This is a genomic window from Bdellovibrionales bacterium, from assembly GCA_019750295.1.
Taxonomy (GTDB): Bacteria; Bdellovibrionota; Bdellovibrionia; order Bdellovibrionales; family JAGQZY01; genus JAIEOS01.
Map to the genome: position 1 here is coordinate 1 of JAIEOS010000014.1, position 57,671 is coordinate 57,671.

Below are 57,671 nucleotides of genomic sequence, written 5' to 3' on the forward strand. Positions count from 1 at the left end.
CTTTTCCCCAACGCGGTGGGGAAAAGTGCACGCAAGGAGCTGGAACCTATCGGATCAAACTGGGAGGACCATATCTTTAATGGAGCGGCGATTGGAGCGGGACACTTGGAGTCGCTGTCCGTTGGCCATGATCGCTTGCATATTGTCGCCTTCGATCACTTCTTTCACTTGCTTTAAGTTGATGATGGCATTGCGATGCACTTGTAGGAATATATTCGGATCTAATTTAGGAGCGATGTCTTTGAGGGGTTCACTATAGATGTACTCGAAAGCATCGGTGCAAATGTAGGTGTAGTGATTCTCGCTACGGAAGTAGAGGACTTTATCAATATCAATTAGAGTATTTTTAGTCCCTCGCTTCACCACAACCTTTGTAAGGTAAACATTTTTTGCCGTAAAAGTTTCTTTAAGGTGGTCGATGTCTTTAATCACCTGTGAGGTGTCTTTTTGTAAACATCTTTCTAAGGCTTGATTAAAGCGGTCTTGGCTAAAAGGCTTTAAGAGGTAATCGATGGCGTTCTTTTCGAAAGCCTGAACCGCGTACTCACTAAATGCCGTTTGAAAAACGAGATGGAAATGAGGGGCGGGCAGGGAATTGACCAAATCCATTCCGTTCATCTCTGGCATTTCGATGTCGAGAAAAACAATCGAAGGTTTTTGGGATTCGATAATATCCAACGCTTGTAAACCATTTTCGGCTTCGAGAATTTCGAAGCCTTCGTTTCTGTCCTCGAGAAAGCGACGAATTTTTTTGCGACTTAAATTTTCATCATCCACGATGAGTACTTTTTTATTGGTCATCATATTATCTCCTCTTTGGGTGCGAGAGCAAAAAGACCTTCCCGGTCATCGCCTCGCACCTGAAACTTAACATACGTCTTTTTGTCGTCAGAATAAATATTGAATCCGTGTGAACTGCCGTAAAAGAGATCCAGGCGGTTTTTGGTGTTTTGTAAGCCTGTACCTTGGGCGTTTCTCTTAAGGAGGCTCGGTTTCGATTTATCGTAGAGCTCGCCGGTGTTGGCGATACAGATCTCGTAGTAGCCGCCTTTTTTCTGCACGGCGAGCTCGATTTCTCCACCGTCTTGGCGTGGAGAGATTCCGTGTTTGACTGCGTTTTCGACAAGAGTTTGGAGTATTAAACTGGGGACTTTGATCTCGTCATAATCCATGGGAACATCGGTTCGAAACTGGATGCGCTCCCCAAAACGGATTTTTTGGATCTGAATATATTTTTTAAGAATAGATATTTCAGATCCCAAGGTCGAAAATTTATTCTTAGAGTTACGAAGAATTTCTCGGTAGAGATCTGCCAATTGCTGAGTCATCGATGAAGCTAAGTTTGGATCCACGTAGATAAGTTCGGAGAGAACATTGAGAGAGTTAAATAGAAAGTGCGGTTGCATCTGTGTTTCTAAAAGATTGTACTGTGCTTCGGCCTGAGCGAGTTTGGACTGCAAGGCAATTTCCTTGGCCTGCCTTAACTCAAACATGATTTTCGCAATAACCGTCGATGGAATTGTAAAAACCAAAATCACAAACAAGTAATTCGGATCAAAACTCACGCGAAAAATAGGGCGCGAGATAAAATGAAAGTTAATGACCCCCGCTATAAAAATCGCGGGGAAGGTTTTAATCAATTCCACGGAGAAACGGGCCCAACGAGATTTGGGATTGATCTTAAGCATTCCGTGGATCAAATCAAACAACTGATAAAAGAAGTAGATATTGATAACATTGATCAGAACACTTAAAAGATTGATGGCGTGATTGGTGAGCTCTTGAAGAAAGTGATACAAAATATAAAAGGTCGACAGGCTCGCCACTCCAGCAAGGATGAGGAGTATCCACTTCTGTTTTTGTTCTTTGTCGAATATGTTTTGCATCACTCTCGGAGTATTGCACAAGTGGTGGACGGGCGCCAACCAGTCGGTCATAGATCCTCACTACTGAGTGGTAATTCAAAAATACCTAGTTATATTAGTTATTAAGTCCAATATATTGGCGGAAATTATATCGCCCCCGATTCCCATGAAGAGTTTTCATAAATCCTGACAAATTTGACTCTCTCTTAACAGGCTTCTATCACCGTAAGATCTCTTGAGAGAAGGATGGAATTCATGCTGTTAGGTCTTCTTTTTTCTACATTTGTTGCCGCCCAAAATCTGGCGCCCTCCTCCACTCCGGCGACGAGTGGCACTTTGACAAAAGACGGAGTCGCTTTCGTAAATTCAGACCCACTTGTCGATCTTCGATTTCGCTTTCGTATTCAAAATCGGATGACCTTCGAGGATTACGACTCCGAATCGGCAGATAAAGATGTGTCAGACTTTGCGGTTCGACGCTTGCGTTTACGCTTAGATGGTCAATTGGTAGATCCGCGCTTTGGATTTAATCTTCAGCTCTCGTTCACCCGTGGAGACATGGATTGGGAGACCATCAATTTCCCCGCCATAGTCAGAGATGCGGTCATCTATTGGAAGTGGAGTGAGCACGATATTACGATGTTGGGTTTAAGAAAACTTCCTGGAAATCGCCAGCGGGTGATTTCGTCAGGACAGCAGGAGCTGACGGAGAGATCATTGGCCAATTTCACCTTCAACCTCGATCGCGACATTGGGGTGCATTCCTGGCATCGATTTTTCGAAGAAAGACCCTTTTGGATTAAACTCGCGGCCACGGGGGGCGAAGGTCGAAGTCGCGAGAGCACTCGGGCCGGATTATCGTACACGGCTCGGGCGGAGTGGTTAGCCTTGGGGGAATTCAAAAACGGAGGGGACTATTTCGAAGGAGATCTCGAATATGAGACGACTCCCAAAGTCTCCATCGGCGCGGTTTACAATTCCAATTTTCAGGCGGAGAGAGACGCGGGGACCATTGGTTTCCCTATGACCGGTGAAGTTCGAAACATCGAAAATTTTATCGCGGACTTTTTGCTCAAATATCAGGGATGGTCGCTTTCGGCGGAATTTTTTAGACGCTGGTCTCAGTTTCCAGAGATCACTCCCACTCAAACCATCTTTAATGGACAAGGAACAAATCTGCAGTTGAGTTACACAACGGCGAATCATTGGGCTCCCGTCGCGCGTTGGACTCACATCACACCCGACGAAACCCTACGCCCCCGTCTCGATGAACGCCAACAGTATACGGTGGGAATCGGCAAGTACCTTAACGATCACCGAGTTAAAGCCCAAGCAGATATCACCCTCGAGCAGCAAAAAGATTTCTCTGCGAACGCCAAGCTCACAAACATGATCTATCGCATCCAACTCGAAGTCGGCATCTAATAAGAAGGTAATAAGAAGGTAACAGTTCCCTTTTTGTATTGTGCTGCAATACAAAAAGGGAACTGTTACCTTCTTTAGTACTGAATAAATTTTTTCCACTTGGGAATGAGACTGGGGATGATCATGACTTGGCAGTTGACGCCGTTCGGTCCCTCTTCTTGCACCAAATTCTGGGCATCGTGGGAGAGTTCAAAAACTCGGCCGCGTTCGTGCGTTGGTAAAAAGAGATCGATGCGCACGGCGAGCTGCTCGATGGCCCGCTTCATGATGGTCTTGAGCTGATCTAATCCATCTCCAGATTGGGCGCTGATAAACACGCGGTTATCACCCTTGGCTTGAAACTTCTTTTGAAAAGGCGCGATATCCATTTTATTGTAAGCATGAATGATGGGCTTGTGATGCCAGTTGAACTGATCGACCAGCTCATTCACGACAGCGATTTGCTTCTCCGACTGAGGATTCGACAAATCAATCACGTGAATCAAGATATCGGCATCCGCAGACTCTTCAAGAGTGGCTTTAAAGGCTTCGATCAAATGGTGAGGAAGTTTGCGAATAAATCCCACCGTGTCCGTCATGAGAGCGGCTTTGTGATCATCTAAAAATACTTTTCGAGTCGTTGGATCCAGAGTCGCGAAAAGTTTATCCTGAGAGAGCACTGTCGATTTTGTCAGTTTATTGAGAAGGCAGCTCTTTCCGGAGTTGGTGTAACCGATCAACGCAAAGGTTGGAACTTGATTTCGTTTTCGCGCGTGTCGACGCTGCTCGCGCTGCATGCTAACGCTTTCGAGCTTCTTTTTAATTTGCACGATCTGTTTGCGAATAATACGTCGATCCAGCTCGATGGCTTTTTCACCGGCTCCTCGAGACACCGTACTCCCGCCCCCTTGGCGAGAGAGGGAGCCCATCCATGCATCCACCATGCGGGGCATGAGATCCAGTAAGCGTGCAAGTTCTACTTGAAGTTTTCCCTCGTAAGTCTTTGCCCGAGCGGCAAAAATATCTAAAATAATTTGATTTCGATCCAGAACTTTAAGTTTCCACTCTTGCTCTAAGTTACGAGCTTGAACTCCGGAAACCTGGTGATCAATGATCACCACATGGGCGCCGCAATCTTTCGCCATTTCGGCGATCTCTTGCACTTTGCCTTTTCCGAGGAGGGTGGCAGGGTTAAATTTTTCTAGAGATTGGGTGACCGAGCCCACAACGTGGTAGCCACAGGATAAAGCGAGATCTTCGAGTTCAATCAAGCTTTCTTTCACTTCTTTGACGTCTTCTGTTTTGAGTCCCACGCCCACGACAAGGGCGCGGTGACGAAGATCTTGATTTATAAATGGCCTCCAAGGTCCGTGGAGTGGAGGCCCGCCTCATAGGCTTGGCTGTGAAGAGCAGCAAGAGCTGCGGAATTCACAAGGTCGTCGACAAAACCGGTTCTTTGCACAACGTGCGCTGGTTTTTTAATACCCATTAAAAAGGGTCCGACCACTTCACCTCCGCCAAGTTGTTGTACCAACTTGTATGCGATATTTCCCGAGTCCAAATTCGGGAATACTAATATGTTAGCACCATCTTTGATTTCGCAAAAGGGGAAAATTGAGCTCACGATTCGGGGGTTCACCGCCGTATCCGCCTGCATTTCGCCGTCGACAATCCAATTGGAATTGTATTGCTTAACGATTTTAGCCGCTTCGGCCATCTTGGCCGGGGAGTCGCCCTTAGAGGTGAAATTCGAGTAACTGAGCATGGCAATCTTAGGTTTGATGCCGAAATATTCAGCCACCTGAGAGGCGTAAATGGCCGTGTTGGCGACTTGTTGGGCGTTGGGATTGATATTGACCGAGGTATCGGCAAAAAAGAGCATTTTGTCTTGGATTAAGACAATATTGAGGCCTGCCGCGGTTTTTCTTTGTCCTGGACCAATCACTTGAAGAATCGGTTTAACGGCGTCGGCGTACTTCGAATCCGAGCCGGTGATCATCGCGTCGGCATCGCCGAGGTGGACCGCCATTGCCGCAAAAAAGTTTGAATCGCGCATCAAGTGCTTCGCTTCGGGGAGCATAACCCCGCGGCGGTGACGGAGATCAAACATGGTTTTGGCGTAAGTCTCTGCTTTTTCATCTTCTAAATGATCGATGATTTTTACGTTCTGAATATTATCTAATCCTCTTTCGCTGCTGAGGCGTTTAATTTTTTCGGGGTTACCTACGAGGATGGGGGAAGCAAAGCCCTCTTCGACGATCTGGTTGACTGCACGAAGAACCTTAACGCTATCGCCTTCCGCAAAAATAATGCTCGGGACTTTCTTCGTAGCGATGCTTTGATTCTTCACTCGATTAATCACGCTTCGGACGAAGCCCACTTTAGTCCCTTGGAGAGATTCTAGCTGATCGATGTACTCGGACATCTTCGCGATGGGTTTCTGAGCAACACCGGAATCCATTGCCGCTTTGGCGACGGCGGGAGCCACCCACATCAACACACGCGGATCAAAGGGTTTTGGAATAATATATTCAGGACCAAAATCGAAATGTTTACCCCCGTAGGCCAACGATACTTTTTCTGGGACTTCTTCGCGCGCAAGCTCTGCGAGAGCTTTCACGGCGGCCAGTTTCATTTCTTCGTTAATTCCTGTGGCGCGAACATCAAGGGCTCCGCGGAAAATCGACGGGAAGCCCAGGACGTTGTTCACTTGGTTGGGATAATCACTCCGACCCGTGGCCATAATAACGTCGGGGCGAGCTTTTTTCGCCGTCACGGGATCGATTTCAGGATCAGGGTTGGCCATTGCAAAAACGATGGGCTTGGGAGCCATCTTCATTAACATATCGGGAGTCACGGCGCCGGCGGCGCTCAAGCCGATGAAGACATCGGAGCCATCAAGGGCCTCCGCCAATGTTCGTGCCTTGGTCTCGACCGCGAACTCCTGCTTAAAGCTATTCATTCCCGCGGTTCGACCTTTGTAGATCACCCCTTGGGAGTCGCACATCATAATGTTTTCAGGTTTAACACCAAGACTGATAAAAAGTTTTCCGCAGGCGATGGCGGCCGCACCGGCTCCATTGATCACTAACTTGATCTTTTCCAATTTACGCTGAGTGATCATGCAGGCATTGATGAGCGCCGCTCCAGAAATGATGGCGGTTCCGTGCTGATCATCATGAAACACTGGGATGTTCATTTCCTCTTTAAGTCGAGTTTCGATTTCGAAACATTCGGGGGCTTTAATATCTTCGAGATTAATCCCGCCAAATGTCGGCTCCAAGGCTTTCACTGTTTTAATGAAATCTTCGACATTCGAGGTATTAAGTTCGATATCAAAGACGTTGATCCCGGCGAAGAGTTTAAAAAGGTTTCCTTTTCCCTCCATCACTGGCTTTGAAGCCTCGGGGCCAATATTTCCAAGTCCAAGAACGGCCGTTCCGTTACTGATCACGGCGACTAAATTTCCCTTAGCGGTGTAATCATAAACTTTAGATGGGTCTTTTGCGATCTCTTTGCAGGGGGCGGCCACTCCCGGCGAATAGGCCAGTGATAACTCGTGGTCGGTGGCGCAGGGCTTTGGCGAACGAACATCGACTTTACCGGCGGGGGCGCGTTTGTGATAGTGAAGGGCCTCTTTATCGAATGACATGGTAACTCCCAATCTCTCTCAAATGATTCTGAAAATAAGGCCTCAAAGGTATGAAAACGTCGGGGAGTAGTCAAACACTGCGCTACGTCACATGTGTGTTATTTTTGGGTTTTCTTGGGTTTGCTTTTTTAAAGAGCTGTATTGGAGGACACGGGCTCCTGCCCTCGCCCGTTTCGCGGGTGGGAAGCCCCGCGATCGCGTAACGCTAACGGGAGGTCCTCCAATACAGCTCTTTAAAAAAGCAAACCCAAGAAAACCCAAAAATAAGCCGCGAGAGGTTGTAGTGTTTGAATTTATGACATTATTTTGGAGATTGGAGGAGTGGGGTGTGGCTTTTGGGTTTGTTTTTTTGTTTGGTTCCTGAATGGGTCTGCGGGGAGAAAAATTTTTTTTGTTTTTTTAAAATTATTTGGGGGTGAGGGTTAAGGTTTTTTGGGGGTGGGACGATAGGGGGTTATGGGAATGATTCGTCACTTTATTTTTTGGGTTGTTTGTGTCGCTGGGGCAGCGGCTGTGCAATCGCTGGGTGAGTATCGTGATTCTCTTCCTTACTCTTCTGAAGCTCCAGTTTATGTCACGGACATCAGACTTCCGTTAATGCCTGGACCAATGTGCAAAGCCGATAGCGAACCCGAGATGGATCCTCAGGTCGAGCCTTCGATTGTCGCCGACTCCATTTAATCCTAAAAGATAGTTTCCCATTCTGAAAGTGACGGCCATATCCAATTCCGTAGGCGAGGTCAGCGAAAAGGATCGGCGTACCTTTTCGGGGCTGCAGAGGTGACGAGGGTGACAAAAGTGGGAAGCTTTTTCCTGTGACGTCTATTTTAAATCGATTCCACGCTGGCGCGTTCATTGCTCAGGATCCTCTGAAACCTTTATTAGGAGCTTTGCGTGAACGATCTCTTTCTCATATCTACAATCTTGACAGCGTTGATGAGCCCTACCGTTGTATGTAGCGATAAAAAGAAGTCTCCGCCCTCCGAAAAAACATCGCTTAGCCGCTTTAAATCAATAAGTTTTTTAAGTAAGTGTTAGTGTCGTTTCCTATTTTTACCCGGCAGGCCCTCAAAAGCCTGCCTTTTTTTATTCTTTCGCCCTACAGAATAAGTTGACCTCCCTCGGTCTTTTCACAAAGATAATTGCTCATCAACCAAGGGGAACTTGTGCGTTTTTTGAGCATAATGGCTTTAGCTTTTGTTTTAGGATGTAGCAGTGGACAGCGGTCGCAGACGATGGTGTCTCCCGAGGAAACTGCAAAATTTAATCAGTTTCTTGATAAATCCTTCGAAGAATTTTTAAGTTATTCCCCCCAGTACCTGTCCTATTTGGGACGAAAAAAGCAATACGATAAGCTCAATGATTTTACCGAAGAGTTCGAGAAGAAAATGAACGAGCTCGCGCATGCGAAACTCAATGAGATGAAAAACTTTGATTCTCGAACGTTAGACGATCAGGCCAAGCTCAGTTACGATCTCTATAAAAAAGAACTGGAAAATGGCATTCAAGACTTTCAGTGGAAAGATTACCAGTATCCGGTCTCGCAAATGGGCGGAATCCACTCCGATCTTCCTGTTTTTATGATGAATATCCATCGCGTGGATACGGAGTCCGATATGCGTGCTTACATTGCGCGGCTCGAAGAATTCCGGCGCGTGTTCCGCGAAGTGATTGAGGCCATGAAGCGCTCCGAAAAGCTCGGCATTTTGCCGCCTCAGTTTGTATTTCCTTACGTCCTCGATGCTTCTCAAAAAATCATTAAAGGCCGACCTTTTGATAAGAGTGAGACAGATTCTCCGCTCTTCGCAGATGTGAAAGCCAAAGTGAATAAGCTTAAAATCGACGACGCGAAAAAGACCTACTTTGTAAAAAAAGCCGAGCAAGTTCTAGTGAACACGGTGAAGCCCTCGTACCAAATGTTGATCGCAACTCTTAAAGACCAGCAGAAGCGAGCGACGACGGACGATGGGGCTTGGAAGTTTCCAAGAGGTGCGGAATTCTACAGCACTCGACTCAAACGTTACACCACCACGGATGACTCGGACTCAAAAATTCATAAGATGGGGCTAGAGAACGTAGCTCGTATTCATAACGAGATGAGGGAAGTTTTAAAAGTCCTCAATTTCCAAGGAACACTTCAAGATTTTTTCAAAGCGGCCCGCGAGGATAAAAAGAATTTTTATCCTAATACCAGTTCCGGGCGGCAAGCTTATCTCAAGGACGCTAAAAACTTTTATTCCGATGTGAGCAAGAAGATCCCCGAGTATTTTCGCTTGCTTCCCAAGGCGAAATTCGAAATTCGCGCGGTCGAAAAATTCCGTGAAAACTCTGCGGGGGTGGCCTTTTACGAAAGTCCTTCGGAGGACGGCTCGCGGCCGGGCGTTTATTACGTCAACTTGAAAAATATGAACAATCTTCCCAAGTACGAGAATGAAGTGGTACTGTATCATGAGGGCGCTCCAGGCCATCACTTCCAAATCGCTTTAGCGCAAGAGCTCAAATCTCTTCCGCAGACTCGCCGCTACGCTCATTACGGGGCCTTTGTTGAAGGATGGGGCCTCTACACGGAGAGATTGGCCAAAGAGATGGGCGCTTACAAGGACCCGATGTCGGAGTTCGGTCGTTTGTCCCTGGAGCTCATGCGCGCTTGCCGCTTAGTGGTCGATACAGGAATTCATTCCAAAAAGTGGACACGTGAAGACGCCATCAAATATCTCAGCGAAAATATGGCCGGATCCTTAGATGACCAGAAGGACGAAATTGAACGCTACATCGTCGTGCCAGGGCAAGCGACAGGGTATATGGTGGGAATGTTGAAAATTTATGAGCTTCGAGAAAGAGCTAAGTCCAAGCTGGGCTCTCGTTTTGATATTCGGGATTTTCACGACACAGTTCTTGGCAACGGAGCTGTGCCGCTGAACGTCCTCGAAGAGCTCGTAGAAAAATACATTCAGACAAAAAAATAGTTTTTTTAAACTCAGGAGAAAAGAATGAAAAGAATGGTTGGTTTTTTAGTTTTAGTTCTAGCGTTGGGGGCCTGCTCATCGAAGCCGAACTCCACGGTCAACAAGGAAGGCCAGATTCCCTTAGAGGATTTTTTTAGAAATCCAGTGGCCAATAACGTTGAAATTTCTCCAGCGGGAGATAAGTTGGCGGCCTTAAAGCCCATGAAGGGACGAATGAACGTCTTTGTCAGACCGACCGAAGGGGAAGAATGGGTGGCCATGACCTCCATGACGGATCGAGATATTTCCTGGATGGCATGGAAGAATAACGACATGATCGTTTTTATGAAGGACTTCGGAGGCGACGAAAACTTCCATCTCTTTTCATTGAATACAAAAACGAAAGAAGTGAAAGAGCTCACACCATTCCCGAAAGTCCGCGTCCAGCCGGTAGACATGCTCGACGAGATTTCCGAGACCGATCTTTTGATCGGGATGAATAAACGCGATCCTCAAGTGTTTGATGTTTACCGCGTCAACACGGCCAATGGGTCTGTGGATCTGGTTCTCGAGAACACGAAGAAGTTTTCAAACTACATCGTCGATAACAAGGGGCAACTGCGCGTGGCCATCGCTAACGATGGGGTGAACAACACCATTTATTACCGCGATACGGAAAAGTCTGAATTTAAAAAAGTCAAAGCTCTCAATTTTAAAGAGACGTTATCGCCGATCTCATTTGATAAAGACAATAAGAACCTTTACGGCGTGTCTAATTTGGGTCGCAACACCGCTGCAGCCGTCCTTTTAAATCCCAAAACGGGCCAAGTTCAAAAAACTCTTTTTCAGAATAAAGACTACGATGTTTCCAGTGTGATCTATTCTCGAAAGAGAAAAGAACTTGTGGCCGCAGTTTATATCGATGCTACTGTTCAAAGACATTTTTTTAGTCCTTACTACAAAGGGATCTATGCGGATCTTATTTCTAAAATTCCAAATCGTGAACTCAGTTTGCCCTCGGCAACGAAAGACGAGGATATCTTCGTTGTGAGTGCCCGCAGCGACCGTACGCTGGGAGAGTATTATCTCTACGATGCAAAGACTAAAAAACTACAGCTACTTCTAAACCGAAGCCCCTGGATCAAAGAAGAGCAGATGGCCGAGATGAAGCCGATCAGTTATAAATCCCGAGACGGTCTCACCATTCATGGCTACTTAACGACTCCCGTGGGGAAAGATCCAAAAAATCTTCCCGTGGTGATTAACCCTCACGGCGGCCCTTGGGCGCGCGATGTTTGGGGTTTTAGCCCTCAAGTTCAGTTCTTAGCGAATCGTGGCTACGCTGTTTTACAAATGAATTTTCGCGGATCCACCGGCTACGGTAAGAAGTTCTGGATGGCCTCTTTTAAAGAGTGGGGCTTAAAGATGCAGGATGATATTACTGATGGCGTAAACTGGATGGTGAAAGAGCAAGTGGCGGATAAGGATCGCGTCTGTATTTATGGAGCGAGTTACGGAGGATACGCTGTTCTTGCAGGTCTTGCGTTCACGCCAGATGTTTACAAATGCGGTATCGATTACGTCGGCGTGTCTAATATCTTTACTTTAATGGAAACGGTTCCGCCATATTGGGTTCCTATGCGTGAAAAACTTTACGAAATGGTGGGGCATCCGGAAAAGGAAAAAGAGTTGGTGAAAAAAGCGTCTCCGCTCTTTAGTGCTGATAAGATAAAGTCTCCATTGTTTGTGGCTCAGGGAGCAAAAGATCCTCGGGTGAAAAAGAGCGAGTCGGATCAAATCGTCGATGCTCTTAAAAAACGCGGCATTGATGTTCCTTATCTCGTGAAAGAGGACGAAGGCCACGGATTCCGTAACGAAGAAAACCGCATGGAATTCATGCGCCAAATGGAGGCTTTCCTCGCGAAGCACATCAATAATGAGGCCGCAGGAACAAAAGCTCCGACGACGCTGAAATAGCTAGTTGTGTTATGGCCATTTAGCCTTGTTTGACGGCGTTGAAAGTGTCAAAACAGGGCGATGGCTCAACCACAATATCTTACTGGATTTGGTAGTTTCTTTTCGACAGAGGCCGTGCCGGGTGCATTGCCTCAAGGTCAAAATAGCCCACAAAATATACCCCATGGTTTGTATGCGGAGCAGTTCAGTGGTTCGTCGTTCACCATGCGGCGTTCGGAAAACCTGAGAAGTTGGCTTTATCGATTGCTGCCTTCGGTGGTGCAAGCTCCCTTTTCCCTTTATCCTCACAAGTATTGGACATCTCAAATTGCGAACCAGGGTCAAACTCCGCCGGATCCTTTGCGCTGGAACCCGATTGAAGTGAAAGGCAAAGTCGACTTTATTGATGGACTTCGCACCATGGTGGCGAACGAAGGCGCCGAGGGGTGCGCGATTCATCACTACTGTTTTACTGAGTCGATGACCGATCGGTTTTTCTATAACGCTGACGCCGAGATGATGATCATTCCTCAAGAAGGTGAACTTTGCGTTCGCACCGAAATGGGAACTCTCATCGTTTCCCCCTTAGAAATCGTCATCCTCCCTCGCGGACTCAAATTTCAAATTCAAGGGCACGGAAGCAGCGGCAGCGATTTGGATGGCCGTGCCGTGCACGGAAACAGCGGCAGCGTTTATAGAGGCTACGTCGGTGAGAATACCGGAGCTCCTCTGCGTTTGCCGGATTTGGGTCCCATCGGCTCAAATGGTCTGGCCAATCCTCGGGATTTCGAATACCCCGTCGCCGATTATGACAAGACATCAAACGACAAATCCAAATTTCAGATGATTTGTAAATTTCAAAATCGTCTGTGGGTGAGCTCGGTCGATCACACGCCATTCAATGTGGTGGCTTGGCACGGGAATTATGCGCCTTACAAATACGACCTTCGTAAATTTAATACCATAGGCACCATCAGCTACGATCATCCCGATCCTTCGATCTTCACCGTGCTCACTTCCCCGACGGCGGTGCCGGGACGGGCGAATTTGGATTTTGTGATCTTCCCTCCGCGGTGGCTCGTGGCCGAGCACACGTTTCGACCGCCGTACTATCATCGCAATGTGATGAATGAGTACATGGGATTAATTCAAGGGGCTTACGACGCCAAAAAAGAGGGTTTTGTTCCCGGTGGATCGAGTCTTCACAACTGCATGACGCCTCATGGGCCTGATGCAGATACTTTTTTAAAAGAACTTTCTCGGGAGGATAAGCCTGTTAAGGTGGATCAGACGATGGCCTTCATGTTCGAAACCTCTCAGGTGTTTCAACTGAGCGAATTCGCTCTGAAGGAGGCTCCCATGGATAAAGAGTATTGGCGGTGTTGGCAGGGCCTTCGAAAGGGAGAAATTAAATAATGGGAAGACTTTGGATCATTAATGGTTGTTTTTTCTGTCTATTGACTGTGGTGTTAGGCGCCTTTGGCGCTCATGCCCTTAAAGAAATCTTGCCTGCGGATTCTTTTAAAATTTACGAAGTGGCCACTCAGTACATGATGATGCACGGATTTGCTTTGATCGCTTTAGGCTTATGGTCTCATTGGGAAAAGTGGGCGTCCTGCTTTTGGTGTGGGATGTGTTTTTCTCTAGGGATCATTCTGTTTTCGGGAAGCCTTTATGGCTACATTTTTACGCAGGCCCGTTGGATGACCTATGCCACACCGGCTGGGGGCTTGCTCTTTATTCTGGGTTGGATTTATTTTATTATTTCGGTGTTTAAAACTAGAAATAAATTTATTTAAAATAGGGGAGGTTTACATGATCAGAGGTTTCGGATTAGTGCTATCCGTCGTACTTTTTGTGAGCACAGCTTTCGCTCAAGTGACGGTCAAAGACAAAATGCAGGAAATTGGTGGTTTGTTTAAGACCATTTCTCAAACGATGGGAGATGCCACTCAAAACGCAGTCAATGCGCAGAATGCTCAGAAGTTGGCAGATGCCTTTGTCGCGACGTCATCATTGGTTCCTCCGTCCATTGCGCAAATGAGCGGTGAAGAGCAGAAAGCGGCCATGGCGGAGTACCAAGATCTTTTGGCCGAAGCGGCTTCGATCTCTCTTGAACTCAAAAAGGCTTTCGAGACGGGAGCGCCAGTTCAACAAATGGTACAGGCCCTTTTAGCCATTCGTAAAGAAGCTCACGCTCAATTCATGCTCTAAAGATTTCGGCAACTCTAGGATTTAGAATTGCCGAATCGAGACTACTTCAACCAAGTGTGTAAAATGCTGTTCGGTGCGAGATACTTTTGAACTTCGCTGTAAGACACGCGCACTGCAAATCCGCAAGGCGTTGCTACATGCGGTGGGCTCAACCGGATGATGACCTTTTTGTCTTTGGCCAATCCTGAAACATACGGCCAGAATTGTTCGATCTGTTCGATGGTCTCTTGTTTGTTCATGCCTTCGTAGCAAGAAGGTTCCCAGTCTTTATCTGTAAGTTGACCTAAGTTGTTGTACATGATGGCGGCCAATTCTTTTCGGTACTGCTCTTGAGCTTGCCAGTCTTCATTTTCGAAGTCTTGAAGCGGAATTTCTGTGCCCATATCCACCACTTCGCCAGTTTGAGAATTATAAGTCCGATTGTAGAAGCCAAAATTGGGGTGAGCTCCGCCGCAGTCGATGTCGTAAGTCATTTCTAAACCGATGTACTTTTGATTAAGACCCACCACGCGAGTCGTCACATTGTACGAGTATTCGCGCCATTCTTCTTCACCCTCGAAAACAGGACCACAGCTGGATTCTTTAAGGTGAGTGACGATGTCTGCATTAATTTTTTGAAAGGCGGGAACGGAGTTTTCAAAAAACACGGGGTAAGAGATCTCCGCTTGAGATTTGGGTTGGCTAAATTCTTCGGTGACCGTTTTAAATTGATCGGCCGATGCGCTCGCGGCGACAACAAGGGCGCAGAGAAGGGATAAAAAATGTTTCATAAATCTCCTTTAAAGTTTTGGTGTTTCCACCGTTGAGGACTGAGGTAACGAAATCCCGTCTTTTTTGACAAGCGGTTGATGGGGGGCTTGCTGAGAATGCATTTGTTTCTCGAGCGATCGTGGGGGCCGGTGAAAATTGTGCCTGCGTCTGAAATCTGAAATCGATGATCCGTTCTGAGGGCTTTAAGAGCCTAATGAGCCACTTCTGAAAAATTTACAGGGTTAAATCGCGGGAGTTTTGCGATCCGCTGGAATTCAGGGGCGAAATTATGAATTAGAGCGGTAAGAAGTTTGGCGAAACCTTGAGCTTTCTAGGGGACTTATGGTACTTTGCCGCAATGTCACAAAAATCCGTATATCTCGATTACAATGCAACGACTCCTATTCATCCCACTTTAAAAAGTAAAGTGGCCGAGTGGTTAGAGATTTCGGGGAACCCTAGTTCCGTCCATTCTCATGGTCGCGAAGCTAAAAAGCTTTTGCGTGAAACTCGTCAAACGGTGGCTCAAGCGATTGGCGCGCATCCGATGGAAATTATTTTTACAAGCGGCGGGAGCGAAGGGAATAACACCGCGATCCGTGGATTGTTAAAAACTCCTATGGCGCAAGCTCGCCGGGAGATTATTGTGTCCCCAGTGGAGCATCCGAGTGTGAGTGAAACTATGGAGTTTGCGCGCGAGCAGGGCTTTGTGATCCGCACTTTACAAATCAACTCTCAGGGCGAAATCGATTTTGATCATTATAAAACGTTGCTCTCCGAAAAAACTTTGTTGGTCAGTGTGATGCTCGCCAATAATGAGACCGGTCATATCTTCCCCTTAAAACAAATTTCTGAACTCGCTAAGGGAGTGGGCGCCATCGTTCATACGGACGCCGTGCAGGCTCTCGGTCGTATCCCGGTGAACTTGCAAGAGTTGGGCGTCGATATCGCGACGTTTTCTGGTCACAAGCTTTATGCCTTAAAAGGGATTGGCATTTTGTTCTGCCGTCGCGGAATTGTGCTTCCCACTTTAATGAGTGGTGGCGGGCAAGAACGCGGTCGTCGCGCGGGCACCGAAAATACGTTGGCCATTGCTTCGCTCGGCCATATGGTGCAGGTGCTTCAAAATACAGATCTTTCTCCCATCGAAAAAATGCGAAACGAATTCGAAGCGCGAGTGATTCGGGAAGTGCCGGGTGTTCGTGTTGTTGGAGCGGCCGGAAAACGCATGGGCAATACTTCGAACCTCATCGTAGAAGGTATTCCCGGTGAATCTTTACTGATGAGTTTAGATCTCAAAGGTTTTTCGATCAGTACAGGGTCTGCGTGCAGCTCTGGAAAATCAAAACCCAGCCCGGTTCTCACAGCGATGGGTTATAGCGAGAGCGATGCGCAATCTTCGATCCGTGTGAGTTTAGGTTTAATGACCACCCCCTATGATATGGAAAATTTTGTCGAAGCCCTCAAGTCGGCGGCGTCCCACTTGCGTTCATTAACTCCCGGCGGAATGATTCGAGAGGCTGCGTCTGATGCTTAAAAATTTGCTGAATAAAAAACCTCGTGTCCTCGTAGCTATGAGTGGTGGAGTGGATAGCTCGGCGGCCGCGGCTCTTCTCGTTGAGCAAGGTTATGATGTTGTCGGCGCGACCATGCAAGTGTGGGATTATTCTTCGTGCAATATCGAAGAGGGCCTCGGCACGTGTTGCTCCACGAGCGATGTGGACGACGCACGAAGTGTCGCCGACACTCTAGGTATTCCTTTTTATGTGATCAACTGCGAGGAAGAATTTAAAGCGAAGGTGATCGACCCCTTCGTGACGGAATATATGGCCGGACGCACACCACTTCCTTGTGTCAACTGTAACACCTATCTTAAGTTTGATTATCTGATCCGAAAAATGAAAGAGCTCGAGTGCGACTACTTGGCGACCGGTCACTATGCACGAATCGAGAACGACGCGGCGGGAACTCCCGCTATTGTCACGAGCACCGACGATTGGAAAGATCAGACGTACTTCTTGTTTACAGTGCCAAAAGAGATCGTCGGGAAATTGTTATTCCCCATCGGGCATCTCAAAAAACCGGATGTTCGAAAATACGCCGAAGAGAAAAACCTTGTTGTGGCTCGAAAGAAAGACTCTACAGGAATCTGCTTTGTCGGGAACCAAGGCTACGAAAATTTCATCAAAGAGCATTACTCACACATGACCTCGAAGACGGGAGTCGTGCGCCTTTATCCCAGTGGTGAAGTGATGGCGGAGCACCAAGGCATTCATTTGTTCACTTACGGTCAGCGTAAAGCCTTGGGATTCTCTTACCCACTTCCGCTCTATGTACGAAGCATTGATGGGGAATCCGGTGATGTGTGGGTGAGTGAAGAAAAAGATTTATTTAAAAATCAGATGATCATTGATCGTTGTCAGTGGCATCTGGATCCCGAACCGGGAAAACCGTTGCGGGTTAAGATTCGCTATGCTCACAAAGGTGGGTTAGCTCAACTCACTCCGATTCTAGGAAGTGATCAGTGGATGGTGGAGTTTTCCGAGCCACAAAGAGCCATCACTCCGGGACAAGCGGCGGTGATTTATGACGGTGACCGATTGGTTGGCGGCGGTTGGATCCTATGAGTTCTTCTGTTTCGTTTGAAGTGAAAACTTTTGGCTGCAAGGTCAACACCTATGATACGGGGTTGATGCAGAAGCGTTTACTCGAAGCGAAGACGGATGTTCAATTTAAAGTCGAAATGGTTTCCGGAGAGCGCCAGGTTTTTATTATCAATTCCTGTGCGGTGACTCAAGAGGCGACCAAAGAGGCTCTTCGAGAGGCGAGGTCCTTGCGCGCAAAAAACCCGGAGAGCTTGATCGTGATGGCCGGTTGTGCGGCCCAGGTCGACGGCGCGATTCTCGACGAGGTCAAGGAGTTCGACGTCGTCATTGCGAACTCTCACAAAGCCGAGCTCCCGGAGATCATTGCGAGTCATCTCAATGGCGCGGGTGAGCAAAAGATCTATCGCTCCAATATTTTCCGTAAAGACGATCTCGGAGTGGGCGGGGGATTTGAGCTTCAACACACGCGCTCTTTCTTAAAAATTCAAGATGGGTGCAATAGCTTCTGCACCTTCTGTGTGATTCCCTATGCTCGAGGCAAAAGCCGCAGTCTCGAAGTGAACGAGCTCGTTCATAGTATTCAACGCTTAACCGATGAGGGCGTTCACGAAGTGGTCCTGACCGGTGTGCATATCGGTGACTACGAAGGGGCTAATGGCGAAACTCTGGAAGATTTGATCAGTGCGGTTCTAGATCGAACGACGGTTCCTCGCATTCGCTTAGGAAGTCTTGAACCCATTGAGCTCACCGATCGATTAATGAGCCTTTACGCAAACCCCCGACTCTGCGCTCACTTTCATATGAGTATTCAAAGCGCGCACACACGAGTTCTTAAAGATATGAAACGTAAATATACGTCCGCCGACGTGGAAGTGGCTCTGCGAAAAATAAAAACGCAGTTGCCCGAGGCCTTTGTAGGAATGGATGTGATCACGGGATTTCCCGGAGAGAGCGATCAGGACTTTCAGGAAACCTATGATCGATTAAGCGCGCTTCCTTGGACGCGCATTCATGTTTTCCCGTATAGCGAACGATCGGGCACACGCGCACCGTTGCTTGAGTCTTCGGTGCCTTTGGAAAAACGACGGGAGCGAGCCCAGCGACTTCGCGAGCTCAGTCGCGAGCGCTATTCCGTCAATGCCCTCGAGCAGGTGGGTGCCGTGCGCTCGGCCCTTATTTTAAAAGATAAATTTGGCGTGCAGGGCCTCACTCGCGAATACTGGCCCGTTCATCTTAAAAATACAGTGGAGTCTGATCTCGATCTCGTGGGCCAAGAGGTCGCGGTTAAAATTACCGGCTTCGATACGGGCCGTCGGTTTGAGGGAAGTTTATTCGGGGAGGTTTTACGTGATTCTCCTCAGTAAACTTCAAGCCTACATTAACTATGATGCCAAAGATCCGACGTTCTTAAGAACGGCGCTGACTCATAAAAGTTACATCAAGTCGAAGTCGGCGGATCCGGAGTGCCGCGAGCACAACGAAAAGCTCGAGTTTATCGGGGATGCCGTTTTAGATTTGATCGTGGCGGATCGTCTCTACAAAATGTTCCCCTTAGATAACGAGGGAAATCTTTCTCGAAAACGAGCCAGCGTCGTTAACGAAGAAAGTCTTTATAATTTAGCAATGATTTTAAAAATTGATGAATGTCTTCTTTTAGGAGAAGGGGAGGAGATGCAAGGTTTGCGCTACAATAAGCGGATTCTCGCATCGGCTCTCGAAGCCATCATCGGGGCGATTTATCTCGATCGCGGTTACGATTCTGTGCACAGTTGGCTGAGTGAAGTGTTCCAAAATTATATGAACGAGCAATTCACTGAGCACGATTTTGCAAAAGATTTTAAAACCCGCTTTCAGGAGCTCGCCCAAGAAAAATGGAAAGTCACTCCTACATACGATGTGCGTGATGTGGGTGGTCCCGACCATCAAAAGAGATTCTTTGCGCAAGTGCGCGTAAAGAACGATGTGATGGGCGAAGGATTTGGTGAAAGTAAAAAATCAGCAGCTCAGATGGCCGCCTCGGCGGCCCTTGAGAGCGCGCAACAATTTGCGCAGCAAAGGACTTAAAGATTATGGCGTTTAAAGCGGGATACGTGGGTTTGTTCGGAATGCCCAATGTCGGTAAGAGCAGTTTTTTTAATTACCTCGTCGGAGAAAACTTGTCGATTGTGAGCGCAAAGCCACAAACCACCAGGACTCGACGTACGGGAATCATCGCTCTCGATACAGATCAAGGAAAAGGGCAGGCGTTGATTGTCGATGCTCCAGGTTTTTTGAACGAGAAGCGCGTCGATAAAAAGAATAAGTTAATGAGCTTTATTGCCGACGAGGCCTTAGCGGTGGCGAGCGATGTCGAAGCGTTTCTGCTCCTTATCGAAATCAACGAGATTCCAAAGGATGAGGTTAAGACCTTTCTCGAATTTCTCAAAAAGAAAAAGCGCCCATTAGGTGTTGTGATCACCAAGTCCGATCTTAAGGCCGAGCAAAAAGTTTTAGAGTTTATCGAAGAATTGAAAGCCGAAAATATTCCATCGTTTTTTGTGTCGGTGAAGGGAGTCAAAGGGCCCGACTGGAATCGCATGATGAGTTTTATTCACGAGGCGCTCCCTGAGTCCCCAGGGCCTCTCTACGACGAGGAGCAGTACACTACGGATACGCTCAGAGATATCGCCGCCGAAATGATCCGCGAGCAATGCTTTCTTCGATTAGAAAAAGAGATTCCCTATGGAATCGGTGTTCGCATTGACTCTTTTAAAGAAGATTTAAAAGTTCCACGCATCGAAGCCAGCATTATTGTTGAGAAGAGCAATCACAAGGCGATTGTGATCGGGAAAGGCGGAGCGATGCTTAAAGAGATCGGCAGCGAAGCTCGTAAAAGAATCGAAAAAATCTACGGCCAAAAAATATTTTTATCTCTGCATGTGACGCCGAAGGAACAGTGGACCACAAAAGAGCGCATGGTGAAAGAACTAGGTTATGATAGAAAATCTTGATGGTATTGGATCCACGACGGCGGGACAGAATTTAACTTCGGTGGCCATTATCGGTCGCCCCAACGTCGGAAAGTCGACGCTGTTTAACATCCTGACGGATTCTCGAAAATCGGTGGTCAAAGATCAACCGGGTGTGACTCGCGATTTGATTTCGGAAGAGGCCGAGCTTTGGGGCAAAAGTTTCGAAGTGATCGACACCGGAGGCTTGACGGAGTCCGACGACATCATCTCCCAACTGATTCTCGAACAGGTTGTTGGGTTTTTAAAATCGGTCGACATGCTCATTTGCGTGATGGACGGTCGCGCTGGTCTTTGTCCCGAAGATCGCGATATCATCCGAATTGCCAAAGAGGCCGGAAAGCCGTTTGTGATTCTGGTCAATAAGGTCGATAAAGTCTCAGAGCTCGACATCGCGGGCTCTGAATTTTACGAGTTTGGCGCCGAAGTATTTACGTGTTCGCTCGAGCGACGAATTGGTCTCGACCCTCTCTTGCAATGGCTTCATGATAGCGTGACCTCTCTCACGGGCGAAACTTACGAGGACTTTACGCTTTCCATCGTCGGTAAGCCCAATGTGGGAAAGAGCTCTCTGTTTAATCAACTTTTAGGCAAAGATCGCATGTTGGTTTCCGACATCGCTGGCACCACCGTGGATTCGGTGGACGTGCGCTTTAAGTATGACGATCGCCAGTACACCATTATCGATACGGCAGGTCTGCGTCGATCCTCTCGCCGCGAGGACGATATCGAGATTATCGCCGCGTTTAAAACCCAAAAGGCGATCAAGAAGGCTGAGTTAGTTCTCCTGGTGATTGATGGGACCATTGGGCCCACAGATCAAGATGCAAAGATCTTAGAGGCGATTGTCGACGCTCATAAAGGGGTCATCGTTGTTGTGAACAAGTCTGACTTGGGTGACGAGATGGACGAGTACCGCAAAACGGTGCGGGCCCAAGTGGCCAATGTGTTTCACTTTTATAACGATGTCCCAGTGACCTTTATTAGCGCTAAGACGGGTCGAGGTATTAAAGATCTATTCCAGTTGGTCGAAAAAATTCGCGAGAAGTTGTACATGAAGATACCGACAGGTGAGCTCAATGATTTCTTTATGGAAACCATTCGACTGGCTCCCGCGCCGGTCTTTGGAGTCAAGAACGTTAAGTTCTATTACCTGACTCAAACACGGCAATTTCCACCCAGCTTTATTGCATTTGCGAATTTTCCCGACGGAGTGGATAACTCCTACCGACGCTTTTTGATCAAACATATGAAGGCGCGCTGGGGCTTAGAAGGGATTCCAATTCGTATTTTCGTGATGAAGAGCCGGAGATCTTAGTGGAAGATAAGTCGTCAGATAAATTCGGCCAAAGAAGCCGCGGATGGAGAACGTCCCTTGGCTTTTACCTTGCGGTTCTCTGCTCGTCGTTTGGTTTAATGAATATCTGGCGTTTCCCCTACGTGACCATCGAAAACGGGGGTGGGGCCTTTGTTTATTTGTATTTCTTTTTAGCGGCGCTCATCGGTAGTGCGTTTGTCATGTCCGAACTCCTCATTGGGAAAATCGCTCAAAGGGGAGTCTGGGTGTCCGTCGAGAAGTGGTATCGTGAAAAGGCGACGCTTTCGCCTCATATGAATCTCCTCCAAAGAGCATTTTTCAAGACTCTTCGCCACGCCGGTGATGGAGCGATGATCGCCACTTTTTTGGTGATGGCTTATTACTCGGTGATTAGTGGTTGGGTTTTGAGTTTTGTCGTCCAATATGGAATTACCGCAACAAAAAACGATACCTTTGATCTCGAAAATAATTTGTGGCTTCAATTGGGCTTCGCCGCACTTCACCTGGTGATTTGCTATAGTTACGTGAAACGAGGATTACGCCGCGGCATCGAACGCATGGCTTACATTGTCACTCCTATTTTTACGACCTTACTGATCGTGCTTTGTGTGCAAGCTTTAGATCTTCCGCAGTCGGAAAAAGCCCTGCGCTTTTTACTCTATCCGGATTTTACAAAGATCAATTTATCCTCTCTGAATCAGGCGATCGGTCACATGGTATTGAGTCTTGGGTTAGGCTTAGGGACGATGACCACCTTTGGAAGTTACTTTCAGCCGCAGAGGGATATTACGTCGTCGGGTCCAAAAGTGGTGATGTTCTCGATGGTGGCGTCGCTCATATCGGTTTTGATCATTTGCCCGATGGTGCTCGGTGCAACGTTTGCGGTTTTTGGTCCGAGGCTCTTGTTCCAAACTTTACCCCAGTTTATTTTGTCGTTTCCTGAGGGAAAATTCTTTCTTCTCACATTTTACGGGACGCTTTATATTTCGTCATTAGTAGCGAGCACAAGCGTTTTAGAGTCGCTTGTCGCCAACATTTCGGACCGTTGGCACTGGAAGCGCAGTAGTTCTCTGGTGATGTCGTGCGCGATCGTCCTTGGACTTTGTGTGTTTCCGATCGCCAGCACGACGTGGTGGCGGCATTACCGCTGGATGGGTGGAGTGAGTCTTTTGCAAACCATGGATGGAATCTTGGTGAACTACCTTCTTCCCATTTTAGCTCTCGGTTTATCTTTAGTTGCTATCTTTTTAGTTCCGAGCAAACTGGTTCAACGCGAGTTTGTCTCTCGCGATATTGATCACACCAGTGAGAACCTGTTTCCCATTTGGCGCACCATTATTCTATGGGTGGCACCGGTGCTGGTGATTTTATCTTTCATCCTTCGATTATTGGCCGAATTCTATTAGAAGTTCACGCCGAGAGAGAGTAGTGCCGACACAAAGTCCCCCTGTGGAAGAATACCTGTGTCGATGGACCCATTGGTTCCCGTTTTGAGAGACTCGTTCTCATCAGGGAAATTAATGTAATGATACATCGCTTGAATTCCTAAATACATTTTGTTTCTAGAAAATGGAATCTCCAAGCCAAATCCCATTTCCACCCCGGTGGGATTGGATTTCACTAAGATATCCTCGCCGGTGACCGTGATGGTGCGGTAATTCACGCTAAAACCACCGATGAGATAAGGATTCAAATCCGCAAATCCCCGTGTGATATTAGCAGTGTTAAAATAATACTTATAGTGAACAGCTACAGAGGATAAGTTAACGTTTCCATTGTACCCATCGTAACCGCCGGGATCTTCCTTCGGGTCGAGAGTAAATTTGTGACTACTACTGATGTAACTCACTTGGATCGCTGAACGAATATCAAAAAAGTAGGCGGCGTAAAGTCCGAAGGCCACCGAAGGCGTGTAGAGTTTCCCTAACTCTTGCGTCCACATTCTTCCGCCCAAAAGAAGGGCAAGATTAAAAAAACGACCGTTTTTAAAGAAGAAGATATCGGCCTCTTCGTCGGCGGAGGCTTCGAATTCGCTAAAATCCGCAAAGGGATCAAATGAGTCCTCTTCGGCGCTGACGCTCGCGTCGTCTTGGGTCCAGCCCTTCATCGGTGCAGCGATACCGAGGGACACCATCAGAGCCAAAGCTACGAATTTTTTGATAGAAATCATCATCCTCATCTTAACAACATCCTTCTTAAGTCTTCTAGCCGGAGTTGGTCATATCTCCAAAACCCGACCTTAGTCCTATCGGCGACTCGTTCTGGGAACTTAATGGCTCCGGCTCCTAAGTATTTGGCTTTTGAGCGGCGGACGCTTTTACCGCTCAAACAGGCCGCAGGAAGCGGAACTCGGGTAAAAGCGTCCGCCGCTCAAAAGCCAAATATTTAGGAGGAATCCATACGGTTTTTCGTAGCCTCAATTTATTGAGAGGGTGGGTGTTTTTTGGGCGGGGGCGAGGGGGATTGTTCGGTGCGTTGGGGGTGGGGGTGAGGTGATTTTTTCTTGGGTTTTTATGGCCATTATTCGGGTTTTGAATTAAGGTTGGAGGCCTCTCAAAATTTGTTGAAAATGTGTCTTAAATTTGGAGGTTTTCGTGGACTACAAATCGGCCGGTGTCGACATCGATAAAGGTGATGAGCTTGTGGATTGGATCCAGGAATCTTCAGGCAAGGGTCCTCACGAGGACAAGATGATCTCCGGGGTCGGTGGCTTTGCCTCGATCATGAAATTTGATTTTCCCGAAATGAAAGAACCCTGTTTAGTCAGCTCCACTGATGGCGTGGGCACTAAGTTAAAAGTAGCCGTCCACTTCGAAAGTTACGAAGGCATCGGGCAAGATCTCGTCGCCATGTGCGTAAATGATCTGGCCTGTTGTGGAGCAAAGCCGCTGTTTTTTCTGGATTACTATGCCACGGGAAAATTAGAACTCTCTCAAGCCAAACCTTTTTTGACGGGTGTTCGCAAAGCTTGTGACATCGTCGGAGCTCAACTTGTTGGCGGTGAAACGGCGGAGATGCCTGGCGTTTACCAAAATCGCGATTTCGATTGCGCCGGGTTTTCGGTGGGTGTGGTCGACCGAAAAGACATTTTGGGATCGCACAAAGTTCAAGAAGGCGATGTGGTCATCGGAATCTCAAGTTCGGGATTTCACAGTAACGGGTTTTCTCTTTTGCGAAAAGTTTTTGCTGAGGACATGGAGCGCTGGAAGAAGGAGTTACTTATACCGACCGCTCTTTATACTCCGCTCGTCGCCAAATTGATCCCTCTTGGAATTCATGCCTTGGCCAACATCACTGGCAGTGGAATGGAAAACATTCCTCGAGCTTTTCCCAAGGGACTTTCATTAAAGCTTAAAGATTGGACGTGGCCTGAACCCTTTATGGAAGTGCAGCGCCGGACGAAGTTAAGTAAAAAGGGCATGCTGCAAACGTTGAACTGTGGGATCGGGATGGTGGCCATTCTCCCCGCAGAGAAACGCAAAGATGTGGAAGCCCAAATTCAAGCGATGAATTTTAAAACTTATGATCTCGGTTTTTTAGAAAAAGGTGAGGAACCTTTAATTTATCCAGGAGAGTGATTTGACAACACGGGCATCGACCCCAAATCCTGCCCGTTGGGCGATCTTTGTTTCGGGACAAGGTTCTAATGCCGCCGAACTCATCGATGCGCGCGACGAACACGAAATCGCATTGATGGTTTCATCGAAAGCTCTCGCTCCCGCTCTTCTTCGCGCTCGCCGCGCCGGAATCGAAACTGTGATCATCGGAGCCAGGGTGAATTGGTCAGAGCTTCTTCAAATTCTCGAGCAAAAAAGAATCACCCATATTTTCCTTGCCGGCTTTATGAAGGTGATTCCTGTGGAGTTTTTAGAAAAGTGGAAAGGCCTGATCGTTAACATTCATCCGAGTCTTCTCCCTGAATATCCCGGGATGCAGAGTATATCCCGAGCTTACATGGATCAAAAGCCCGTGGGTGTGACAACTCATCATGTGACCTCCGAGGTGGATGGGGGCGAGATTATTCTTCAGTCTCCGGTGATGACGATGGCCGAGCAAATGCAATTAACTTTAGACGAAGTTCAGTTTCGAACGCACCTACGGGAGCACGAATTGGTGCAAATGACGATGGAGAAGTTAGGATGAAGCGGGATTTGATCGTTTTGACCGCCCACGGGCGAGGACAATGGCTGTGCGCTCAACTAGAGAAAACAGAATATAACTTTCAGGTGATTGATGTGAGCGCGAAGCTCGGTGATCGAACCGTCGAGGACCGATTAGGTCCCTTCGGATATTTTAAAGATCCCATGTTCGACATGAGCGATGAAAAGTGGCTTCACAGTCGGAGCGAAAAGCAAGAGCAGGGCTTTGCCATTTGGACGGATCAGGGTCTATTTGAATCGCACGGAATGTTGGCCAAGCATCAATGGGATCAGATGTCGATGCCGGTGCTTCAAGAGATGTTGACGTCACTCATGAGTGTGATCGACGATCCGTGCTTACCGCCGCTGATCACCGAAACCCGTTTACAATCTGCTTATTACGTTCCGACGATTGATGAAGATCCTTCAGAAAAAACGATCCTCATCGACGTCGACGAAGTGATCGAGTTTTCTGTTAACGGCCATATTAAAACGTTTACTTTTAGCGATCGGATTGAGGAGGCCGGGGTTCTTGCGAATTTTTTGACCTCCGCCGAGATCACTCATTTGTTCCCTTTTACGAGTAGTGATCTCCTCTTTGCCGAGCCGCTCGAAGCGAAAGCGGCCTGGCTGCGATCGACCGTCAAAGTCGACTCTCTGTTGAATTTGAGCGAAATCCCCCTCCAGACCTTGTTTATTCGCAATACGAGTCATCCATGGATCGAGGACAATGCTTGGGTTCTTAAGCGCCATGGGGGAGAGGGTGTCTTCTCCGTTTGGGTGAAGACCTGGTATAGCGTCTCCCGTGATCTTAGAGATCTGCAGTGGTTAGGAAACTCCGTGTGCGCCGCCCTCGAAGAATATTTTCCACACTCCAAGGTTACCATGACAGAGCCACTGTTTAATGATACGACGGCGCACAAGCCCCCGATGTACCCGATTTTCGACCGCGACGAGTGGGAACTTCAAAAGAAGTTCGTGGAGACCGGAGTGATTTTTGGTGGGCCTGAGAAGTGGCGGTCGTACTCCCTTCACGATCGTTTCGAACATGAGAAAAATGTTCTGGATCTCGTGAAAGGGGAACTGGGCGAAAGCAACGGTGGCGAACTCGCCCATCGCTTATAGGCAGAAACGGCGGCAGCGATTTGGCTTGCTGCCGGAATTGGGAGCGCACACGTGATTAAGAGATATACGCGAAAAGAAATGGGTGATCTTTGGACGGCAGAAGCTCGTTTTGAAAACATGCTTCAGGTCGAAAAAATGGTGGCGCAAGTCCAAGGTGAAATGGGCCTGATCCCCAAAGAGGCGGCCAAGGCCATCGTGGAGCGCGGAAGTTTTAATGTCGATCGTATTTTAGAAATCGAACAAACCACTCGTCACGATGTCATCGCTTTTGTATCCAACGTCGCAGAGACCATCGGACCTGAAGGACGTTATGTTCATTTCGGTTTGACCAGTTCGGATGTGCTCGACACCGCCCTTTCTTTACAGATCGTTAAAGCTTTTGAAGTTCTCGAAAAATCCTTGGGGCGTTTACTCCAGTCTCTTAAAAAGAAAATGATGGCCACGCAAGATTACATGTGTGCCGGTCGCACTCACGGGATGCACGCGGAGCCGACCACGATGGGTTATAAGCTCGCGGGCTTTGCCGCCGAGTTTGTTCGGCACCGCGATCGATTACAACAGGCCCGAAAGCAAATCGGTGTTGGAAAAATGAGTGGAGCCGTAGGCACTTACTCATTTCTTTCTCGAGAATTTGAAAGCGCCGCGTGCCGAGCGCTAAATTTGATCCCAGAAACTCTCGCCACCCAGGTGATTCCTCGAGATCGTCACGCCGAAGTGATGACCGCCTTGGCTTTGTTGGGCGGAGGCATCGAACGTTTAGCCATTGAGATCCGTCACATGCAGCGCACAGAGATGGGCGAAGCTTACGAGGGATTTGCTGCCGGACAAAAAGGGTCGAGTGCTATGCCTCACAAAAAGAATCCGATCGGGGCCGAGAATTTAACAGGTGCTGCGAGATTGCTACGCTCTTATGCGATGGCCGCTTTAGAAAACATCGCCCTTTGGCACGAGCGAGACATTTCGCACTCGTCGGTGGAGCGCGTGGCGTTTCCCGATGCTTTTATTCTCGCGGACTATGCCTGTGATCGAATGGCGAACATCATTGATCAGCTAGAGATCAACCAAGAGCAACTTTTAAAGAACATGGATATTTCGCAAGGGCAGTTATTTAGCTCCCATGTTTTACTCCACTTGGTGGATCAAGGGCTGTCTCGCGAAGACGCCTACGTGATTGTTCAACGATTGAGTCATGGCTTAATGCCAGGACAGCACCTTAAAAACGCGATCCTCGAAGATGGCGAAGCCAAAAAGCACTTTACGACAAGCGATGTGGCGTCGATCTTCTCTGGCGAAAGACATTTAAAAAATACCAAAGCGATTATTCAAAAAATTGGGGAGACGATATGAACTGGCAAAAAGCCGAACAGCTCTACGAAGGCAAAGCGAAAACAATTTTTGCGGTCCTTGGGGAGCCGAAACTTTTATTCCACGAGTTTAAAAATCAACTGACGGCATTTAATGCCCTCAAAAAAGCCGATCTCGAAGGCAAGGGCGAGCTCAATTGCCTGATGACCACGGCCATCTATAAGTTTTTAGAAAAGCGCGGAGTGATCACTCACTACGTGGGCTCTCCTTCATCAACTTCCTTAGTGACAAAGAAGCTGACCATGATTCCTTTGGAAGTGGTCGTGCGGAATGTGATGGCGGGATCCACAGCTAAAAAGTTCGGGATCGAAGAGGGAGTTTCTCTCGAAGCGCCCTTAGTCGAATTTTATTTTAAAAAGGACGAGCTCAATGATCCTTTTGTCAGTGATGATCAGGCGTTGTTTTTAAAAGCGGTGTCTTCGCAAAAAGATCTCGACACCTTAAAGACTTTGGCACTGACGGTGAATAAAAACTTAAGTGAGTTCTTTGCCAAATGCGGAATTCGTCTCATCGACTTCAAACTCGAATTTGGTAAAGACGCCGACGGAAAAATTATTCTTGGGGATGAAATCTCTCCCGACAGCTGCCGTCTTTGGGACAGCGAGACTCAAGAGAAGTTGGATAAAGATCGCTTCCGGCGCGATCTCGGGCTTGTGAAAGAAAAATATCAAGAAGTTTGGTCTAGAATTCAAAAGAATTGGAGCGAGTATGTCTAAATATAAAATGGGAATCCGAATCATGCCCCGCACCGAGGTCTTAGACACTCAGGGGCGCGCCGTGCAAATGACCGTCTCGAACATCGGCTACAGCGTGAGCGAGTGCCGCGTCGGTCGCTACGTGATGTTAGAGCTGGAGGCGAAAACTCCGGCCGAGGCAGAATCTCAAGCTAAAAAGATTTCCGAAGATGTTTTATGCAATATGCTCATTGAAACTTACAAGATTGATTCGGTTGAGGGGCGTCCATGAGTTTAAGAGTTGGAGTTCTTCGCTTTCCGGGGACCAACTGCGATTGGGACATCTGGAATGCGGTGGAGCAAAAAGGACATATGCCCAGCTGGCTCTGGCACGCGGATCGCTTCGAAGCGAAAGACTTCGATGCTTTTATTCTTCCCGGTGGTTTTAGTTATGGAGATTATTTGCGCTCCGGAGCGCTTGCGGCTCATGCCCCAGCGATGTCTTCCTTAAAAGAAGCTGCCCAAAGAGGCGCACCTATTTTTGGAATCTGTAATGGATTTCAGATTTTGTGCGAGGCGGGACTTTTGCCCGGAGCTCTTTTGAGAAACGAAGGGCGACGCTTTATCGATCAGCAGGTGGAGTTACGAATGGTCACTCCGCACTCGCTGTTTGGTAAAAGTCTTAAGCGTGATCAAGTTTTAAAAATGCCGATTGCCCATGCCGATGGTCGGTTTTATGCGTCGGAGGATGAGCTCAAGCGCATCGTTGATAATGAACAAGTGTTTTGTGTCTATAGCAGTAACCCCAATGGATCTGCACAGAGTATTGCCGGTGTGATGAATGCGAGCCGTAATGTGGTGGGAATGATGCCTCATCCGGAGCGGGCCATGAATGAGTGGATGGGGAGCAAAGACGGGTACGAATTTTTTTAGTGCCCGGGAATGGAATTATGAATTTGTTTTGTAAGTTCTTTTTGAAAGCAGCTCTTCGGGACGCGGGCTCCTTGCCCTCGCCCGTTTTTCCGACAGGAAGTCGGAAATCGCTTCACGCTAACGGGAGGTCCCTCCGAGCTTCTTTCAAAAAGAACTTACAAAACAAATTCATAATTCCGTTTCGTGGGATCTGTGAAAGTTCTGGGTTGCTGGGAGCTCGAGGGAGTTCGGGTTTGGTTGGAATTAATTTTCATTTATTTTTAGGAGTGTCAGATGTTGTCTGATGGTGAGTTGACGGCGAAGTTGAAACTTTATCGTTTGAATAACGAGGAGTATGCGAAGATTAAATCTTTGCTGGGGCGAGAGCCTCAGGGTGTGGAGTGGGCCTTGTTTTCTGCCCTTTGGAGTGAGCATTGTAGTTATAAGAGCTCTAAGGTTCATTTGAAGAAGCTTTTTGGAACTTCTCCCCGGGTGCTTCAGAGCTTTGGTGAAAACGCTGGGGTGGTGGATCTGGATGAGGGCGAGAAAGTGGCCTTTAAGATGGAGAGCCACAATCATCCGAGTTTTATTGAGCCTTACCAGGGGGCTGCGACCGGCGTGGGTGGGATTTTGCGTGATATTTTTACAATGGGTGCAAGACCTATCGCTCTGGCGAACTACCTTTGCTTTGGTGATCCTAAGGCTGCGCGCATGACGACATTGGTGGATGGAGTGGTTCGTGGGATTGGTGGCTACGGGAATTGCGTGGGTGTACCTACGATTACCGGGCAGACGCATTTTCACGAAAGTTATAACGAGAACATTTTAGTGAACGCCATGGCCGTCGGTTACTTCGGTAAAAATGATCCCATTTGTTTATCGCAGGCTAAGGGCGTTGGTAACTACGTCGTTTATGTTGGCGCAAAGACGGGTCGCGATGGAATCCATGGCGCCAGTATGGCTAGCGAATCCTTTGATGATGATTCGGCGTCGAAGCGTCCTACCGTGCAGATCGGTGATCCGTTCTTCGAAAAACTTTTGATCGAGGCGTGCCTCGAGGTGATGAAGCAAGATCTCGTCGTTGCCATTCAAGATATGGGTGCGGCGGGACTGACCAGTTCCACCTTCGAAATGGCAGAGAAGGGCGGCGTCGGTATCGAAATGAATTTGGACCAAGTTCCATTGCGCGATTCCACCATGTCTCCGGAAGACATTATGCTTTCGGAAAGCCAAGAGCGTATGCTTTTAATTTGCGAGCCGCAGAAAATTAAGCCCCTTCAGGACGTGTTTGCACGCTGGGGCTTAGACGCCTGTATCATCGGAACGGTGACCGAAGGGTCTAACGTTCGCTTGCGCTGGCACGGAGAGACTCTCACCGACATCGATCCAAAACTCATTGTCGGCGAGGCGCCTCAGTATCAACGTCCTTACGAAAAACTTCCTCGCGAGTTTTCGACCAAGAAAGCTCCGGTTTCTTTCGGGAACACCAAAGACACATTTAAAAAAGTCATGTCGACCATTCACTCGGGAGCGCGCGAATGGATTTATAAACAATACGATCAACGTGTCGGTGCGAGCACCGCGCGCGATTGCTCCGATCCTGTGGGGGTGGTGCAGCTCAAAGAATCAAAACGCGCCTTAGCTGTCACTTTAGGTTGTCGCCCGCACGTGATGCGCCAAGATCCGTTCTGGGGTGGTGTGGACAGTGTGGCTCATCCTTCGCTGCAAATGGCGATCATGGGCTTTGAGCCTTTGGCGGTCACAGATTGCTTAAACTTCGGGAATCCCGAAAAAGTCGAAACCATGAGCCAGTTTGTGGCGTCTCTCGACGGCATGAACCAAATGTGTCGATGCCTCGTCACTCCGATCATCAGTGGTAACGTGAGCTTCTATAACGAAACTAAAAATAAAAACGTCTCTCCCACTCCGAGCACGGGGATTGTTGGTCTAAGACCGTCCATGGAAAATATTCCGCAGAGTTATTTTAACGATCGCTGTTATGTGTATACAATCAACTGGAGCGAAGGGTGGACTTCTGGAATGATGAGCGAAATCAACCGCGCACCCTATGATGGATATCTTCCCGAGGGGATCGAAGGCTTCGATCAGTTTATTAAAATGTCCACGGCGTTAGGTCGCACGAACTTGATCGAAAGCGCGCGAGTGGTGGGTAAGTTTGGTCTGATGTACGCTCTCACTCGAATGTCCCTGAAGGGCATCGGAGCTAAGATCGAATGCGATCAAGACTTCTTTGTAGAGCCGATGTACCAGGTGGTGGTCACCACCCGATTCCCGCAGCGTTTAGAAGAGTTTTTTGCAAAGAACTCCTTTACGAATTTTAAGAAAATCGGAACCACTCAAAAAGATCGTCTCGAGTGGAAAGACATCAACATGACGACAGAAGACTTAAAGCAGCAGTATCTTAAATCCTGGGAGGATCATTTTGCAGTCTTGGCGTGAAGAATGTGCCGTCTTTGGAATTTGGAATCATCCGGAAGCGAGCCGCTTGTCGTATCTCGGTCTCTATGCGCTTCAGCATCGCGGCCAAGAGGCTTCGGGGATTTTAAGTCTTCATGAAAAGCTGCATATTGAACATAAAGGCTTCGGTCTTGTGGCCGATGTGTTTAGTGAAGAGAGTTTGGATCGTCTTAAAGGGAATTCCGCCATTGGCCATAATCGGTACTCGACCACCGGCGAGAATGAGCGCTTTAACATTCAGCCTCTCAAAGCCAACTTGATGACCGGCCCTGTGGCCTTAGCCCACAACGGAAATATTGTGAACAGTGCCGAGATTCGTAACGAACTCAAGTCGAACGGAAGTATCTTCCAGGGGACCAACGATACCGAAATATTATTGCACTTGATCGCGCGCAATCGCAGCACCGATTTGATCGAATGCCTCACGCAGGAGCTTCCCAAGTTAGATGGTGCGTTTAGTTGTGTGATGCTCTCTCATGATAAGATGATCGGTATGCGCGATCCCAATGGCTTTCGCCCGCTGGTGTTGGGGAAACTCAAGCACGACGCCGGGGTGGCTTGGGTTCTGGCTTCGGAAACCTGTGCTTTTGATTTGATTGGCGCCGAGTATGTGCGCGAGATCGAACCCGGTGAAATCTTCTGGTGCGACGAAAAAGGCGCTTACACCACTCACTTTAAAACGGTGGAAAATAAAACGCCGTGTGTGTTTGAGCACGTCTACTTTGCTCGTCCAGATTCTCGAGTCTTTGGGCGTAGTGTTTACGAGGCTCGTAAAGAGCTCGGTCGTGTGCTCGCTCGTGAGTGTCCGATTGAAGCCGACATCGTTATTCCGGTTCCAGATAGCGGTGTGCCGGCCGCCTTGGGATATTCTCAAGAGAGCGGAATTCCATTTGAACTCGGGATTATTCGTAACCATTACGTCGGACGAACCTTCATCGAGCCGAAGCAAAGTATCCGAAACTTTGGTGTTAAAATTAAATTAAATCCTCAGATCGAGATTCTTAAAGGAAAGCGCGTGATCGTGGTGGATGATTCCATCGTTCGCGGAACCACGAGTAAAAAGATCGTGGGTCTTGTTCGTGCTTTTGGCGCCAAGGAAGTTCATTTAAGAATTGCCGCTCCACCAACAGTGAGTCCGTGCTACTACGGTGTAGATACTCCGCAAAAATCAGATCTCATTGCGGCGAACAATAATATCGAGCAGATTCGGGAATTTGTCGGAGCGGACACATTGGGTTACACGTCTCACGAGGGCTTGATCAAAGCCGCTCAGAGCGAAACCACAAAAACATTTTGCTCGGCCTGTTTTTCAGGAAAATATCCCACCGGCCTCTACTCCTGCCCCCGCGAGGGCATCGTCACTTCATCCACGGTAAAGTAAAAGGTACGCCGTTCAATTCCCAGACACAAAAAGTCATAAACCAAATATTGGTTTATGACTTTTTGTGTCTGGGAATTGAACGGCGTACCTTTTATTTTCTGATGCTTTTGATGACGGAGTGGATTTCGCGCACTTGATCAGTGCTTTGCTCTTCCATGGCCACGTAGACCGGGTTCAACGACGGGTGATTTGCGCCTAAACGGCGGGCGTAGTTTAAACAGACAATTTGCACTTGAGCGGCCGTCGGCGAGCTCACGTTGGAGCATTTATCCAAAGCCTCCATCAGTTTTTCGGCCTGAGCGATGTTCTTCACTTGTTTATAAAGCAAACGAATTCTTTCGCCACTAGCGATCACGCTGGGGGGAGTGACATGGGGATTGCGGATCACTTCGTCGCGCATGCGATCAACACTGGTAAGTTTTAATGCTCTTAAATCCTTTTCGAACTGGCGGTCTTCTTCCAGAGTTACGGATTCATTCACGGGATCCGTTTGGGAAGATTTTGGCGTCGGGGGCACCGGCGGTGGTGGAACTGGTTTTGTCGGCCCTTCTTGGGGAACGGGGGGAGGGGCGGTGACCGCTCCCGGAGGTGGGGGTTGAGGTCCTCGTCGCGGAGCAAAGAACATAAAGTACAGGCTCATGGCGAAAGCGAGAAGGAAACAGGCTACAATGATTTTTTCTTTTTTCATCAAAACTCCGTGTGACTCATATCTGGCGATGTCGTTTGCATTAACATCTTAAAGTTTTCTGGAATGCGATACAAGGCGCTTCCGATGTGGGTCTCGATTTGTTCGATCTCTTCCGGATTCATGTTGGAGTTGATGGTGGCGTTGATCAGGTAGATGGCTTGCACCCCGTAGGCATTCCACACCGATTTGTCGCAGGCATACACTCCCTCCAGTTGAGATCCTTTGGGGCACTGGACATGCATGTGTGAGCACTGCGCCTGGGGGGCATTGATCTTCGCCAGAAAGTCGTCGATCGACTGAGCCACCTGGGCTTGTGCCACATGATTGGCGGAAAACCCTCCTGTGCAGTCCGAGTGTCTCCCCTCATGGACGATGATCGAAAGGCGGGGCAACAGAGGATTCGGTATGGTTTTCCCTTGGATTTTATACGTCGGTGCGTAGTGCTTGGACAGCGAGATCACGCCCGCTCGGGTGGATGCGAGCGGAAAATCCCCCGCCCGCGTGATGAGCGTCGGAACGGTGCCATTCACTTGGCCGAGCAACGCGTAAGCCGCGCCAATGTTCGAAGCCATTGTGACACCCTTTTCCTCATCGATGTTGAAATGATTCAGTCCATCGCTCAACCAATTTACGAAAGTGAGTGGGCGGTCGCTGGAAATTTTCGCATCCTCGAGATCGCTCTCGTTGAGAGCCACACGAACTCTGTCCTTGAGGTAATTCAAGACGACCTGCTGATTCCGTCCGTCAAAAACACTCAAGAAGGCTTTCGAAAAGTAGGAATGCTCCGGTATAGATTTATAGTAGGTGACGTTGGAAATACTTTGAATGTCGGCCGCGTACAAGTCTTTGGGAGCGAGTGGGGCCGAGGATTTGTTGCTCTTTCCGCACGAAAGTATCAAAAGACTTATGAGAATAATTAGCAGTGATCGTGACATTTATTTCTCCTGGAATGTGGACTTTATATAAAGCCCGATCGGGAAAGTATTCCTTTCTTTCTGAGAAACGCAATGCGGCCACTGGATCGCTGGGTGCGATGCACGGGCCAAGAAAATTCTCCCAAGCTCGAGAGGGCTCACCACGATAAAGTTTCTTAGTTGCCGCTGAGGAGCTCCGAAGCCGAAACATTCATGGCCGAGCGAATCGACCAATACGTCACGCTCACCGCTGAGATCAGAACGATGGCAAATATGGCGACCGGTTGGGTCCAGCTAAAGGCCCACGACTTATCTAAAAGTTGCCACGCGAAGACGTAGCTCGTGACGAAGCTCATTAGCATTCCAAAAATGCTCGCCAAAAAGGCGATGGCTCCGTAATTCCAAAGGAAACTGAGGCTGATGGTTTTTTGGGCGGAGCCCATGGATTTAAGCAGTCCGATGTCCCAGCGTCGAGCCAAGGCATTGTTGTGAGCGATGGAGTAGAGAACCAACAAGCCAACTAAGAGGCAAACGTAGGCCATCAGTGTGAGTGCTAAGCTCATTTGATCAATAATTCCTTTGAGTCTTTGCACCAATTGAGTGACGTCGACCATGGAGACGTTGGGGAGTGTCTCGACAATTTGATTTTGGAGTTCGGTTTTTTTCTCGGGGGTCAGATGGGGAAGTGTCGCTAAGAATGTTTTTGGGGCGCCCTCGAGAAATCCTGGCTGAAAAACAATAAAAAAGTTCGGTTGAAATGTCGTCCATTTGACCTTGCGAAGATTCACGATGCGTCCTTTGACGGGAATGCTTTGAATGTCAAAGGTGAGAGTATCTCCGATCTTGAGCGAGAGCCGTTCGGCAAAGCGATACTCCATGGAAATTTGCGCGAGGCCGTCGTCGCCGCTGTTTTTGGCGACGGTAAATTCAGGGGTAAATTCATGTCCTTCGAGAAGAGTTTCGGACGGTGTTAAGCCTGAGCGATAAGAGAGATTAAAGCCGCGATTGCGAAAACGCATTTCGTTTTCCTCCTCACGGGTGCCTTGAACTTCTCCTTTGCCTTTATCAAAGGGCTTGTCGTTCACTTCGGTGAGGCGAGCCCGAATCATTGGAGAAACTTGATCGGGATCTAGCGAGTTGTTGCGAAGGATACCTTTGAGCGCGTCGACTTGATCCTCCTGAATATCAAATAGAAAGAGGCTGGGGAGAACCGAGGTGTTGGGATCCTCGATCTCTTGTTGAATCGAATATTGAATTTGCGGAATGACATTGAGTAAAAGCACACCAAGGCCCATGGCCACAAATGACGACACGGTCGATGCTTTGAGGCGGGTGAGATCTCGCAAGCCCCAAAATAGAGCCAAAGAGGTCGGACGAGATTGAATCTTCCACGCCACGATTTTCATAAAACCATAGGACAGCCCGTATAGAAAAAGCGCCGAGGCCACAAAGGACGCCAAGAAAATATGGGACACTTGATAGGAGTGGGAGACGAGAATCGTGAGCGCATAAAACAGGATGGCGGCGGGGATCGTAAAGAGTAAAATTTCAACTAAGGAGCGTCGATGCTCAAACGTCTGTCTTGAAAAAAGCAGGGCGGGGGAGACCTGGGTGATTTGATAAAGTTGTGGAAAGCATAAGAGTAAACTGCCGGTGGTTCCCAGAATAAAACTGATCAGTAACGTTCGGGATTGGAGCACAAAGGTCAATTCGAAGGGGAAAAGTCCCGACAGGGAGGATATCAAAAGGGGTAAGATAAGAGTGGCCACGGCCAGAGAAATCACCGCCGAGATCACCCCGAGAATAATCAGTAGACCGGTATAGATGCCTAAAGCTTGGCGCACCGTCATGCCGAGACTGATAAGAATGGCGATGTCTCGTTGTTTGGACCGGAAATACCCTTGAGAAAGATAGCGGCCACCCATGGCCGCCAAGAATAAACCGATGAGAGACGTGAGTCCCAAAAAATCGTTGAGATAAGACAGCAGACGTCCCACCTGTTCACTTGAGTTTTTGTGAGTCGTGACTCGCAAGTCTCCGTCTGGCGTTTTCTCGAAAACATTTTTTCGCAATTGTTCCAGCTCGTCGTCGGACTTTCCTGGAATTTTAAAGAGGGTGCTGCGAGTGGCGATAGTGCCCGGGAGTAGCAGTTGGGTGCTCTCGATATTTTTATGACCGATGTAAACACGGGGAGCCATGTTGGTGCCGATTCCGGCGGCGGAGTCATTTTCGACCGTGCCTATAATCTTGAAGGTTTCGCTCCCGATCCGAATGGGATCTCCTTCGGAAATTTTGAACTGACTTAGAATTTCTGGATAAACCCAAGCCACTAATCCTGTATTTAATTCCGCGGCGGAATGCTCTCCGGACTTAAAAATAATTTTACCATAAAAGGGATAAACGTCTTCGATGGCCACCAGTTGAGTGAGGCGACTGGAGTTTTCTTTTGTGGCCTTCGAAACCATGGTGAACAGTTCGATAGTCTCGGTGGATTGAACTTCTGTTTGCGCCAAGGATTTCACGATATTTTTTTCGGCTTCGGTGATCTCGCGACGGGCCGAGAGCGCTAAATCCGCCCCCAAAACATCTCGCGATTTTTGCTCGAGAGTATGATCAATGGAATTTTGAAATCCATCAATGGCGACGTAGCCCGAGAGTCCCAGGGCAACGTTCAGGACAAACAACAGCGAAAAGCGATGATTGTTTTTGATTTCGGCAAAAATGTACTTAAAGATTTTCACAGAAAGCGGCCCTGCTGCAAATGCATCTGTCTCTGGCAACGTTTGGCGAGTTCAGAGTCGTGAGTGACTAATAGTAAAGTGGATTTTCGCTTTTCGACGAGGTCGAAAAGTAAATCCATCACTTTAACTCCTGTCTGATAGTCGAGGCTTCCGCTGGGTTCATCCGCGAGAATCAACATGGGCTCTTTCACTAAGGCGCGAGCCATGGCCACGCGCTGGCTTTCCCCACCGCTCAGCTGAGACGGCAGATGATGTTGGCGATGCCCCAACCCCACGGAATCCAGAGCGGCTTTCGCCTTATCGATGGGGTTTGGGTCTTTAAGAATCTCTAACGGTAAGCAAACGTTTTCAAGAGCTGTGAGGTGTGGCGTCAGATGGAACTGTTGAAAAATTATGCCGATGTCCTTGGCGCGCACGGCGGCGAGTTCGGGGGGAGAGAGTTGAGAGAGATTTTTTTTATTGATCGAAACCGATCCCTCGCTGGGCAAATCGAGGCCTGCGATTAAAGACAGCAGCGTGGTTTTTCCACTTCCCGATGCGCCAACGATGGCCACCGTTTCTCCGGGCTGCAGTTGAAGATCGACTCCAGCGAGGGCGACCACCGTCGTTTCTCCTTGCTGGTACTTTTTCTGTAAATTTTCGGCATTTAATATCATAATTCTTTTTGCACGATGGGAAGCATGCGCTCGGCTATCACTTCGTGACCTTTTTCGTTGGGATGGATTCCGTCGGCTAAATTTAATTCCTTCTTCATGGCGACGCCTTCTAGAAGAAACGGCATCAGTGTCACTTTATATTTTTGAGCCAAGTCGGTGAACGTGGCGGCGTACTGCTTGCGATAATCGTCCCCGTAATTTTGCGGCATCATCATTCCCGTGAGGATGACTTTCAGTTTATTTTTTTGAGCGAGCTCGATTGCTTTTGCTAAATTTTCGTAGGTGCTTTTGGGTGGAAGACCCCGCAAGCCATCATTGGCCCCGAGTGCGAGAATTAAAATATCGGGCTTCGATTTGAGCTGCCAAAGCAGACGAGACTCTGCGCTCGCGGAGGTGGAACCACTGCTTCCCGCATTGATCACTTTGACATCTTTTTTTGCAGTTTTTAATTTTTGCTCCAGGATCGCCGGGTAGGCCTTCTCCATCGCAATTCCGTAGCCTTCGGTGAGGGAGTCTCCGAGAGCGACAATAGTTTTTGTGGCGGCTATCGTGGATAGTGGGAGCAACAGAAGGCTGAGGGCTGTGATAAAGATTTTCATGGAGATAGAATGCCACATTCCGATCCCACTGTCGCGACCGACCAGCGTTAAAACTCAACCCTCTCGTCGCCCCTGGGAGAGACCAGCGGCCTCGCGGTTTTTTTGACCCTGAATTCAGGCATCTTTCTTGTAATGGAAGGTGGGTAGTATGCGTCGACTTTCCCTATTGGTCTTAATAAGCCTGAGTGTCTTCAATTTTGCTTGTTCTAAGCAAAAAACGTCACCCACTTTACAATTCGAAACTCGCGAAGAGGCCCTCAAGGTTCTCAATGGGGATCAAGTTCGTTGCGAGAATGCAGATTGCCCAGAGGCCGTTGGTGCGCTGTACATTATGCATAAGATAAATCCCACAGGTCGCGGATATACTTACCAGATGGGTCTTTGTTCGGGCACTTTGGTGAGTCCCAATCAAGTTCTCACCAATCGACATTGTTTCGATGATATCGCATCCGAGGGCGAAGATTTGCGGGCACGGGGGGTGGATTTGCAGATGAAGTTCCCCGCCGTCAATGGAAAGGGATTTTTCGCGGTTCGAGGTCGGCGCATCCTCAAAATGTCAAAGAAAGGGAGTCGAAGCATGACGCCGGATTGGGCGCTCGTGGAGCTCGATTCTCCTGTTCCTCGTAAGCCCTCCGACATGGCCTCGCTTGCTTTTAATGATGAAATTCAAGTTCAGCAGCCTCCGGTGCAAGTTTTTCCAGTATATTTCGATAAAAGCGTAAAGCCTATCTTTGGCCTCGTAAAATCAGTGAGTTGTCAGCTGAAGTCCAACGACAACTTTAGTATCTTTTCGTTTACTGGGGACAGTGCCATCTTTAATATCGAGCAGTGTTCGGAGCCTATCGTGAAGGGAAATTCCGGGTCTGGATTATTTCTTAAGGAAAACGCAAAGCTTCTTGGTGTTGTCGCGATGACGGGCGGAACTGTCGCCTATGGAACCATGGCCTCTTGCGTACCGTCTCTTTCTGAAAATTCAAGATCCTGTTATTTTTCGGAGGATGAAGCCTACGGACGCGTGGCCAACTCGATGAGTTTTGCGTCGGCCACCTATCGCTCTCAAGTGATGGATCTGGCGCGAACTTTAGATCGTTCTAAATTTTCCGCGTTTCGATGGCAAGACGAGGCATTATCGACACGCCTCCAAAATATTCAACCCGAATGGACTAGCCCATGGCAATCGTTGTCGGCTTATTTAGAGCAAAAGAATGCAGATCGACTGCGACGCCAGTTTGCGATTTCAATTTTACGAGTCTATTTTCCCAATATTCCGTCCTGCGTGGTCGAATCCGCAATTCTTCCCCGGATGAGTTTGCCTGTTGTTAAAATCAATTGGACTTTCGTGTATGGTTACGAGGGCTCTCGAACCGTTTGGAGAGATTGGAAAGAGGTCACTCACCCCGACGGATCATCGAATTTTCATACGACGCGCTGGGATCGTCAGGATCTCAAAATAGAAACCGTCGAGACGCAAACAAAAAAAGAATCGGCTTTTGTGAGCTTCGAAGGAGAGATGAACAATTCCTTGGAGCCGTTGAAAAAATTTAGAATTCGACTTCCCGTTTGTAAATAAACTATCCCTACTCACTCAATTTTCCTTTTAAAGGCGGAACGTTTTGCCTCGGTGAAAACGCAAGCTCTGAAGCCTATTTGTTGAGCAAGAAAATCCGCGAGAATACTGTTTGACGAGACGTAGGTATGTGAGGACAATCTATTTTGGGGTTTGAAGATGGATTTTCAAGCAAAGGGTTGTAAATGCGTTTAGTTCTCGTGGGTGGCGGACTCAGTCATCTTACATTTGTTCGTCAATATGCAAAATATGCGTCTTTTGAGCACGACATTATTCTTGTGAATAATGAGTCTCACGTGATTTTTGAGCCGCTCTTAAATGATGTGGTCAAAGGCGACCTTCCATTATCGGCCGCCAGTATTGATTTACGAAAAATCTGTATGCTCTCCGGCGTCAACTACATCCAGGCCGAGGTGGCGGGATTGGATCTCGAGAAAAAACTCATCAAGTTTGCCGATCGAGCCAGTCTACAATTCGACGTCATCTCTATCGATAATGTTTTAGATCATGGCGAAACTCCAGAGCATTTATTTTTTATCAATAATCCCACCGCGTTTATGAAGAAGCTTCAAGAGTTCCGCTCGGGAGTCGAAAAGGTGCGTCCCAATCCGCTCAACGTCGCGGTATTGGGTGATGATGAGATGGCGATGAACATCAGCTTAACTTTAGCGCCGCTACTGCGGCAGTTCTCGCCGAAACTCAAGTGGGAAATATTTACTCCCAACGCTTCGGTTCTTCCCCATTACACGGGTAAAATTCGCCGTTGTGTTGAGAAAAATCTAAAAAAAGCAGACATACTTTATCACACAGACTTCGAAGTCGAAGACATCACTCATAATCTGTTAAAAGATAAAAACTCGAAGCGCACTTTCGAGGCCGATGTGGTTTTTGTATCGAGTGATGTGAAGCCGCCACAATGGTTGGTGGATTCCGGTCTTCCGATCAATTCCCATGGTTTTATCGAGACGCACGGGAACTTTTTGGTCAAAGGTTTCCCGCAGGTTATTGCATTTCCGGGGATTTCGCGCGACCGCTGGGTAGATTCCGTGGCGATGGGCGAAAACTTAAATGCCATGCTTTGGAGCAAAGCTCCGCAAAAGAAAATCTATTCCAGCGTCTTTAAAAAGAATCAATACATGTTACCCAGTCAGCGCATGGTCACGACGCGCTGGGGAGTGACGGTGGTGAGTGATAAGAAGTGGCAGGAGCGGAATATTATTCTCCGTGATCGTGTCGATGAGCTCCGTGGGATTCGCGAGCAGAAGGTGGCGCAATTGCACCCTCAGGTCGAAGACTCTGGATTTGTCGAACTTCTTAAAAAACGCTTAGAGTTTGATATAGATCCGACCATCTTAAAGTCGATATTCGAAGAGAATTTAAAAAAGTCCTGTAGCTTTGATAGCTGGTTCGAAAAAGAATATCGCGATGTTTTCAACGACCATTACTTGTCGAGCTATCATACTGGGCTCGACATGATGGACATGGGCTATACCGCAGCGGGAGAGCCCCAGTTTTTGCGCCTCTACACGAGTGCTCCTAGCAACATGAAAGACGTCGAGATTTTAAGTCAGATCATCATCGGAGCCCATCGTGCCTGCAAAGATCGTATGGAGTTGCGTCTTCATATTTGTAGCCAGGCGATGAATGCGGTGCAATTCTCTTTGGGTTATCTTTCTCACGAAAAAAATAAATTCGAACCGAACAATAAAGTTTATATCGCGTTGACTCGTCCCTTAGGACTTTACGGCCTGCTTTCACAGCAAGGAAAAGACATTTGGGAAGGTCAATGGATCAATGATGTTTGGTCGAAAATCAATCAGCCGCAGACGTATCTGAGTGCCTTTTTGCAACAGCATGGAAAAGATGTTGCGGTTCAAGCCATTGATGAAGACGGATTGATCAACGGAATTGTTCAGCAGTTGGGAAGTGAAGGTTGGAGATTTTATCTCAATCTCCGTCGTCTTCCGCGTTGGCCAGGGGTAGATCAGTTACTAAAAACAAATCCCAAGGATCCTTTGATTCAGCGCAACTGGCGCAAGGGTTTTAAATACTGGAGCGGGCAGGGAGAAACCATTCCTGAATCTCAGTATTTGCTTTGGGAGCCTCATCTGGTTCGAGGTCCTTCGTGTATGTTTATCAATCCCGATGTCGCCAGTGAGTTGGCGCAAAGTTTAGAGGAAGATTTTGGGATTCATGTGACGTTCATAGGTTTCGCGGAGATGACGTCCTCCAAAGAGCAAACTCAATATAAACTTTCGGATTGGGAGCTCTGATTCGATGACCGATTTAGCTTCGGAACTTAAAATTTTTCGAAATCCCTTTAAGTTAGACGAAGGCAAGAATCTCCATCTCCGCTTTGGTCCGATGGATTTGTATATGGGGCATTTCCATCAAGAGTGGCGCGTGAGTTGGAGCACAACGAACGAGTACACCGATAATTCTTTTCGGTTGGATCATGATTACACGGGGCCGATCCCCGATGTTTTTTCCTCTGAAAAGCGTTACACCTACTCTCGTCAGACCAATTCTTTTGTTAAAATGACACCGGTTCTTGGAGATTTAGCCTACGTCGCTAAACCCTCTAAGCCTTTGATGGTTCTCCCCGGAGAGACAGTCAAAATTTTTATGAGCACTCCACTCTTTTTGCGTTTGGAATCGGAGAATCCCTACAATCTCATCGAGGAAATCCCCATCTTGCAAAGTCCTAAAACCTGGTTTGGTCAAAATACCATTACCGGGGAGGTCTGCTATTCCACACGAATCAAGGCGGTTCTGGATAAAAAAGATTTAACCTATCGTCCTTACCGCGCGGTTTCGCAATTGATTATTGATAATCGGGGTTCGAATCCTTTGCATGTGGAAAAATTAAAAGTACCATCGCCTTACCTGGCGCTCTTTCAAAACGACCAGGGCGAGTTTATCACCAGTGTGATTCAATACATTCGTCATCCCTCGGGAGAGATTCGAACGGTGGATGTGCTGGATCCTCAAGATGGGGAAGAATTATTTTTTATGTCGGGTCCACGACTGCGCACTGATCATTCCCTTTTGGATCCTATTGCCCACTTCTTTGGCGGTAAAATATGAATTTAAGTTTTCTCGAGAACGAATTAGATCCACAGGTCGCAGAAATTCTGATTCGCATAGGTAAAGTCTTGATCGTCCTGTTGGTTGGGTTTTTGATCAGCCGAATTCTTAACTTTTGGATCCTGTTAGTGTATCGAAATTCGGTGGATCGCCAGCGTCTGTTTATTTTGCAAAAGCTTTCCAAATACTCATTAGCGATCGTTACAGCTTTGCTGGTTTTAAAAATCTTTGGCGTGGATTTTAAATCGATCTTTGTGGCGGCGGGAGTATTATCGATTGCTCTCGGTTTTGCGGCGCAAACGTCGGTGTCGAATTTGATCAGTGGTTTGTTTTTAATTTTCGAAAAGCCCTTCATCGTTGGAGATTTTATTGAAGTGGCCGAGAACAAGGGTGAGGTCCTGAGTATCGACTTGCTGTCCATGCGGATAAAGACCACCAATAATCTATTGGTGCGCGTACCGAACGAGTCGGTGATGAAGTCCACGGTGATTAATTATAGCCACTTCCCCATTCGTCGATATGATTTGATTTTTGCCGTATCGTACAAAGAAGATCTGGAAAAAATCCGCCGAATCGTCATGGACATCGTCGAGAACAATCCCTACTGCTTAGATGCTCCCGATCCCGTCTTCACGGTCGAAAAAATGGCCGATTACTTCCTCGATATCAAAGTGGGAGTGTGGGGCGAAAGTAAAAACATTCTCAACCTGCAAACCACTTTCTGCCAAGATATGCGCAGCGCCTTCATCCGCAACAACGTAGAGCTCCCGCAAAGATCCCTGCGCCTCGAGATGAACCCCTTTGCCACACCTCCTACAAACACGCAGGTTCCGCCGTAGGGTTGTTGAGCGGAATATATAATTCTCTTACCGGGCCCCGACGAGAACCGATCGAATTTTGCCGTTCTCTTTAAATGTGAGATAAAGCAGATAAGGGGCCAGAAAAGAAATGCCGCCAATAAGTGCCGCAAATCCCAATATTAAACCCACCAGCGAGAATTTATTTCTCCAAGCCGTCCAAAGACCAGATAATATCAACATCATCAAAAAATCAGAGTTGAATTGCCCGGCCCAACTCAAACTCAATATTTCGCCGAAAAATATTGGTACCAAATTCCAACCGTGAGTTGAGCCTACGGCGGCAGTGTATAAAAGGATAAATAGCAGTTGTAAGCCAAGGAGGCATCGAAAAATAATCATAACAATCAAAGTAGACGAACCTGAATTTTTTGTAAACGAAACCCTTCGGCGCGCTGCAGATCCAGAGTATCTATCGACCTCGCTGATATTTTAGTCGGTTGTGCACACCGCAGAGCACTTGTAAGTTATCGGGAGTGTTGGATCCTCCTCGACTCCAATTATTAATGTGATCAATTTGCAAAAATCTCTGACTGTTGCAGGGGCGCCCATCTTCGTCTGTGTGACTACAAAGAGCGTTGGGATGTAAAAGAGTTTTTCTTATCTTTTGAGGGATGTAGCGGTTTCGAGGGAGCGCACTTTTTACTGCCGCTACGGCAGTGGAGGGGTTTTCAGTTTTCGCGCTCTGTCGAGGAGCGGGCGTTCGGACGCGCGTGCGGCGATCGAGCTCCTTTTTTGCCAAGTAAAAGATAGTGTCAGCCCAAGTTGTGCTGGCCCTGGTGTGTGCGATCATATTTTGAGTTTTTTCTAAAAGCTCCATCTGCTCAGGCGTAAACGTGATGGTGAGGGTGACGGAGTTATTTTTGTGAAGTATTTCTTTTTCAACCTTAGGGATGGGCAGATCCAACGTTGCAGCAATAATGCGATCGGATTCCCGTTGATTGGTATTCTCTATATCCTTAAATAGTTGCCGTTTATCTTGGGTTGTGAGGTCTGACTTTTTGACTTTTTTTAGCTCCCGCGATGCTTTTTGCACTTGAGTGGCTTGGGACAGAGTCAATGCTCCAGTCTCGATTTTTTCGAGGACTTCGGGTAATTCATGGATGAGTCTCGCGGCATCGATTCTTCGCATGGCGGCTCCAGGGCTGTAGCCCATTTGTTTGACGAGAAAGTCGAAGAGGCTGGTGCAGCTGTTTTCAAGATACAGCCGTCGACGGTCGATTTCCGCGATGTACTTGATGACCTCGGCAGTGATTTTGCGTTCATTGGCCACGTGAAGTTTAAATTGAGACATCAGTTCTTCTTTGGCGAGAATTTTTAAATTCATTTTTCCTCCCTATGAGAAAGAACTGTAACATCTATTTTAATTTCTGGTTTTTTAGGATTTTAAATCACCGGACATTTTTTTTGGATGATATTTTAATGTCAATCTGGACGTTAATATATCAGCGCCAGAGAGCGACGGACAACGTTAGCTATATATACTACAGGAACAAAAATAAAATTTCATAAATAGGATTTAAAAATGTCAAAAACACTGTCAAAGTGTTTTGGAATAAATCCACCGGATTGACGCTCTGCTGGTATCGCTGCGGCAGTGTTCAAGTCAAAAAGATCGCCAAGATGGAGTCGACTCATTGAGTTCGATGGATTTTTGAGTCCTCGTTGTTAGTGGTGACGACCGTGATTACCAATGGAATTCAATGAGCACTCCAATCCTCTAATTTTTATCGCCATTCTAATTCTTTCGCAGCACTCGAAACCGATCGAGGATACTCATTTAGGAAAAAATCCACGGATTGACGCTCTGCTGGTATCGCTGCGGCATTGACTTTGGATTAGCGTTTGTGGAATCCGCGACGATGTGATGCGGATCGAGCTCTTCTCGTTTTTGACTCTGCCTGTTTGACGTGAGAACTGTGCGACGCGGGCTTACGAGGAGTTTGGAGAAAAATGGATAGCGATTGTGGAAAGGGGCTTCGGAAAAGTTCTGCGGAGGTGAACCCATAGCTGCCGTTCATTTTCCAATCGCAAAAGTGTGACGGCAGTTTCCCTAGAAACCCCTGTAAATACACCAAAAGTGGATTCTCGTCTGGACCCTTAAATACCTCCTATGGCATGAGTTGCTCCTGGAAGGGTGGTCTTATGAATAAAACGTGGGTGTTTTTCGGGGTTTTAGTTTGGAGTGCGACGGCGATGTCTGTACCGCTCGATCCTCAAGAGGTGGCCGACTCCCGCGCGAACTTGCTCGCGCAGACGGAAGTGCTCAAGAGGCAAAGTGCTCAGCAGTGTCCTGCGGATTACGCTCAATTTTATCAAAAAGATTCTCTTAAAATTTCTCTCTATTACGGCTACGAGGATTTTGAACACAAGACTCTCGATGTGGTTCATGCCTACACCATGACCGAAGCCTTACGACGACCTTGCCAGGGAACAATGCAGGCGTGCGGTTTTAAAAAATCGGGGAGTCAGCTCCAAAAGAAAATCGATGGAAAGAATATCGTCATTCAAATTCACTCGACGTCGGTCACGGACAATGTCGCCAAAAATCTAGATCCTCACACAGGTTATTGGGAACAAGATGCCCGCAGCACTGCGGTTCGCAATCGCTTTTATAATGACCTTCAACACTCTGACATTGTTCTTTTCTCGGGACACTCGCGCGGCGGCGGGGGACTTGGCTTCAATGTGCACACATCGGCTCAAGGGGTCTTCGATTATATTTTTAAATTGCCTTTACGAAGAATGACTCAAGCCTTGGAAGCTCGACCGAGCCAACTGAAGCTCTTTGTGGTGATGTCTTGTAAGTCTCAGGAGTATTACCGTGCGGCCATTGAAGGTGCTAATGCCAGCACCTCTTTAATGGTGAGCACCGACGACGTGTTTGCCGATGAGGGCGAGCAGATCTCTTTAGGGATTCTGAACTCGGTCCTTACTAAAAAGTGCTCCAGGGAACTTCGGGCTTCGATGAGAGGCGTGAATGATGCACGCGATGTGATCAATTACATCCGACGCTAAAAACTTAATTCTTTTCGATGATGGAAAAGAATATCGGCCCGGCCTTGTCGACGTCAGGGAGAACGATATGCCCGTGATCGGTGGGCGTTCCCATCGGCCACTCTTTACGGACGATATTAAATTCCCCTTCTTTTTTCTTCATGAGTTTTTCAATCACGCCGTCGTTCTCTTCGCGGGCGATGGCGCAGGTGCTGTAAACTATACGTCCGCCACTCTTCACGGCGGCAAAGGCCGAAGCCAGTAGCGAGTACTGTCGAACTGCAAAGTTTTTAGGACGCTTCGACGTCCAGCCCTCAAGCTCTGAGGATTTTTGCACGAGCCCCCGATCGCCGGAGCAGGGAGCATCCAGGAGAATGCGATCGAAGCTCTCCTTCATTTTTAAACCAAACATATTTCCATCGACACCACGAATATCCACCCGCGAGCGAAGAGATTCAGGAACATACCGCTTGATGACCGACATCATTCGAAAGCGTCGCTGGGGAGATAGTTCGTTGGCGATCATCTGACCTTCGGCACCCATCGCTTCGATCAGCACCAGGGTTTTTCCACCGGGAGCCGCGCACATGTCCAGCACACGATCGCCGGGCTGAACTTGCAGGGCTTGCGCGGCCAGGATCGAGGCCGGATCCATTTTGTAGAAGGGCAGAAGGGGAGTTGTAAAATCGTTGAGATTAAAGTTTTCATCCACCTCTAAGGCGTGGTCCAGATGAGGGTACTTGTCTCCGAGGCCAAAACGGGATTTGTCGGCAGAGGATTTCCAGTGTTCAAAAGTTTGTTCGGGGTGTTCCCACGGAAAAAACGCATTAAAGCGTGCCACGTGATGAGTGGGCGCGGCCAGAGCTTGATAAAGTGCTGGCCAACGATCCCCGTAGATCTTTTGATAATGCTCTTCGTAGGCGGCTCGGTCTTGCAGCTTCGGAGATTTCTCCAAGTTTTTACCCACGAACTACCAGCCGCACTTTTGCCCTTGGTTTTTGGATTTCAACCAAGTTTCAAGGGGCGCAAAGTATTCGCGCATCGCCGTGGCATCCATGTTTTTAGAGCCGGTCGCCGCTTCGAGAGCCACAGGCCAAGGTTGGCTCGCTCCCATCTTCATCATCTTCCAGAGTCTTTCGCCGGCCGCTTTGTTGTTATAGATCGAACACTCATGAAGTGGTCCTTTATATCCTGCCGTTTCGCAAAGTCCTTTATGAAATTGGAACTGAAGAACATGGGCGATAAAATAACGAGAGTACGGCGTCGAGGCGGGAACATGATACTTGGACCCTGGATCAAACATATCGGCGCCGCGAGGATTTGGCGGAACTAAACCTTGATAGGTTTTCACAAGATCCCACCACGCATTGTTGTAATCCGCCGGAGCAATGCGACCATCAAAAACACCCCATCGCCACTTGTCCGTCAGTAGACCAAACGGAAGGAAGGCGACCTTTTGTAATGCCATTTGCATCAGGTAATGGACGTCCGCATCTTTAGGTGCTGCCGCAGATTTCAATAAACCAATGTCTTGAAGATACTTGCGCGTGATCGAAAGCTGAATGGTGTCTCCCAAGGCCTCGTGGAAGCCATCATTCGCACTGCTTTGGAGAATGGCAGGGAGATCTTTGTAAGCCAGATAATAATAAATGTGGCCTAACTCATGGTGAATCGTGCGGAAGTCATCTTCGTCAATCTTAATACACATTTTAATTCGAACATCGTCCTTCATGTCCACATGCCAAGCGCTGGCGTGGCAGACCACATCGCGATCGCGTGGTTTATCCAGAAGTGAGCGCTCGTAAAAAGTCGCCGGAAGGGCCGGCATGCCCAAAGACACGAAAAAGTTTTCCGCGGTTTTTGTCATCTTTTTAGAATCGTACTTCGCCTTTTTAAGAAGCGCAGTGATATCTAACGATTTAGAGGCATCGACGCCCGCGATATCGCGAATGTTTTCCCAAGATTGTCCCCACATATTGCCGACGAGGTGAGCGGGGATCGGTCCTTCTTTAGGAGAGACTTTATCTCCGTATTTTTTGTTCAGCTGAGTTCGCACGTAGCAGTGCAGTTGTTCGTAAAGAGGTTTAACTTCGCCCCACAGGCGATCAAGTTCTTTTTCGAAGTTTTCTTCGGGCATGTCATATTTAGATTTCCAGAGCGAAGCTAAGTTTTTATAACCGAGCTCTCGAGAGGCTTGGTTGGCGATGCTCACCATTTTTTCGTACTTGGGTCTCATCGGGACGGAAACGGTCTTCCAGCCTTCCCAGGCTTTGACAAGCTCTTCCGGTTTGCGAGATTCGGCGAGGATTTTTTCGGCTTGGAGAAGATCCTTGCAATTCTTTTTATCATCGCAGTATTTGCCCGAGCCATACATCGCTTCCATTTCGGCAGCGAGTTTGGTCATTTCTTGATTCTTCACGGGATCTTTCGGTGCGGGAAGCGTGATGGAATTTCCAAGAAGATAGAGTTGGCGTTTTTCGTTGTCGTTTTTGCCCTTGTACTTTTTCGATTGAACGGCGAGAGAGGTAAAAATCTCACCAAATTTGGCATTGGATTCGGCCTCCAACTGAGTGGTGTCACCAGTGATAAAATTGCTCTTCACCCAAGATACTCGGCTCGCCGAAACTCCTTCTCTGAACAATATTTCATCTGTCTTTTTAAGAAATGTTTGAGCGTCGTCTCGGCCAAACGCAACGGCCCCTACGAAAACAACAAGAAAAACAATGAACTTACGCATGCGGTAGTGCTCCTTAAATTGGTCCCCCGTTTTAAAGCGAAAGCCCCGTAAAATCAAAAGGTTCTACAAAAGAAAGGTCGTCCTTTTGCGGTGCTTATCAATTAAGCAGCCATTCAGTAAGCCTTGCCCCGTCGCTGGTGGGACTTTCTATTGAAATGTCATCGGGGCAGTGTTACTCCAAATGTTCTTTTACAAGGGGACCCAATGGCAACAACGGCCGTAGCATCACAAAAATTTCCGCCTCAAATTAAATACATCGTCGGCAACGAAGGGTGTGAGCGATACAGCTATTATGGAATGCGCTCCATACTTCAGATCTTCATGATCCAATTTCTTTTTGTCAATTTAATGCCCGAGGAACAAGCTAAAGAGCACGCCACCGAAGTGATGCATTTGTTTATGGGAGTTTGTTATCTTCTTCCATTATTTGGATCGTTGATTGCTGATTATGTTTGGGGTCGTTACAAAACAATCCTCTTTTTATCTCTCTTTTATTGTCTGGGACATGGAACCTTAGCGGCGTTTGAAAATTCAGTGACGGGTGTTTATGTAGGATTGGGATTAATTGCTTTGGGTTCCGGTGGAATTAAGCCCTGTATATCTGCTTTTTTGGGAGATCAGTTCCGGTTAGATCAAAAAACCCTACTCGATAAAGTATATTACCTTTTTTATTTCATGATTAACTTTGGATCTTTCTTTTCAACAATTTTCACTCCGCTGACCCTCAAATACTATGGGCCGAGTGTAGCCTTCGGAATTCCTGGTATATTAATGTTTATCGCCACGTTCATCTTTTGGTTAGGCCGCAAGCAGTACGTCAAGGTCCCACCATCAGGCGCAGATGGAGACAGCTTCTGGGCGATTTTGGTCAAGGGTATTTTTCATAACCTCAAGTTTGGCACTGGAAGCAAGACGGTTGCATCTGTTGGAGTTCTCGCTCTGAGCGCGTTTGTGGTTTATGCTGCGATGAACTGGGGACTAACGGGGGCCTTTGTAGCTTTACTGCTGATGTTTGTTTTAATCCCAGTGCTGGGATTTATCGCTTTTAAGTCCTATATGGAAAAAAACCATCCAAAAAAGCGCGTCGAGGAATTCTATGTAGCATTAGGAATTATCAAGGTCTTCGCGATGATCTCCGTTTTTTGGGCTCTATTTGACCAGCACGCTTCGACCTGGGTGGTACAGGCGAGTCAAATGGTGAAAAAAACAAATATCTTTGGTTATGAATTCGAGATTTTAGAATCACAGGTATCTGCGGTAAACCCGGTATTTGTTATGTTATTGATCCCAGTTTTTACATTCGGTGTTTATCCATTTTTAGAAAGATTTTTTCCTTTTACGGCACTTCGTCGTATGGGTTGGGGTTTTATGGTCGCCGCCACCGGATTTGCGGCCGCGGCATTTGTGCAGTATCCGTTGGATCAAGGAGGACAGGTTCATATTCTATGGCAAGGGGTTCAGTACTTTTTGATGACTGTGGCTGAAGTGATGATCTCAATTACAGGTTTAACTTTTGCTTACACACAAGCTCCAAAGTCGATGAAATCTGTCATTATGAGCTTCTGGCTATTAACGGTTTTTATTGGTAATTTGCTAACGGCGGTCGTTGTTAAGGTTAGCATGTTCCCTGTTGGCTCCGGAAACTTCTATATGTTTTTTGCGGGACTGATTTTTCTCGCGGGATTAATTTTCGCATTCTTAGTTCGCAACCATCAGGTGCGCGATTACATGGAAGCCTAGATTTTTTTGAGGAAGATAGTATCGCGAGTTTTCTGATGGGCAATTCGCCCATCAGAAGCTTTGACTTTTAATTGAGGCACATTTTTTCCATCGCTTTCACTTCGTATTGGGCCGGTCCAACGAGGCCATTTGGTGTATCCACCGCTTTTAAATACACATCGAACTGGCAGTTCCCGACGTTAACAGTCACAACGTCTGCATTGAGTCTGATCTGTTGAATGACGCCGCTCGCTTCAGATCCCACTTCTTTAAGAGCGGTTTCGATTTTTTTAACGGATGCAAAGTAGGGCGGGAGTGCGGCGTGTGCGCTTCCGAAAACTCCTAAAATGGCTAGAAAAATAACTGACTTCATAGATTCCCTCCGGAATGGTTGTTGGTGTTTGAGTCGTAAAACCGAAAGCGATCGTCCGCAAACTTTATAAAATTCCCAATAAAAGTGACAAAAAGTGGCTTGTGATATCTTCAAAAACGACCAATAGGGGAGGGAATCTCTCTAGAATTCAATATATTAGAGAGTAAGTAGGAACACCTTCTGCAACTCATTTCTTTGACTGAATTTTAGAAACCTAATTTGGGAGGATTCCTATGACTAAAACTATCGCTCTTGCGCTCATCACCGCTGTGGCTTTTACGGCTTGCGGTCGCTCCAGCCATAAAGCACCACTCAACAGAAACCTAAGACACAATCAACAGCAGCAAGGTGATAAAGCAAAGGCGGAGCTCGTTTCTTCTGTAGAAACGCGCCTCACCGGAATTTATGGGAGTCTGAATGCTTTTAAAACTCTTTCGTCTTCTGAGCTTTCCAAAAAACTCCAAAGTGATTTGAAGGGCGTGACCTTAACTTTAGAATCTGTCCAGAATGAAATTAGCGGCGATGAGTACATGAGTGCCAACTTAAGCACGGTTAAAAAATCCGATAAAAAATGCGATGTTAAAAACAATCAACAAACAGCTTACCTCAAATCGGCCGTGCTCTCGAAAGACAATAAGTCGACATCGAACCTTCGCTGTTTAGAAGACGATTGCAAAAATGTTTTGTTGATTATCGAAGATCGCAAAGAGATCAAAATTGGAAATCGCACCGAGATCGATTACGGTGTCATGGCTGTCGTTCTTAAAAAAGGTAATGACAATAAATATAACCCGATAACTATTAACTCTGATTTGATTTCTAAAGTTTCTTCGTCCGAGGACGGTGCTCTTCGCTGTGCGGAGCAAGTGCTTGGTGAAATGAATCGCGGAAATGAGCAAGCTCCGCAAGTGGATATCGCCCAAATCATCCGTCAAGATAACGAACGTCAGACGGCGGAGTCTCAGATTCAAATGCTTTCGGCCGATCCGTTAGCGACCCCTTAAATCACTCTTAAAATTAATATCCATCTCAAAAGAGGAACCTTCGGGTTCCTTTTTTTTTGTCATTTTGACGGGGCTCCTGGATTGAGGTCGAGGCCTATGGCCTGGCTGTCTCAATCTGAAACAAAGTTCTCGATTTTCTGGGCTTTTAAGCCTCTAAATATTTATCTTTTTGCTCAAACTGTCGATAAGTGAAGTGTTCGGATTTTATGAAAAATCCAGAATTGGGCCACGAAAACAACTTATCGAGATTGATGGTAAACATAAAAGGTTTTATTCATTTTATTTTACTCTTCGCGATGTCATTCTTGTCCGCGACGGTTTCCTTTGCGCAGACCGTTCCCGGAAGCTTCACCTATCAAGGTCAAATCACCAAAGCAGGGGGCGTTCCTCTTGAAGCCAATCCTGTGGTATTCACAGTTCGAATTTATTCGCCCGTGAATGACTGCCTTCTCTACGAGGAGCAACATTCCATCAATATGTTGGGGAGTGAAGGGGCTTTTGCTCTGAATATCGGTGCGGGGATTCGTTCGGGAACTGATTATGAGGACACTTCGTCGGCGCTTCAGATTTTTCAAAACGGGATCACCTTTACCGGAATCTCCACCTGTATCGCCGGGACCACGTACAACGCTTTGACCGGGCACACCCGAAAAGTTCGAGTGAGTTATAATGATGGCACTGGTCCAGTCACACTCGCGCAAGACTTTCATCTTCAAGCGGTGCCCTATGCGTGGTATGCGAACTCCCTCCAAGGATTAACCGCCGCTAACTTTGTGCAGATCAATCCCACCCAAAACATCACCCAGTCAAATCTCGAAAATCTCCTCGGTGGAACGAATTATAATACTCTGTACAACTTAGCCTCTGGAACATCGACAAGCCCGCTCACAATGAATAATCAGCAAATCAAAAATTTAGCCGACCCGACTTTAGCTCAAGATGCCGCGACCAAAAACTATGCGGACACGAAAATTGCCGGAGCGAATATTGACGTGAGCAGTGTCGGCGCTGGCGTCGGGGACGGACGAGTTCTCTCTTGGAACGCAACGTTCAACCGTTGGGAGGCGATCACTCCCGCCTCAATCACTGACTCCACCAAACTTCCCTTAGTCGGTGGAACCATGGCTGGAAGTATCAACATGAATGGGAACTCTGTATTGAATACCGGTCATGTGACAATGCAGAATTTATCGACAATTACCTTAGGGAAATTCAGTAACGCTCAGGAAACAACGCTCGTCGGAACTCTCGGAGTTGGTAACAAGGGAGCGACTTGGTATAACAGCGATACCGATCGAATCATGTATTGGGATGGCAACAGTGCAGAGGTCATCGGAAGTGGTGGCGGTGGAAGCCCCATCGTTGATGCCGATGTGGATGCTGGTGCCGCGATCGCTTGGTCGAAGATTAGTAAAGTCGGTGCCGTGGCCGCCGATGTGGGAGCTGTGGCTACCGGGCGGGCGATCAACACCAACTCAGGATCGGGCTTGACCGGAGGCGGAAATCTATCGGCTGACCGAAGCTTAGCGATCAATACCGATAACACAACATTAGAAGTTTCAACCAACACGCTGCAAGTGAGAGATGGCGGGATTACGAATGCCAAGATCGCGAGCATGAGTGTTGATAAAATCACAAGCGCCGCATTACAGTACTTTAGCTACATGCCTGCGGGAACTGAGTGCGTTAGCGGAGAAGTCCTTAAGTGGGATTCGATCACCGACCGTTGGCTGTGCGGCATGGATTCGTCGGGTGTCTCCGCACACAGCGCTCTCACCGGTTTAACCGCCGATGATCATACTCAGTATGTTCTCCTCGCGGGACGAACGGGTGGACAAAATCTTCGAGGCGGAGTGGCGGCGAGCCAAAATTTAATCTTAGATTCCACGAGTGATAGCACCAAGGGTTCGGTGTTGATTCAGCCCAGTGGCGGGAGTGTCGGTATTGGGACCAGCACGCCGCTCGCATTACTCCATCTAGAATCTAGTGGAGCGTCGACGACGGCGCGAATTCAAAATACAAATGCCAGCGGTGTTTCTCAATTTAGTTTATCTACACTCGCTAAAACATTTAGTGTTGGACCCAACGATGCTGTAGCAAAATTTTATATTTATGATAACACGGCGGGAGCTTCGCGCCTGGCGATCGACTACTCCACAGGAAACGTAGGGCTCGGCACAAGTACCCCGGCCTCTTTGTTAAATATCGCAGGGAATGCATCCGCGCCAGCGTGGACCACAAACGGGATCGGTCTACGACAGAATGCGGCCACTTATACAGATACAACAAGTAGTGGTGCAGTAGGTAACGTCACGATCAATACTTTTCTCACGCCAACGATCGCTGCGACAACCGCAACCAATTATACCCGAGCTTCGGTACTGAGAATTCCATCAGCGCCTGTGGCGGGTACGAACGCAACGATTGCAAACTCCTTCGGTATTGATACGGATGCGCCAACACGCCTCGCCGGGAAAGTTCTCGTGGGCGGCGGACAAGCGTTATCTTCATCTTCGGGCTTACTTAATATTAGTGGGGGAGGAGGACTTTTATCGTCGCCCTCTTGGACCACCAACGGTGTGCACTTTAATTCTGCGGCATCCACCATCACAGACACCAGTGGCAGTGGTCTTATTGCCAATAGAACGACAAACTCCTTCAATCAACCGACCTATGCTTCAACAAATCCTGTCACCGTAACGAACGGCTCCACCGTTTACATTGAAGGCGCTCCGGTGGCTGGCACGAACACAACAGTGACGAATTCGCTCGCTCTTCATGTGGCCTCCGGGAATTCCGCATTTCTAGGCAATGTGGGCGTGGGTACCACAAGCCCTCAGTCTCTCTTGCACGTGAACGGAATTCTTCGAGCGACAGAAGTTTGTGACGAAAACGGCTCCAACTGTAAGGATGTTTCTTCGGGCTGGGGAGCGGGTGGAGATATCGATGGAATTGTCACAGGTGCCGGCTCAGCACTTTCGGGCGGGACTCTCAGTGGTACAGCCACGTTGAGTGTACTCACAGATGCGACGACCATCGAAACCAACGGATCCAACCAGCTGCAAATTCGAGATTCGGGAGTAACGAGTGCAAAAATCGCCGACGGAGCTCTCGTCAATGCAGACATTAATGCCGCAGCGGCCATTGATTGGTCCAAGATTAACAAGACCGGAGCGACTGCCGCCGATGTGGGAGCCGTAGCAACAACGAGAGCCATCAACACAAACTCAGGCTCTGGACTCACCGGTGGTGGAGACCTCACCGCAGATCGTAACATCGCGATGAACGTCGATAATTCCACCATCGAAATCGCCACCAATACGGTGCGAGTGCGCGACGGTGGAATCACCAATGCAAAAATCAATTCGGTGAGTGTTGCAAAAATCTCCTCGGCCGCTGCCGAGTATTTTTCCTACATGCCCGCAGGGACTGAGTGCACCAACGGGTATACGTTGCTTTGGGACTCGACAACGGATCGCTGGTTGTGCGGAGCGCTGCCTACTGCCGTAGCGGTAGTGAGTGACACGGATAACGACACCCGAATCCAAGTGGAAGAATCTGCCGACGAAGACCGAATTCGATTTGATACTGCAGGCACAGAGAGAATGATTATTAATGAATTGGGGAATGTCGGGATTGGAACGTCCAATCCAACAGATCGACTTCAAGTTCGTGGGAATGACGAATCGACCAATATTTCCGTTTATAATAACTCCTCAACGACCACGAGATATCCTCAGGTTGTCGCATTCAATTACGCAGGAGCTACGGCAGGATATCCTGCTTTTTCCCTGGTTAACAGTCGGGGATCTGTAGGAAGCCCATCTCCCGCAACCACGGGTCAGGTTTTGGGCGCTTTAAATTACGTTGGTCGCGGGAGCACAACGAACGTCAATGGCGCCGCAGTTGTTGCTAGCGCTGCGGAAACATTTACCGATTC

General features: G+C 47.8%; 47 protein-coding genes (1 of these 47 running past the window's edge). 31 read left to right on the forward strand and 16 right to left on the reverse strand.

Annotated elements, in window-relative coordinates:
* Positions 1 to 54: 54 nt before the first annotated feature.
* Positions 55 to 804, reverse strand: a complete 750-nt coding sequence (locus K2Q26_03990) for a LytTR family DNA-binding domain-containing protein (protein ID MBY0314652.1) — start codon at positions 802 to 804, stop codon at positions 55 to 57.
* The gene (locus K2Q26_03995; protein ID MBY0314653.1) at positions 801 to 1,937 is read right to left on the reverse strand and encodes a histidine kinase; all 1,137 of its coding nucleotides are present in this window, start codon (positions 1,935 to 1,937) and stop codon (positions 801 to 803) included. The genes K2Q26_03990 and K2Q26_03995 overlap by 4 nt, the downstream gene beginning before the upstream one ends.
* A 174-nt stretch (positions 1,938 to 2,111) precedes the next feature.
* Between K2Q26_03995 and K2Q26_04000 the strand changes: the two genes are divergently transcribed.
* The gene (locus tag K2Q26_04000; GenBank protein ID MBY0314654.1) at positions 2,112 to 3,290 is read left to right on the forward strand and encodes an OprO/OprP family phosphate-selective porin; all 1,179 of its coding nucleotides are present in this window, start codon (positions 2,112 to 2,114) and stop codon (positions 3,288 to 3,290) included.
* Between the two features lie 74 nt (positions 3,291 to 3,364).
* Here the strand turns inward: K2Q26_04000 and hflX are convergent, their stop codons facing one another.
* Positions 3,365 to 4,621 (reverse strand): GTPase HflX, encoded by a 1,257-nt coding sequence (hflX, locus tag K2Q26_04005; GenBank protein MBY0314655.1) that lies wholly within the window; start codon positions 4,619 to 4,621, stop codon positions 3,365 to 3,367.
* Positions 4,618 to 6,921, reverse strand: coding sequence for an NADP-dependent malic enzyme (locus tag K2Q26_04010; protein ID MBY0314656.1), 2,304 nt, complete (start codon positions 6,919 to 6,921; stop codon positions 4,618 to 4,620). Before K2Q26_04010 ends, hflX begins: the two co-directional genes overlap by 4 nt.
* 462 nt (positions 6,922 to 7,383) lie before the next feature.
* On the opposite strand from K2Q26_04010, the gene K2Q26_04015 reads away from it, so the two are divergent.
* From K2Q26_04015 to K2Q26_04040, 6 genes are all read left to right on the forward strand, one after another.
* Complete coding sequence (locus tag K2Q26_04015; GenBank protein ID MBY0314657.1) at positions 7,384 to 7,602, forward strand: hypothetical protein; 219 nt, start codon at positions 7,384 to 7,386, stop codon at positions 7,600 to 7,602.
* A 485-nt stretch (positions 7,603 to 8,087) separates the two neighbouring features.
* Positions 8,088 to 9,887 carry a DUF885 domain-containing protein gene (locus tag K2Q26_04020; GenBank protein ID MBY0314658.1) on the forward strand — a complete coding sequence of 600 codons (1,800 nt, stop codon included), beginning with the start codon at positions 8,088 to 8,090 and terminating at the stop codon, positions 9,885 to 9,887.
* 24 nt (positions 9,888 to 9,911) lie between these two features.
* A complete protein-coding gene (locus K2Q26_04025) occupies positions 9,912 to 11,843 on the forward strand; it encodes a S9 family peptidase (protein MBY0314659.1) in 1,932 nt (643 codons plus the stop codon).
* 60 nt (positions 11,844 to 11,903) lie between these two features.
* A complete protein-coding gene (gene hmgA / locus K2Q26_04030; GenBank protein MBY0314660.1) occupies positions 11,904 to 13,238 on the forward strand; it encodes a homogentisate 1,2-dioxygenase in 1,335 nt (444 codons plus the stop codon).
* Complete coding sequence (locus tag K2Q26_04035; GenBank protein MBY0314661.1) at positions 13,238 to 13,621, forward strand: DUF423 domain-containing protein; 384 nt, start codon at positions 13,238 to 13,240, stop codon at positions 13,619 to 13,621. Before hmgA ends, K2Q26_04035 begins: the two co-directional genes overlap by 1 nt.
* 16 nt (positions 13,622 to 13,637) lie before the next feature.
* Positions 13,638 to 14,036, forward strand: a complete 399-nt coding sequence (locus tag K2Q26_04040; GenBank protein MBY0314662.1) for a RebB family R body protein — start codon at positions 13,638 to 13,640, stop codon at positions 14,034 to 14,036.
* Between the two features lie 41 nt (positions 14,037 to 14,077).
* Here the strand turns inward: K2Q26_04040 and K2Q26_04045 are convergent, their stop codons facing one another.
* Entirely contained in the window at positions 14,078 to 14,806 is a 729-nt protein-coding gene (locus K2Q26_04045) for a DUF4163 domain-containing protein (protein MBY0314663.1), read from the reverse strand.
* 302 nt (positions 14,807 to 15,108) lie between these two features.
* Between K2Q26_04045 and K2Q26_04050 the strand changes: the two genes are divergently transcribed.
* Genes K2Q26_04050 through K2Q26_04080 form a run of 7 tightly spaced genes read left to right on the forward strand, consistent with a single transcriptional unit; the run spans position 15,109 to position 23,124 of the window.
* On the forward strand, positions 15,109 to 16,323 hold the full coding sequence (locus K2Q26_04050) for a cysteine desulfurase (GenBank protein MBY0314664.1): 1,215 nt from the start codon (positions 15,109 to 15,111) through the stop codon (positions 16,321 to 16,323).
* A gap of 37 nt (positions 16,324 to 16,360) precedes the next feature.
* A complete protein-coding gene (mnmA, locus tag K2Q26_04055; protein ID MBY0314665.1) occupies positions 16,361 to 17,413 on the forward strand; it encodes a tRNA 2-thiouridine(34) synthase MnmA in 1,053 nt (350 codons plus the stop codon).
* Positions 17,410 to 18,756: a tRNA (N(6)-L-threonylcarbamoyladenosine(37)-C(2))-methylthiotransferase MtaB gene (mtaB, locus tag K2Q26_04060; protein ID MBY0314666.1), complete on the forward strand. Its 1,347-nt coding sequence runs from the start codon at positions 17,410 to 17,412 to the stop codon at positions 18,754 to 18,756. The genes mnmA and mtaB overlap by 4 nt, the downstream gene beginning before the upstream one ends.
* Complete coding sequence (gene rnc / locus K2Q26_04065; protein ID MBY0314667.1) at positions 18,740 to 19,456, forward strand: ribonuclease III; 717 nt, start codon at positions 18,740 to 18,742, stop codon at positions 19,454 to 19,456. Before mtaB ends, rnc begins: the two co-directional genes overlap by 17 nt.
* Before the next feature lie 5 nt (positions 19,457 to 19,461).
* Positions 19,462 to 20,382, forward strand: coding sequence for a GTPase Era (gene era / locus K2Q26_04070; GenBank protein ID MBY0314668.1), 921 nt, complete (start codon positions 19,462 to 19,464; stop codon positions 20,380 to 20,382).
* Positions 20,366 to 21,718: a ribosome biogenesis GTPase Der gene (der, locus tag K2Q26_04075; GenBank protein ID MBY0314669.1), complete on the forward strand. Its 1,353-nt coding sequence runs from the start codon at positions 20,366 to 20,368 to the stop codon at positions 21,716 to 21,718. Before era ends, der begins: the two co-directional genes overlap by 17 nt.
* Positions 21,718 to 23,124 carry a sodium-dependent transporter gene (locus K2Q26_04080; GenBank protein MBY0314670.1) on the forward strand — a complete coding sequence of 469 codons (1,407 nt, stop codon included), beginning with the start codon at positions 21,718 to 21,720 and terminating at the stop codon, positions 23,122 to 23,124. The genes der and K2Q26_04080 overlap by 1 nt, the downstream gene beginning before the upstream one ends.
* On the opposite strand, the gene K2Q26_04085 is transcribed toward K2Q26_04080, so the two are convergent.
* The gene (locus tag K2Q26_04085) at positions 23,121 to 23,891 is read right to left on the reverse strand and encodes a hypothetical protein (protein MBY0314671.1); all 771 of its coding nucleotides are present in this window, start codon (positions 23,889 to 23,891) and stop codon (positions 23,121 to 23,123) included. The genes K2Q26_04080 and K2Q26_04085 overlap by 4 nt on opposite strands.
* 421 nt (positions 23,892 to 24,312) lie before the next feature.
* On the opposite strand from K2Q26_04085, the gene purM reads away from it, so the two are divergent.
* From purM to purF, 9 genes are all read left to right on the forward strand, one after another.
* A complete protein-coding gene (gene purM / locus K2Q26_04090) occupies positions 24,313 to 25,296 on the forward strand; it encodes a phosphoribosylformylglycinamidine cyclo-ligase (GenBank protein MBY0314672.1) in 984 nt (327 codons plus the stop codon).
* Position 25,297: 1 nt separating this feature from the next.
* Complete coding sequence (locus tag K2Q26_04095) at positions 25,298 to 25,861, forward strand: hypothetical protein (protein MBY0314673.1); 564 nt, start codon at positions 25,298 to 25,300, stop codon at positions 25,859 to 25,861.
* Positions 25,858 to 26,982: a hypothetical protein gene (locus K2Q26_04100; protein MBY0314674.1), complete on the forward strand. Its 1,125-nt coding sequence runs from the start codon at positions 25,858 to 25,860 to the stop codon at positions 26,980 to 26,982. Before K2Q26_04095 ends, K2Q26_04100 begins: the two co-directional genes overlap by 4 nt.
* Positions 26,983 to 27,033: 51 nt before the next feature.
* Positions 27,034 to 28,329, forward strand: coding sequence for an adenylosuccinate lyase (gene purB, locus K2Q26_04105; protein ID MBY0314675.1), 1,296 nt, complete (start codon positions 27,034 to 27,036; stop codon positions 28,327 to 28,329).
* Positions 28,326 to 29,063, forward strand: a complete 738-nt coding sequence (locus K2Q26_04110) for a phosphoribosylaminoimidazolesuccinocarboxamide synthase (GenBank protein MBY0314676.1) — start codon at positions 28,326 to 28,328, stop codon at positions 29,061 to 29,063. The genes purB and K2Q26_04110 overlap by 4 nt, the downstream gene beginning before the upstream one ends.
* Positions 29,056 to 29,313, forward strand: coding sequence for a phosphoribosylformylglycinamidine synthase subunit PurS (gene purS / locus K2Q26_04115; protein MBY0314677.1), 258 nt, complete (start codon positions 29,056 to 29,058; stop codon positions 29,311 to 29,313). Before K2Q26_04110 ends, purS begins: the two co-directional genes overlap by 8 nt.
* Positions 29,310 to 29,954, forward strand: coding sequence for a phosphoribosylformylglycinamidine synthase subunit PurQ (purQ, locus tag K2Q26_04120; protein MBY0314678.1), 645 nt, complete (start codon positions 29,310 to 29,312; stop codon positions 29,952 to 29,954). The genes purS and purQ overlap by 4 nt, the downstream gene beginning before the upstream one ends.
* A 273-nt stretch (positions 29,955 to 30,227) precedes the next feature.
* Positions 30,228 to 32,393, forward strand: coding sequence for a phosphoribosylformylglycinamidine synthase subunit PurL (gene purL / locus K2Q26_04125; GenBank protein MBY0314679.1), 2,166 nt, complete (start codon positions 30,228 to 30,230; stop codon positions 32,391 to 32,393).
* Positions 32,377 to 33,792: an amidophosphoribosyltransferase gene (gene purF, locus K2Q26_04130; protein ID MBY0314680.1), complete on the forward strand. Its 1,416-nt coding sequence runs from the start codon at positions 32,377 to 32,379 to the stop codon at positions 33,790 to 33,792. Before purL ends, purF begins: the two co-directional genes overlap by 17 nt.
* Before the next feature lie 91 nt (positions 33,793 to 33,883).
* Here purF and K2Q26_04135 read toward each other — a convergent pair whose 3' ends face one another.
* The 5 genes from K2Q26_04135 to K2Q26_04155 form a co-directional block, all read right to left on the reverse strand.
* Complete coding sequence (locus K2Q26_04135; GenBank protein MBY0314681.1) at positions 33,884 to 34,480, reverse strand: hypothetical protein; 597 nt, start codon at positions 34,478 to 34,480, stop codon at positions 33,884 to 33,886.
* Positions 34,480 to 35,415, reverse strand: a complete 936-nt coding sequence (locus K2Q26_04140) for a hypothetical protein (GenBank protein ID MBY0314682.1) — start codon at positions 35,413 to 35,415, stop codon at positions 34,480 to 34,482. Before K2Q26_04140 ends, K2Q26_04135 begins: the two co-directional genes overlap by 1 nt.
* 155 nt (positions 35,416 to 35,570) lie before the next feature.
* Complete coding sequence (locus K2Q26_04145) at positions 35,571 to 38,135, reverse strand: FtsX-like permease family protein (GenBank protein MBY0314683.1); 2,565 nt, start codon at positions 38,133 to 38,135, stop codon at positions 35,571 to 35,573.
* A complete protein-coding gene (locus K2Q26_04150; GenBank protein MBY0314684.1) occupies positions 38,132 to 38,791 on the reverse strand; it encodes an ABC transporter ATP-binding protein in 660 nt (219 codons plus the stop codon). Before K2Q26_04150 ends, K2Q26_04145 begins: the two co-directional genes overlap by 4 nt.
* Positions 38,788 to 39,390 carry an arylesterase gene (locus tag K2Q26_04155; GenBank protein MBY0314685.1) on the reverse strand — a complete coding sequence of 201 codons (603 nt, stop codon included), beginning with the start codon at positions 39,388 to 39,390 and terminating at the stop codon, positions 38,788 to 38,790. The genes K2Q26_04150 and K2Q26_04155 overlap by 4 nt, the downstream gene beginning before the upstream one ends.
* Before the next feature lie 148 nt (positions 39,391 to 39,538).
* Here K2Q26_04155 and K2Q26_04160 point away from each other — a divergent pair, with 148 nt between their 5' ends.
* The 4 genes from K2Q26_04160 to K2Q26_04175 all read left to right on the forward strand — a co-directional run bounded on the left by K2Q26_04160 (position 39,539) and on the right by K2Q26_04175 (position 44,883).
* Positions 39,539 to 40,960 carry a S1 family peptidase gene (locus tag K2Q26_04160; protein ID MBY0314686.1) on the forward strand — a complete coding sequence of 474 codons (1,422 nt, stop codon included), beginning with the start codon at positions 39,539 to 39,541 and terminating at the stop codon, positions 40,958 to 40,960.
* Between the two features lie 182 nt (positions 40,961 to 41,142).
* Entirely contained in the window at positions 41,143 to 43,230 is a 2,088-nt protein-coding gene (locus K2Q26_04165; GenBank protein ID MBY0314687.1) for a hypothetical protein, read from the forward strand.
* A gap of 4 nt (positions 43,231 to 43,234) precedes the next feature.
* A complete protein-coding gene (locus tag K2Q26_04170; protein MBY0314688.1) occupies positions 43,235 to 44,044 on the forward strand; it encodes a hypothetical protein in 810 nt (269 codons plus the stop codon).
* Positions 44,041 to 44,883, forward strand: coding sequence for a mechanosensitive ion channel family protein (locus tag K2Q26_04175; protein ID MBY0314689.1), 843 nt, complete (start codon positions 44,041 to 44,043; stop codon positions 44,881 to 44,883). The genes K2Q26_04170 and K2Q26_04175 overlap by 4 nt, the downstream gene beginning before the upstream one ends.
* A 27-nt stretch (positions 44,884 to 44,910) precedes the next feature.
* Here the strand turns inward: K2Q26_04175 and K2Q26_04180 are convergent, their stop codons facing one another.
* The gene (locus K2Q26_04180; GenBank protein ID MBY0314690.1) at positions 44,911 to 45,087 is read right to left on the reverse strand and encodes a hypothetical protein; all 177 of its coding nucleotides are present in this window, start codon (positions 45,085 to 45,087) and stop codon (positions 44,911 to 44,913) included.
* Between the two features lie 226 nt (positions 45,088 to 45,313).
* The gene (locus K2Q26_04185; GenBank protein ID MBY0314691.1) at positions 45,314 to 46,228 is read right to left on the reverse strand and encodes an HNH endonuclease; all 915 of its coding nucleotides are present in this window, start codon (positions 46,226 to 46,228) and stop codon (positions 45,314 to 45,316) included.
* 818 nt (positions 46,229 to 47,046) lie between these two features.
* Here K2Q26_04185 and K2Q26_04190 point away from each other — a divergent pair.
* Complete coding sequence (locus tag K2Q26_04190) at positions 47,047 to 47,919, forward strand: hypothetical protein (GenBank protein MBY0314692.1); 873 nt, start codon at positions 47,047 to 47,049, stop codon at positions 47,917 to 47,919.
* A gap of 4 nt (positions 47,920 to 47,923) precedes the next feature.
* On the opposite strand, the gene K2Q26_04195 is transcribed toward K2Q26_04190, so the two are convergent.
* Together K2Q26_04195 and K2Q26_04200 are read right to left on the reverse strand one after the other, a co-directional pair.
* Complete coding sequence (locus tag K2Q26_04195; protein MBY0314693.1) at positions 47,924 to 48,865, reverse strand: RsmB/NOP family class I SAM-dependent RNA methyltransferase; 942 nt, start codon at positions 48,863 to 48,865, stop codon at positions 47,924 to 47,926.
* A gap of 3 nt (positions 48,866 to 48,868) precedes the next feature.
* On the reverse strand, positions 48,869 to 50,635 hold the full coding sequence (locus tag K2Q26_04200; protein MBY0314694.1) for a M2 family metallopeptidase: 1,767 nt from the start codon (positions 50,633 to 50,635) through the stop codon (positions 48,869 to 48,871).
* A 204-nt stretch (positions 50,636 to 50,839) separates the two neighbouring features.
* Between K2Q26_04200 and K2Q26_04205 the strand changes: the two genes are divergently transcribed.
* Positions 50,840 to 52,375 (forward strand): oligopeptide:H+ symporter, encoded by a 1,536-nt coding sequence (locus tag K2Q26_04205; protein MBY0314695.1) that lies wholly within the window; start codon positions 50,840 to 50,842, stop codon positions 52,373 to 52,375.
* 67 nt (positions 52,376 to 52,442) lie between these two features.
* On the opposite strand, the gene K2Q26_04210 is transcribed toward K2Q26_04205, so the two are convergent.
* Positions 52,443 to 52,727 (reverse strand): hypothetical protein, encoded by a 285-nt coding sequence (locus tag K2Q26_04210; protein MBY0314696.1) that lies wholly within the window; start codon positions 52,725 to 52,727, stop codon positions 52,443 to 52,445.
* 233 nt (positions 52,728 to 52,960) lie between these two features.
* Here K2Q26_04210 and K2Q26_04215 point away from each other — a divergent pair, with 233 nt between their 5' ends.
* Together K2Q26_04215 and K2Q26_04220 are read left to right on the forward strand one after the other, a co-directional pair.
* Entirely contained in the window at positions 52,961 to 53,731 is a 771-nt protein-coding gene (locus K2Q26_04215) for a hypothetical protein (GenBank protein ID MBY0314697.1), read from the forward strand.
* 206 nt (positions 53,732 to 53,937) lie between these two features.
* Positions 53,938 to 57,671, forward strand: partial view of a hypothetical protein gene (locus K2Q26_04220; GenBank protein MBY0314698.1) — the 5' portion only. It continues 1,153 nt past the right edge of the window; 3,734 of the gene's 4,887 nt are visible here — the first part of the coding sequence; its start codon is at positions 53,938 to 53,940; its stop codon lies off the right edge, out of view.

What these genes read in the sequence shown, in the direction of transcription:
- K2Q26_03990 (MBY0314652.1), bottom strand. Translation starts at nt 804, where the DNA reads ATGATGACCAATAAAAAAGTACTCATCGTGGATGATGAAAATTTAAGT.
- K2Q26_03995 (MBY0314653.1), bottom strand. Translation starts at nt 1,937, where the DNA reads ATGACCGACTGGTTGGCGCCCGTCCACCACTTGTGCAATACTCCGAGA.
- K2Q26_04000 (MBY0314654.1), top strand. Translation starts at nt 2,112, where the DNA reads ATGGAATTCATGCTGTTAGGTCTTCTTTTTTCTACATTTGTTGCCGCC.
- K2Q26_04010 (MBY0314656.1), bottom strand. Translation starts at nt 6,921, where the DNA reads ATGTCATTCGATAAAGAGGCCCTTCACTATCACAAACGCGCCCCCGCC.
- K2Q26_04015 (MBY0314657.1), top strand. Translation starts at nt 7,384, where the DNA reads ATGATTCGTCACTTTATTTTTTGGGTTGTTTGTGTCGCTGGGGCAGCG.
- K2Q26_04025 (MBY0314659.1), top strand. Translation starts at nt 9,912, where the DNA reads ATGAAAAGAATGGTTGGTTTTTTAGTTTTAGTTCTAGCGTTGGGGGCC.
- hmgA (MBY0314660.1), top strand. Translation starts at nt 11,904, where the DNA reads ATGGCTCAACCACAATATCTTACTGGATTTGGTAGTTTCTTTTCGACA.
- K2Q26_04035 (MBY0314661.1), top strand. Translation starts at nt 13,238, where the DNA reads ATGGGAAGACTTTGGATCATTAATGGTTGTTTTTTCTGTCTATTGACT.
- K2Q26_04040 (MBY0314662.1), top strand. Translation starts at nt 13,638, where the DNA reads ATGATCAGAGGTTTCGGATTAGTGCTATCCGTCGTACTTTTTGTGAGC.
- K2Q26_04045 (MBY0314663.1), bottom strand. Translation starts at nt 14,806, where the DNA reads ATGAAACATTTTTTATCCCTTCTCTGCGCCCTTGTTGTCGCCGCGAGC.
- mnmA (MBY0314665.1), top strand. Translation starts at nt 16,361, where the DNA reads ATGAGTGGTGGAGTGGATAGCTCGGCGGCCGCGGCTCTTCTCGTTGAG.
- mtaB (MBY0314666.1), top strand. Translation starts at nt 17,410, where the DNA reads ATGAGTTCTTCTGTTTCGTTTGAAGTGAAAACTTTTGGCTGCAAGGTC.
- era (MBY0314668.1), top strand. Translation starts at nt 19,462, where the DNA reads ATGGCGTTTAAAGCGGGATACGTGGGTTTGTTCGGAATGCCCAATGTC.
- der (MBY0314669.1), top strand. Translation starts at nt 20,366, where the DNA reads ATGATAGAAAATCTTGATGGTATTGGATCCACGACGGCGGGACAGAAT.
- K2Q26_04085 (MBY0314671.1), bottom strand. Translation starts at nt 23,891, where the DNA reads ATGATGATTTCTATCAAAAAATTCGTAGCTTTGGCTCTGATGGTGTCC.
- K2Q26_04100 (MBY0314674.1), top strand. Translation starts at nt 25,858, where the DNA reads ATGAAGCGGGATTTGATCGTTTTGACCGCCCACGGGCGAGGACAATGG.
- K2Q26_04110 (MBY0314676.1), top strand. Translation starts at nt 28,326, where the DNA reads ATGAACTGGCAAAAAGCCGAACAGCTCTACGAAGGCAAAGCGAAAACA.
- purS (MBY0314677.1), top strand. Translation starts at nt 29,056, where the DNA reads ATGTCTAAATATAAAATGGGAATCCGAATCATGCCCCGCACCGAGGTC.
- purQ (MBY0314678.1), top strand. Translation starts at nt 29,310, where the DNA reads ATGAGTTTAAGAGTTGGAGTTCTTCGCTTTCCGGGGACCAACTGCGAT.
- purL (MBY0314679.1), top strand. Translation starts at nt 30,228, where the DNA reads ATGTTGTCTGATGGTGAGTTGACGGCGAAGTTGAAACTTTATCGTTTG.
- K2Q26_04135 (MBY0314681.1), bottom strand. Translation starts at nt 34,480, where the DNA reads ATGAAAAAAGAAAAAATCATTGTAGCCTGTTTCCTTCTCGCTTTCGCC.
- K2Q26_04140 (MBY0314682.1), bottom strand. Translation starts at nt 35,415, where the DNA reads ATGTCACGATCACTGCTAATTATTCTCATAAGTCTTTTGATACTTTCG.
- K2Q26_04150 (MBY0314684.1), bottom strand. Translation starts at nt 38,791, where the DNA reads ATGATATTAAATGCCGAAAATTTACAGAAAAAGTACCAGCAAGGAGAA.
- K2Q26_04155 (MBY0314685.1), bottom strand. Translation starts at nt 39,390, where the DNA reads ATGAAAATCTTTATCACAGCCCTCAGCCTTCTGTTGCTCCCACTATCC.
- K2Q26_04160 (MBY0314686.1), top strand. Translation starts at nt 39,539, where the DNA reads ATGCGTCGACTTTCCCTATTGGTCTTAATAAGCCTGAGTGTCTTCAAT.
- K2Q26_04165 (MBY0314687.1), top strand. Translation starts at nt 41,143, where the DNA reads ATGCGTTTAGTTCTCGTGGGTGGCGGACTCAGTCATCTTACATTTGTT.
- K2Q26_04170 (MBY0314688.1), top strand. Translation starts at nt 43,235, where the DNA reads ATGACCGATTTAGCTTCGGAACTTAAAATTTTTCGAAATCCCTTTAAG.
- K2Q26_04175 (MBY0314689.1), top strand. Translation starts at nt 44,041, where the DNA reads ATGAATTTAAGTTTTCTCGAGAACGAATTAGATCCACAGGTCGCAGAA.
- K2Q26_04180 (MBY0314690.1), bottom strand. Translation starts at nt 45,087, where the DNA reads ATGATGTTGATATTATCTGGTCTTTGGACGGCTTGGAGAAATAAATTC.
- K2Q26_04185 (MBY0314691.1), bottom strand. Translation starts at nt 46,228, where the DNA reads ATGAATTTAAAAATTCTCGCCAAAGAAGAACTGATGTCTCAATTTAAA.
- K2Q26_04190 (MBY0314692.1), top strand. Translation starts at nt 47,047, where the DNA reads ATGAATAAAACGTGGGTGTTTTTCGGGGTTTTAGTTTGGAGTGCGACG.
- K2Q26_04200 (MBY0314694.1), bottom strand. Translation starts at nt 50,635, where the DNA reads ATGCGTAAGTTCATTGTTTTTCTTGTTGTTTTCGTAGGGGCCGTTGCG.
- K2Q26_04205 (MBY0314695.1), top strand. Translation starts at nt 50,840, where the DNA reads ATGGCAACAACGGCCGTAGCATCACAAAAATTTCCGCCTCAAATTAAA.
- K2Q26_04210 (MBY0314696.1), bottom strand. Translation starts at nt 52,727, where the DNA reads ATGAAGTCAGTTATTTTTCTAGCCATTTTAGGAGTTTTCGGAAGCGCA.
- K2Q26_04215 (MBY0314697.1), top strand. Translation starts at nt 52,961, where the DNA reads ATGACTAAAACTATCGCTCTTGCGCTCATCACCGCTGTGGCTTTTACG.